The organism is Candidatus Amarobacter glycogenicus, from assembly GCF_016704105.1.
Taxonomy (GTDB): Bacteria; Chloroflexota; Dehalococcoidia; order Tepidiformales; family Tepidiformaceae; genus Amarobacter; species Amarobacter glycogenicus.
The window spans coordinates 1-56870 of record NZ_JADJAT010000020.1 but is presented as its reverse complement, the minus strand read 5'-3'; the positions used below and the strand labels follow the sequence as shown (position 1 = coordinate 56870).

Below are 56870 nucleotides of genomic sequence, written 5' to 3'. Positions count from 1 at the left end.
GGAGTCGATCGGAGACCTGGCTGTCGGTGCCAGGGGCGAGGTCTACATTGCGAACAACTGGATCGTCTACAAGTACGACCCGTGGACCGCTTCGACCACGACCGTGGCAGGTACCGGGGGCAGTTGTCCAGGGCCACTCACGACCGCGGAAGTCGCCGCGACCACACCGCTCTGCCTCGGTCCGCGGCTCGCGGCGGCGCCCGATGGCAACCTCTACATCGCCGACCTCGTCCATGAGCGCATCAATCGGTTGACCCCGGACGGCGTAATCCGCCCGTTCGCCTTCCAGGGCGTCCAGTGCGACTTCTTCGCAGCCTATCGCCACGCCTTCTGCGGGGTGGATGTCCCCGCCTGGGGCACCTCCGTGCACAACATCTACGACATCGATGCCGGCCCAGGCGGCGAGGTCTACGTACGCGCCGGTACGTCGGTCGGCGTCATCGGTACCGATGGCGTTTTCCGGAGGCACATCGGCGGACTCACCCTCCACGGTGAAGGTGTGCCGGGCGTGGACCTGGCCGAGGACATCGATGCGTTCGCGGTTTCCCCTTCCGGGGTGTCCTACTTCTTCAGCCGCGGCACCGCCGGCGACAGCTACAGGGTCCGGATGCTCGACGGCGGGGTCGTCCGCGATATTGCGGGTAACGGCTACCAGGGCGCCACGCCGGTTGATGGCCACGCCGCCACCCGTGTGTCCGTAACGGGCATGGGAGGCACGGCTTCGTTCGCCTTTGGCCCCGATGGCTCCGTCCGGTTCCTCGAGTACGGGACCAGTCTCATAAAGACCATCGAGTCGCGCGTGGAGGGCTTCGGGGGCCTTGCCGATTACTTCATCCCCGCGCGGGACGGCAGCGTCCTCTTCCACTTCAATCCCGCGGGGCGTCACCTGGAAACGCTCCATGGCCTGACCGGCGCCGTCCTCCTTAGCTTTGGCTACGATGCGGCCGGCCGGCTCGTCACCATGACCGACGCCGACGGCAATGTCACCACCGTCACGCGTGACGGCCTGGGAGCGCCGACGGGCATCGTCGGCCCGTTCGGGCAGGTCACAGCACTGTCCGTCGACGGCAACGGCTTCCTCCAGACCATCACGAACCCGAACAACGAGACCGTGACCGTGAGCCACGCCTCCGACGGCCTGCTCCTTTCGCTCACGACGCCGCGCGGGAACACGGCGACCTACGCATACAACACCGCCCGCGAGCTGACCTCCGGCGCCAATCCCGCGGGTGGTTCGCAGACGCTCGCGGCAACGAACCTCCCGGCGACCGCGTCACGCGAGGCGGGCCACGAAGTCGGCCGGACGACTGGTCTCGGCCGGACGACCGTCGCCCTCGTCGAGAACATGCTGAACGGCAGCCGCAAGCAGACCCTCATCCGGCCCGACAACACGTCCATGACGACCGTTTACGACAACGGTTCCATGACGTCGACGGCGCCGACGGGCGCGGTCGCCACCTCCAGCGAAGCCCCGGACCCGCGCTTCGGGCTCGTTGCCGGGATCCCGTCCGTGACGGTCCAGAACACTCCCGGCGGCCTCACCCTGACCTCGACCAGCGCCGAGACGGCCGTGCTCCTGGATCCCAACGACCCGTTTAGCCTGGTGACGCTTACGAACGCCGTCGTCACCAACGGTCGAACAGACCAGAGCGTCTATGACGCGGCCACGAAGACCTTCACCGTCACCTCGGCCGGGGGAAGGACGAGTTCCACAACAATCGATTCACTCGGCCGCCCGGTGGAGGAACACATCACCGGACTGGAAGGCGCCTACGCCACCTACGACGGGCGAGGCCGTGTCGCGACCGTCACCTCCGGCAGCGGCGGGAGCGCCCGGACTACGACGTTCGCGTACAACGCCGCGGGCTACCTCGCTTCAGTGACCGACCCGCTGGGCAGGGTCGTTTCGTTCGAATACGACCTCAGCGGCCGCGTCTCGAAGCAGATCCTGCCCGATCTGCGGGAGATCGTCTTCACCTACGACGCGGACGGCAACGTCCTTACCCTGACGCCCCCCGGCAAGCCGGCGCACGCCTTCGCCTACAACGAAGTCGGACAGGTGGTGAGCTACACGCCGCCGGCAGTCGGCGGGCCCGTGGCGACAACCCATGGCTACAACCTCGACCAGGCCCCGACCACCGACACTCGTCCCGATGGACTCTCCACCACCCTCGCTTACGACAGTGCCGGCCGGGTGAGCACCTTCACCTTCTCCCGCGGCGTCATCAGCATCGTCTACAGCGTCGCCACAGGGCAGGTCACCGGTATCACAGCGCCGGGCGGCGAGGTGCTCGCTTTCAGCTACTCCGGCGAATTGCTCACGCAGGAGACCTGGTCTGGACCGGTCTCCGGGAACGTCGGCTGGACGTACGACAACGACTTCCGCGTCAGTACGCAGACCGTCAACGGCGCCAACACTGTCACGTTCGGTTACGACAACGATTCGCTGCTGACGACGGCCGGGTCGCTCAGCCTGGTCCGGAATCCGGCGAACGGCCTGCTCACGGGAGCGGCGCTCGGGACCATCAGCGAGACGTGGACGCACAACGGCTTCGCCGAGGTGACCGGCTACTCCGCCGTTACCAGCATCGGGCCCGCCAGCCTCTACTCGGTCACTCACGATCGCGACTCCCTTGGGCGGGTCACCCACGAAGTCGAGACCATCCTCGGTGCCGTCGCCACCACTGACTTCAGCTACGACCTCGCCGGCCGGCTCATCGGCGCTACGCAGGCCGGTGGGCCCGGCGCCGGGTCACGGACCTATACCTACGACACCAACGGCAACCGCCTCACGGGGCCCGGCGTCGCTACCGCTACCTATGACGCCCAGGACCGCATGCTCACCTACGGTACGAACACGTACGCCTACACCGCGAACGGGGAGCTCCTCTCGAAGACGAACGGCGCGGGCGTCACCAGCTACACCTACGACGAGCTTGGCAACCTCACCCAGGTGGTCCTTCCCGGCGGCCCTACGACCATCGACTATGTCATCGACGGAGCGAACCGTCGCGTTGGCAAGAAGATTGGTGGAGTTCTCCAGCAAGGGTGGCTGTACGACGGCGACCTGGCCATCGTGGCCGAGCTCGATGGGTCAAACGTACTCGTCAGCCGCTTCGTCTACGCGAATGGCGTGAACATGCCGGACTACGTCGTACAGGGCGGCGTCACCTACCGCATCATCACCGACCACCTCGGCAGCCTGCGGCTGGTCGTGAACGCGGCGACGGGAGCAGTCGCGCAGCGCATGGACCACGACGAGTGGGGCGTCGTTACCGACGACTACGTCGCGCCGGGCTTCACCCGCGTCCCCTTCGGGTTTGCAGGGGGGCTCTATGACGCGGATACGGGTCTCGTCCGCTTCGGTGCCCGGGACTATGAGCCTCAGACGGGGCGCTGGACGGCGAAGGACCCGATAGGGTTCGCCGGGGGCGACACCAACCTGTACGCCTACGTGGGCAATGAACCGGTGAACCGAGCCGACCCCGTGGGGCTCGCGGACGAGTGGGTCCTCGTGGTCCAACTCGAGGGGAGAGTCATGACCAGCGTGGACTGCGGAAAGTCCTGGCAGCCCGTCTTCGGCCAGCGGCTCTTGCGAAACGTGAATCTGGTGCGAGTGATGCCCGGCGGAAGAGCTCGGGTCCAAGACCCGCGCGGGTACGTCAAAGTGTTGTACGAGGGCGACTATCCCGCGGGCGAGGCGGTAAGGGGGGCAACGGTCAGGCTGCGCGCCGGGACCGGTGGCTGGCGTGGGGAGGTCGAGCGCGCCTTCGGTCGGGGCCGGTTCGAGCTGGACACGCGAAACGGGGTGCTCTCCGCCGAGGGATAACGGTGGCGCAGGGCGAGCGCGAGGTCCGGTGCGCGGCTCTGCCCTAAATGTCCAGGTTCTTCACGTTCGCGGCGTTCTGCTGGATGAAGCGGCGGCGGTGGCTCACTTCGTCGCCCATGAGTTCGTAGAAGAGCTTGTCTGACTCTGCTGCGTCATGGACCGCTACCTGGAGGAGGACGCGGTTGTCCGGCTTCATCGTCGTCTCCCAGAGCTGTTCGGCGTTCATCTCGCCGAGGCCCTTGAAGCGCTGCACGTTCAGGTTCGCGCGGCGGTTGGTCTTCTTGTAATCATCGAGGGCCGCATCGTTGTAGAAGTAGCGGATGTCTTTGCCCTGCTGGATGCGGTAGAGCGGGGGTTGAGCGATGTACAGGTAACCGCCGTCGATGAGTTCCGGCATGTTCCGGAAGAAGAACGTCAGCAGCAGTGTACGGATGTGGGCGCCGTCCACGTCCGCGTCGGTCATGATCACGACCTTGTGATACCGCAGCCGTGCCACGTCGAAGGTCTCGCGGATGCCCGTGCCGAGGGCGGAGATCACCAGGCGGATTGCTTCGTGGCCGAGCATCTTGTCCGGCCGTGCCTTCTCGACGTTCAGGATCTTGCCGAAGAGCGGCAGGATCGCCTGGTATTTGCGGTCCCGCCCCTGCTTCGCCGAACCACCCGCCGAATCGCCCTCAACGATGAAGATTTCCGATTCTTCCGGGTCGCGGCTGGAGCAATCGGCGAGCTTGCCCGGGAGCGTCCCGCTTTCGAGGGCGCTCTTGCGCTGGACCAGGTCGCGCGCCTTCCGGGCCGCCTCGCGGGCGCGGCTTGCCACCAGGCACTTCTCGATGATCCGGCGGCCGTCGTTCGGGTTCTCTTCCAGGTACTGCGCGAGCGTCTCGGCTACCACAGTCTGGACCTGGCCAGTGACTTCGGGGTTGCCCAGGCGCGTCTTTGTCTGGCCCTCGAACTGGGGCTCCGGCAGCTTGACCGAGATCACCGCCACGAGCCCTTCGCGGACATCGTCGCCGGTCAGGTTCGGGTCGTTGTCCTTGAGGATCTTCGCCTTGCGCGCGTAGTCGTTGAGGACGCGTGTGAGCGCCTGTCGGAAGCCGGTCATATGGCTTCCGCCGTCGATCGTGTTGATCGAGTTGGCGAACGTGTAGACCGTCTCGTTGTAGCCGTCGTTGTACTGGATGGCGAACTCGATCACGTTACCGTCGACTTCGCGGTCGGCGTAGATCGGTTCGAAGTTGATGGCCTCGCGTTCGCGGTTGACGTGGCGGACGAAGCTCTTGATGCCGCCTTCGAAGTAGTAGTTCACTTCGTGGCCGTCGCGTTCGTCGTAGAGCCGGAACCAGACCTTCTTCGTCAGGAAGGCGTAGAGCCGCAGGCGCTCCGCCTCCAGCTTGAAGTCGAAATCGACGCTCTCGAAGATCGTGGAATCCGGCTTGAAGCTGACCGTTGTGCCGCTCTTACGCTCCGTGGTCAGCCTGGTCGGCGTGAGTTCGTTCTGGGGTGCGCCCTTGGCGTAATCCTGCCGGTAGACCTTGCCGGCCTTGTCGGCGCCCTGTGCAGCCGGGTCCGGCACCACTTCCACCCACATCTCTTCGGAAAGCGCGTTCACGACGCTTGCCCCGACGCCGTGGAGGCCGCCGGACACCTTGTATCCGCCGCCGCCGAACTTGCCACCGGCGTGAAGCACGGTCAGCACTGTTTCGACAGCCGTCTTTCCTGTTTGCTTCTGCACATCCACGGGGATGCCTCGGCCGTTATCGATGACCGTGCACCAGCCGTTCGCGTGGATGAGCACCTCGACACGGTCACAATAGCCGGCCATCGCCTCGTCGACGGCGTTGTCGACGAGTTCTTTGATCAGGTGGTGGAGACCGGACTTATCGGTCGTACCGATGTACATACCGGGTCGCCGCCGGACGGCTTCGAGGCCTTCCAGCACCTGGATGTTTTCAGCGGTATACGAAGAAGATGGAGCAGCAGGTGTAGTCATAGAGTGAAGCTGCGAACCTCGCGCGCGCCCTGTCCGGGAGATGAGGGCAAATCGCTAGTGTACCTTCACAGTTTACCATGCAGCATCGCCCTGAAGCGAATCCGGGCGCCCGGTGGGTGGGCGCTCTTAACGCTCGAAGGCAGCCGCCGCCAGCCATGGCGCGGGCGGCCCTCCCGTGTTGTGTCTGGCCCTCCGGGCGCCTCTGGCCGTACGCTCGGCGGGTGCCCTACAGAGCTCCCGGCAGTGGCCCCGAAGGCTCGTGCGTCTTCCTCATCCGCGCCGACGGCTCCATCCTTCTCCAGCAGCGAAGCGACGATGTGCCTCCGGCCGGCGCCGGCCGATGGGCCGTGCCCGGCGGAGGGCGGGAAGGTGGGGAATCGCCACGCGACACGGCCCTCCGCGAATTCGCCGAAGAGACCGGGGTCGCGCTCCAACGCCTCCGGTTCCTCGAAACGGTCACTCCCGCCGAGGTCCCGGAATTGCTGCCGGCACGTCTCCACCTCTTCTTCGCGGATGACCAGGTCCCACGCGCGGAGATCGGGGTCTTCGAGGGCCTGGACTTCCAGTACCACCACCCGGATGCATTCGCGGAACTCAGGATGAATGCGGGCGCGCGCAACCTCCTCTCCCGCTTCATCGCCACCGATGCCTACCGCGGCACCGTCTCCATGTTCCGTCCGCACAAGGACGGCGTCGGCGTCATCGTCCTGGACCGGTGGGGCAGGGTTCTTCTCCAGCTTCGTGATGCGGACCTCCCGCCCGATCGCTACCCCAACCAGTGGTCGATCCCCGGCGGCATCCTCGAACCCGGCGAAGCCCCCGATGCGGGCGCGCTTCGCGAATTCGAGGAGGAGACGGGCGTGCTCCTCGAGGACCTTAAGCTCTACCGGATGTTCCGCCGGGACCCCGATTTCCCCACCTCCATCACGGATACGTACCACCTCTACTACTGCGACCCGGACCTCGACGAGACCGTCATCGAAGTGAACGAGGGCCAGGCCTTTCGTCACTTTGCCCCGTCAGACCTCGCCACCCTGCAAATGCCAGTCCACGCGCGCACCATCCTCGAAGGCTTCTTCGAAAGCGCCCACTACCGCCGCCTCTTCCACTGAACGGGATGCTCCCCGCCCGGGCCTATCCCTCAGTCGAGACGGCGCATTGCCGGGACGAACAGCGCGATGAGCCCCATGGCCAGGACAAGCAGCGCGGCGAGCCCACCGATTGCGACCTGCGGCCCCGCGAACTCCGCGAGGATCGAGACCAGGAACGTCCCGAACTGGACCAGGCTGAACTGCATGAACCAGACCGATTGGACTCGTCCCCGGTACTCCTCTTCGGAGTAGCTTTGCACCAGCACCTGCCCGATGGCCATGCGCCCGGCCTGTGCCGCGCCGATGAAGATCATGATCGGCAGGGTTATCCAGAAACTCGTCGAGATCGAAAACGCCACGATCCCCACGCCGAGCAGCGCACCCCACCCGATCATCATCTTGCCGCGGCCTTTGGACGCCGAAGAAGCGATGAAAATGGAGCCTCCCACGGCCCCCAGGCCCTGGACGCTCTGGAGGATGCCCTGCTCAAACGCTCCCTTGTGGAGGATGTCCTTGACGAAGCCGGCCAGCAGCATGGTGTAGGGCATGGCCACCACCACGATCAGGAAGTTGACCATGATGAGCATCCGGATCGTGGGGTCCGTCGCCACGTACCTCATGCCGTCCTTCAGGTCCTTGAACCCATTGGACCTTCGGCCTCCACTCCTGGCCAGCTTCGCTGCACGGCCCGCGTCGCTCTGGGCGAAGGCGTAGAGCGGCTTCGTCGGCAGACGCATGGTGAACGTCACCGCGAAGAAGTAGAGCGCGGCCATTACCCCGAACACCGCCGCCGGGCTGAGCGCCGCGATCAGGAAACCGGCGATGCCCGGCCCCACCAGCTGCATGAAGGTCTGCCCCGAGGAGTTGATCCCGATGACGTTCATCAGGCGATCGCGCGGAACCAGGTCTGAAATCATCGATTGGCGCGAGGGCATCATGATCGAGTTCACACCGCCCTGCAGGAACGAACTGAGGAAGAGGTGCCAGAAGGCCAGCTCAACCCCCAGCCAGCCGGCGGCCAGAGCCGCGAGCACCGCCGCATTCGCCATGTTGTAGATCTGGGCCGACTGGATGATCGTCTTCTTCGGCGCCCGGTCCGCGATCAGGCCGCCGACCGGCGAAAGCAGCAGCCCCGGAATCGCGTTCGCGAGTGCCACCGTCCCGAGGGCCGCGAACGAGCCGGTGATGTGGAAAACCAGCCAGCTCCGCACGACCAGCTGCATCTGCATCGAACCGAACTGGAAGATGTTCCCGATGAAGAGGTTCCGGAAGTGCGGGTTCTCGATGACTGCACCGAAGGTGCGGCGCGTCCAGCTCTGGCGCTGGAGGTCTTCCGGCCCGCCGGATGTGGCGTCGCCATCTGACTCGGGCGTCTCGAGTGCGGGAGGTACGGCCATGCACGCTACCGGGTACGAATCTGGGCTACCAGGCCATCCACGCTCCGGAGCGGCCTCGCCCCTATCCCTTATACGCGCCCGGGAGCTAGCCGCCAGCCGGGATTCGCGTCCCGACGCGACGGACTTGCCACCGCGGGTGGATGTCGTCCTTTTCGGGGCGAGTGGGTTTCTGGGCGTGCCGACTGATCGGTGAGCACCCGTGGTGGCCTTGCTCCCCACGGCTACGCGGTGGTCTAATCCCGCCGTGAACCAGCCGCCCGCCGGCGCGCACCCTCCGTTCCCGCGCGTCGCCCTGCGGGTGGGCGTCACTGGTCACCGCCCGAATCGTCTCCCAGTCCCGGAGTTCGCCGGCCCTGCTATCCGCCGCGTCTTCGAATCGGTCGCCCGGGTGCTCCTGGACCTGCCTCCCGAACTGCTCACCGTTTCGGCCCCGGACCGGCCGCTCCTCCGCGTTCTCACCGGGCTCGCCGAAGGCGCCGACAGGATCGCCGCGAGCGAGGCTCTCCTTCTCCGTGGGCGCCCGCAAGGGCCCGAAGTTGAGCTTCAATCCGTCCTTCCGTTCCCCCGCGAAGAGTGCCGGTCTGACTTTGAGACTGCATCCAGCGTCGCCGAGTTTGAAGAGTTGCTCGCCTCCTCAAGCGCCGTCCTCGAGCTCGACGGGTCCCATGGTGAACCCGGCGACGCCGCTGCAGAGCGTTCGTATGAGTACATGGGCGAGATGCTCCTTCGCTCCTGCGACCTCCTCGTGGCTCTCTGGGACGGGGGTCCGTCCCGAGGGCGCGGTGGTTCGGTGTTCATTCTTCAGCGCGCGCGCGCTCTCGGGATTCCTGTTGCGTGGGTCGATGCCCGGGACGGCACCCTCCGGATCTCCACCGACTCAACGGCCTGGGTCGACTTCAGCGAGGCGAAGTTGCGCTCGGTCGTGCTGTCCCTGCTGATGCCCCCTTCCGCGCAGGAAAGCCGCTCCGGCCGGGCATTCTTCGCCGAAGCCCAACCCGGCCGGGGCGTGTTCCGTCGGGCCTGGCCCCTGTTTCGCATCCTCGGAGCGGGGCCATCCGCCCGCCTCGCTCCAACCCCGCCGCAGCCGCTTGAGGGCCCCTTGTCGCGGGCATCATCGCCTGGTTCTTCGGGCCTCTTCGGGCCCCATTACTCCTGGGCGAACGCGCTCGCCATCGCCTACGCGGACCGCTTTCGCAGCAGCTTCCTGGTGATCTCGCTGGCGGCCGCGCTGGCCGTACTCTTCAGCGTCATTGGTTCCGCTGTCGAGCACGAAACCCGCGGCGCCATTGCCGCCCTGGTCGCCATTGCGGCGGCTATCGGAGTGTGGGTGCGAGGCACCCGCGGCCGTTGGCACGAGCGCTGGATCGACTACCGCCTGATGGCGGAACTCCTGCGTGACATGGCGGCTCTTTGGCCTATCGGCGCGGGCCCCCCGGCCGCTCGCCTGCCGGCCCATGCCGGGCCGGGCGATCCCGGCACCACCTGGGTCGCGTGGCACGTCCGCCGTGTCCAGCGTGCCGCCGGGCTGCCGAACGCCCGCCTCGATCCCTCCAGCCTCCATGACGTCCGCGAGAATCTCCGCCGTGAATGGATTGGTGGCCAGTTGCGCTACCACGCCGCGAACTCCGCTTTTCACCGCCGCCTGGACCGGCGGCTGGCCATCTTCGGATTCGGATCCTTCGTATTCACGCTCGGCGCTCTCGCCTGGTTCATAGCCACCGACCGCGATGACATCCGCCTCTTCGAAGCCGGTCTGCCGGCCCTCGCCGCCTGGTGCGCAACGATTCGCGGACACGCCGAACTCGAGCGTGTCGCCCGCCGGTCCGGAGCGATGGCCGAAGGACTGCGTCATCTCCAGGAAGAGCTTCTCGCCATCCCCCTTAGCGGGGGTCCGGCCGCCTCGCGTGAGCTTGTGACGACGGCCGAGGGCACCGCTGACACCCTGATCAGCGAAGTGCTCGATTGGCGGGTCATGCTCGGCTCCCGTCGCCTCGAACTTCCCGGGTAGGCGCCGGTAGCTTGAAAACCGCTGCCCCCTCACGCATCATTCCGCCCGGGAGAGCCCATGTGGCCCACGACGTTTTCGTAAGCTACTCCTCGAAAGACAAGCCTGTCGCCGATGCCGTCTGCGCGATGCTCGAAGGCCGCGGCACCCGGTGCTGGATCGCCCCCCGCGACATCCTTCCCGGCCGTGATTGGGGCGAGGCCATCGTGGAGGCCATCCAACACTCACAGGTGATGGTCCTGGTCTTTAGCAAGAGCGCGAATGCCTCGCAACAGGTGAAGCGCGAAGTCGAACGCGCCGTCAACAGGGGCGTCATCATCGTCCCCTTCCGTATCGAAGAGGTTCAGCCCAGCAAGAACCTGGAGTACTTCCTCGGCACGCCCCATTGGCTCGATGCCCTCACACGGCCGCTTGAACGCCACCTGGAATACCTGGCCGATACCGTCGCCCGTCTCATGGGCGGCGAGGCCCCGGTGCCGCGCCCCGAGCCCGCGAAGGTCGCCCCGCGGTTCTCGCCGGTGCAGGTCCTGTCCGCCGCCGCAGCGCTCGTCGCGGTCGCTGTTCTGCTCGCCCTCTGGCTCGGGCGCGGCTCCGGCGAGGCCGCCCCGGAAGTCGCTGGGCACTGGGAGCTGCAACCGGTCGCCGGGGGCCCCAGCCGATCGGAGTTCTCCTTCGAGAAGGATGGTTCATACGAGGTCACGGCCGTTTTCCAGGAAGAAGGGACCATCACCGACTGGAGCCCGGGTGGCGATGTGAGATTGCCGATCGCGCACACCGACGGCGGCACCCGGCAACTCGCCCTCACCCCTGGTGGCGGCGCCATGCGCGTGATGGTCTACACGCCGGACCCGGAAGACGGCTCCATCGCGGGCGGCGTCAGCGGCCTTATCCCAAATGAGGTCATGGCCTTTTCCTTCTCGGGCAAAGCGCCCGGGGACTGGGGAGTTGCGTACGCCACCGATTGGGAGCGAGTGAGTGACACCGAGTGGAAGCTCACCGGCACCCTCGGCGACCTCAAGTGGCACTTCACCTTCACCGCCCGCGACGGGCGTTACACCTTCACGGCGAAGAACGAGCAGGAAGGTACGTACGAAGCCAGCGATGGCCAGCTGCGCATCATCTCCGATTCCGGGCTGATCACCGAAGCCACGTACTCGCTAACCCCCGGCGGAGACCTCGCGCTGAGTACGGCCGCAGGTGCAGGACTCTGGAAGCGCGCGCCCTGAGGCCTGCGCTTCCCCCACGCACCTTCACTCACCTCTCGTAACCCGCGCCACACCCCTATCATGGCGCTATGCCCGAAAGCACTCTAACCATCGCCGGCCTGATCGCCGTCGTCGTTCTTGTCGCGGCGAATGGTCTCTTCGTCGCCACGGAGTTCGCCTACGTAGCCGTCCGCCGCAGCCGGATCGAGCAGCTCGCGGCCGGGGGACAGTCGCGCGCGAAGCTTCTCCTCGCCTCGCTGCAGGACCTGGACAACTACATCGCGGCCACGCAGCTCGGCATCACCATGTCCAGCCTTGCCCTCGGCTGGGTGGGGGAGCCAGCCCTTGCCCACCTCATCGAACCCCCGGTCGAGGCAGTCGTCGGGGGCTGGGCCTCGACCACCGTGTCCCATACGGCCGCCGTGGCCGTCGCTTTTACCCTCATCACAACTCTCCACATTGTCCTCGGTGAACTCGCCCCGAAGACCCTCGCCCTCCAGCGTTCCGAAGCCACCGCTCTCTGGGTCGCCGCGCCGATCGCCGTCTTCAACCGTGTCTTCCGCCCGTTCATCTGGGTGATGAACGCTGCCGGACGCGCAGTCGTTTCGCCCTTCGGCATCAGGCCCGTTTCGGAGCACGGAGACAACCTCTCACCGGAAGAGCTCGAACTCGTCATCCAGGCGAGCGCCCGCGCAGGACTGCTCTCCACCTCGGAGTTGATGCTCGCGCGCCGCGCCCTCGAGTTCAGCGCGATCCAGGCCGACCAGATCATGGTGCCCCGGACGGAGGTCGCCGCTATCGATGCGACGAGCACCCTCGAAGAGATCCTCGCTCTCGTTGAACAGCGCGAGCACACCCGCTACCCGGTGTTCGAAGAGGACCTCGACCATATCCTCGGCGTCCTCGATGCCAAGGACTTGCTCAAACTCCTCCAGACCGGGAGCAGCGATTGGCGCCCGCTGGTCGAACCTGCCGTCGCTATCCCGGAGTCGGTCAGCGTCGAGGTTGCCGTCCAGGCCATGCGGGCCAAGCAGGTCCAGCTCGTCGTGCTCGTCGATGAGCATGGCGGCACCAGCGGTATCCTCACCGCCGACGAGGTGCTCTACCGCCTGCTTGGGCGCTGGCTCGGCGGCGGCCGCCAGCAGGGCGAAACCGTTCGGCCGCTGGCCGCCGGTAACCTGCTCGTGAGCGGCCTCGCGCTCATCTCGGATGTCGAGGATGCGACCGGCGCGGACCTCGCGGACGAGGACTACGACACTATCGGCGGGTTCATCATGCATCGCCTCGGGCGCATTCCGCGCGTCGGCGACCGCCTGGAGGTGACTGGCTACCAGTTCCGCGTCATGGCCATGGACGGCCGCCGGGTCGACCGTGTCCTCGTGGTGAAGCACCACTCGAAGCCAACCGAAAAGTAGTTGCGGCGAGGGCCGATCGATCCCGCGAATTTGCCCCGTCGCACCTCTTCCCACCGCGGCCCGTTGTGGCATCTTGCCGGGATGGGAGCGCTTGCTACCCCGGAGGGACGTTGGCTGACAGTCGAGGACGTGGTACATCGCCGGGAGGGCCGCGCTGCCCTGCTTGCAGCGCCCTTGCTCTCGAGGGCGCGCGGTTTTGCCGGGCATGTGGCTCGTCGCTCAGCAAGGTCTGCCGGAAGTGTTCCAATCCGCTCGATGTGAACGCCCGGTTCTGCCGCCAGTGCGGGGAGCCGGTCCTTTCGGGCGCGGCCCCCGGCCCTTCGGCTGTGCGTTCGGAAGCGCCTCGATCGGTACAGCGCAGGAAGATACCCCGCTCGGTGGCTGTGCCTGGCGCCGCCCTCATGCTCCTAATCGTCGGGGGCTTCGCGTGGGTGCTCTTCCTCCGCGGGGACGGGAAGCCCGACAACGGCGGTGAATTCGAAGGCGAGCCGCTTGAGAGTGCCGTCACCGTCCTCGAACCTCCCGCAGAAGGAGCGGTCGACAGCGTCAACGGCCTTCCGCTGCGTGCCGGCGTCCGGCTCGACCACCCGGGCGGCGCAAGCGCTCAGATCCCGGGGGGCGCGGCGCTTTACGGCGACGTGATGGACCTCCGCCGCGTTCAGCTGGCAGACGACCCGTGGTGGGACCACGGTGGGTTTGGCTGGGAGTTCGTCTCGTTCGTTGGCGTGCCCATTGCGGAACCGGCGACGGTCGACCTTCCAGCGGGCGGACCGGGGACTAGCGTCATCGTTCGCACGGTTGCAGGGTTCTGGGTCGAACTCCCTTCCGAACCAGTCACACTGAAGGACGGCCGCCCGGGAGAGCGGGTGACGGTGAGCAACGTCCCGGCTTCGTGGGTCTTCGCTCTCGCCGCTCCGAAAGCCGGCGCGCCGGCCCTTACCGGTGAGGAACAGGACGACCTCCGCATCGAACAGCTGTACTGGACCGACCGTGCAGCCTGGGAGGGAGAGATCGCTGCCTGGCTTGAGACCGACCCGATGGCGCGAACGTTCAGCGAGGCCCGCTATGCCAGCCAGCAGCCGCCCGCCGACCCCTGGCGGGAGTACGAAAGGGTGCGCGCCCAAATGCGGTTCACTCTGAAGATGTTTGGCGCGGCCCGGGGCGGACTCGATGACCCTATCAGCCTCTTCGGGGGGGCATCCAATCCGACTGGAGAGGAATTGAGCCCGGACGAGCTCTGGGCTGGCGGCGTCGAACGGCTCTTCGTGGTCAAGCAGAACTGGCTCGCGTTCCGCTCCACCATCGACCTTCAGAGCGTCGATGCGAACAGGCAAGTCGCCGTCTACTTCGTCGACGAGTGGATCGAGACGGCGATGCACGACTACACCCCGTGGGGGATCGATCTCGTGAAGGCGCTCCTGGACGCGGAGCAACTGGGCGACCTCGATATTCGCGTGCTCAAGCCCTACGGCGAGTTGAAGTGGGCCGACATCGTCATCAAGTCGGAGGAGATGCCGGCCGATGTCGAGTCGTTTGTGCGGGACGAACTTGCCCACGGAAAGTACCCGATCGGCGGAACGCCGACGGTCCAGCGGACCCTGCGCTTCTACTCGGTCCGGGCGATGGAGCGGCTGGCGATTGTCGACTGGCTGAAACAGAACGTCGACTGGATCGTCCGTTGGCTGCCGGTCGCGCTCGCTGCCACCGGGTTGATCCCCGGGGCCGTCGGCCTGTCCCTCGCGTTTGCAGCCGCCGATCAGATCCTGGACTGGGTCAACGGCTGGTACACGGCCGGAAACGAGCACCCCTACTCATACATGGTGATGGAAGGTGCTTCAGCGGGCGGCATCGGCGGGACGAGCTTCGTGCTCGACATGTATGAGGAGAGCGTCCTCATGAAAGAAGCGGGCAGGGGTATGCTGCCCGCACACGGCCTCACCATCGCCCAGTTCGCCTACTCGGTCGGCATGTTCGCCGCCATCCGCGGCACCGACTACTACCTCTTCAAATCCATCCGCGAAGCCGCCGAAGGCACCCGCGGCTACTGCGCCGGCCGCTGCGACAGCATCTCCGGCGGCATTCCTCCGGTGATGCTCCACGTCCGAGGCACGGGTACCCTCGTTCAGCCGGAGGGCGCCTACCCCACCGGCATCGAGCGCCTCATGTCGTTCCGCCTGAAGACTGGGGATGCGGACTTCCACGGTACCTGGCTGAGTGGGGGCCGCAGTGCCAGCCAGTCCACCTCCGGGCTGCCTTTCGAGCACTACGGCTCCTCGAACTGGCCCGTTGGCGTCGCGGCCACCCAGCCCCAGTACCAGTCCATCCGCGTCACGATCCCGAAGGCGTCGATTCCTCCGGAGGTCTGGGGCGACCGTCCGAGGGACGCACCGCTTTCCGAATTTGGGGCCAGGCTGGTCCTGCGAGGACCGAACGGAGAGGTGGCAACATTCTCCCTCACCGAGGATGCGAAGAAGATCCCGGGCGACAAGACTGAGAACTTTTACACCAATGTCCTCCTGATCGCGCCGGGCGAACGGAGCCTGAGTGCAGAGCAGCTCGCCTGGTTCGACGACGGCCTGGAGCCCGGCGCCGATCAGCAACAGACCTTCCAAAGTAATGCCGCGCTCACACTCAAGCTCACTGGCGAGGTCGAGTTCGACGACCCGCGGGCAGAACCGCTCCCCGTGACCGTGCAGCTCGAAAAGGCGCCCCGCCGAATCGCGCTGCTCGATGGCGACGAACTGATGCCCGGGACCAGCGTTGCGCGCGTGCACTTTGGCACAGCGACGGCCAAGGCGGACATCGAAGGCGTGTATCAGATTGTCAGTTGGCAGATGACCGGAGGGTCAGCCGAGACCGTCCGGATCTACAACGAAGACCGGCTGTACCCGTTCGGCCGGAAGTGCGAGTCCGGCGGCACCTGCACGTTCGAAGTGCAAACGACGCCTGCGAGAGGGAGTGAGCCCGAGCGGCGCCAGGCGCTGGTCTGTGGTCCGGATGCCGACGGGACCGGCAGCAGGTACTGCAGGGGCGTCGCCGATTCGAAGCCATACGAGCCGTCGGGGGGCCTTCTCCCGCCGACGTCACATGACAACTTCTTCCTGCTCACCGGGCCGATCCTGACGGGCAGCGACCACAGCGGCTCTCACGGAAACCCTGGCGAGCCGGCCGTCATCAACCACTGGAACGAGATCCGGGCCGAGTTCAAGGATGGGAAGGTCACCGCAACGATGACCACAAATCAGTTGATTTGGGAGGTGGTTAATGGTCAGGTCGCGAACCTCCGAGTGGTGAGCCTGACGGTGCTTTTCGAAGCCGTGAAGCAGAAATAGGAGTCCCATCAAGACGGGTGCAGGTGCCGCGCCGCCCCAAGCCCCTCCGCCAGGCTATTGCGAGGGGCGTTACTGCTCTTCCCAGCGCGCGAAGAAGTCCTCGATAGTCTTCCCCGGTTCGGGTTCGAAGCGGGTGTCGAGCATCGACATGCCCTGGATGCGGTCCAGGCGGAAGTCGCGAAAGTCGTCGCGGAGTTCGCACCACGCGGTCAGCGTCCACCTGTTGCCCCAGAAGAAGAGGCCGACCGGCCGGACGACGCGTTCGGTGCGGGCACCGTCGTTGTCGACGTAGTCGAGCCGCGTCGGACGGCGCTCATCGATGGCCTTGCGGAGGTCGGCAAGGGCCGCGGCGACCTGTTGGGGGACGTGGAACGATGGGGCGAAGAGGCGGGACCCGATGAGGCGTGCCTTCAGCCTGTCCGGGAGGGCAGCTTCTATCCGGGCGAGGGCGCTCTCGGCGGCCCTGGCGAGTCCCTCATCGGCCCACGAACTGACGACCCGGGTGCCCAGTACGAGGGCTTCGATTTCTTCTTCGGTGAACATGAGCGGTGGCAGGTCGAACCCTCGCCGGAGCGTGTAGCCGACTCCGGCCTCGCCCGCTATGGGGACCCCAGAGCGGACGAGGTCGGCGATGTCGCGATACACGGTGCGCTCCGAGACCTCCAGCTCCTGGGCTATCGCCGCCGCCGTGATGACGTGGCGGCGCCGCAGGAGCTGGATGACCTGGAAGAGGCGGTCGGCCCGTCGCACTGACTACGCCACGCCCGCCGCTTCGCCTTCGGGCAGGCTTGCGAGTTCCGGGCGCAGTTGGATGAGTTGGACGAGGTTGCCATCCGGGTCGATGAACGTGCTGATGACGCCGCCCCAGGGCTCGACGCCCTTGTTGCGGATGAAGCTGACGCCGGCGGATTCGAGGCGGGCCTGCTCGTCGTCGAGGCCTTCGAGGTGGAGGTCGATGATGGCGCGGGCGGGTTCGCGGGTTTGCCCGGCCACCTGGGAGTGGTCGACGACGAAGAGGGTGCCGGCTGGGCCGAGGGCGAAGGAGTGGTCGCCGAACTCAGGTTGGGCCGGGAGCTGGACGACGTCGCGGTAGAACGCGGCGAGCCGCTGCGGGTCTTCGCTGGCGAGCTGGAGGGACATGTTGGTGACGTTCATGGTGGTCCTTCTGTTGGGATGCTTCGCGGGAGTCTCTTCCCGCGGCCCCGGCATCATGCGCCCCGGCTCCTGCCACCATCTTGTCAGGAGCGGGAACGGGAAAGCCCGGTGTAGCTGACAGCATAGTGTCAGGAGTGTGGCGGGAGCGACCGGCCCAATCCCGTGGAAACCTTCTCGACCCTACCGGGTGCCGCCGGTAGCTTCGGAGGGTGACATCCGGAGTCGCCCGGTGACTGGTTCGAACGACGCCCGCGTTGTCGTCATCGCGCTCGACGCGATGGAGCTGACCGTCTTTGAGCACCTGCTGGAGGTTGGTTCGCTGCCCAACCTTGCGCGATTCGCGCGCGAAGCCGGGCGGGCGACCGTCCGCTCCGACGGCGACACGTTGCATGGCAGTCTCTGGCCGACGTTCGCGACGGGAGCGAACCCAGGCTTCCACGGAATGTACTTCTGGACGCAGTGGATGGAGGAGGAGATGGGTTACGCCCGCAACTCCCATCCCGCGCTGACGATCACGCCGTTCTGGGACGCACTCGCGGAGTCCGGCGTCCCGCTCACGATTATCGACCCTCCCTACGTGCCCCTCGTCCGACGGCCCGGCGTTCTCCAGGTCAACGCCTGGGGCACTCACGACGAGATTGAGCCAGCCTCCTGGCCGGCAGGGTATGGGACCAGTTTTCGCAAGCGCTTCGGGAAGCATCCGCTCGAGTTCGACACGGTTGAACCGCATGGGCTGAAAGAGAAGCTCGCCATGGTGGCCAGCCTGGGCCGGGGCGTCGACATGAGGGCGCAGGCGATAGGGACGCTTCTCCGGGAGCGCCGCGGGAGCGGTTTCTTCCTCTGCGCCTTCGGCGAGACCCACAAGGCGGGACACTACCTTGCCGCTCCGCAGCAGCTTTCCGGGACCGCCACGAACGTCTCTGCCCTCGGCGACATCCTGCGCCCGCTCGATGATGCATGGCCGCAGATCATCGATGCAGCCGGGCCCGACGCACACATCGTCCTCCTCGCGCTCCATGGCATGGTCGAACAGGTCGACTACTCGGGGGGACTTGGAAACCAGCTCCTGGCGTTGGCACTGGGGAAGAAGCCCGAAGCGGCGGTGGCCGCGCCGGACGCCTTGCGCCGCCTGCGCGACCTGATGCCCGATTCGGTCCACCGGGCCATCTGGCGGCGGCTTCCGGGGCCCCTCCGCGCGGCCCGCCAGGGGGCGCTTTCGAGTATTGGCGGAGACCTTGCGCATGACCCCGTCTTCCGCATCGCCCACGACGGGCACCTCGGTCTGCGCATGAACCTCGAAGGGCGGGAGCGAGACGGGCGTTTCGGTCCTGGCGAGGCCGAGGCTGCGCTCGCGCGCCTGGCCGGACTGGCGGCCGAGTGCAAGGCGCCTGACGGACAGCCCGCGTTCGAATCGCTGCTCCGCATCGGTGGGCGCTTCGCTGGCCCGCGCGCGCATCGGCTGCCGGATGCGCTGCTGCTCGCGACTCCCACCGTTCACAGGGCGACGACGATCCTGGGCCCCGAGGGCCGAGAACTGGCGAATCACGACCCCGAGGCGCGGAACGGTATCCATACGGGCCGCGGGTTCGTGTTCATGCGGGGCGCATCAGGCTCGACTGCCTCGCTCGCTCGCACCGAGGTGGACAACCGGGACTTCGCGCCCTCGCTTCTTTCGCTCTATGGCGTCCCCTCGCAACGGCATCACGAGGGGACGGTGTTCTTCGGGTGAACCCCCCGATCCGCCTCGGCGTCTTCGGCCTGGGGCAGGTCTACCGCCAGCTCTACGCGCCCGCCGTGGCCATCCGGCGCGACTTCTGCGTGGCCGCAACCGCTGACCCTGCCGTCCCGGCGGACTTCTCGCAGCCCGAAGCCCTCCTCGCCGGTGCCGAAGTCGACGCCATCCTGGTGCTCTCCCCGCCACCGCTCCACGCCAGGCACGTCGCCCTTGCCCTGGACAGAGGGCTCCCGGTGCTCGTCGAGAAGCCGCCCGCGCTCACCGTCGCCGAAGCCGAAGATTGGCCGAACCCGGTACTCCTGACTTGCGCGTTTTCTCGCCGGTACTGGAAGCAGTACCCGGGCGGCCTGGGCCGGGGACACAACCTGGACTACCGGCTCCAGACGAGTCCTGAGGCCTGGGGAGCGAAGACGGTCGAAACAGTCGAGAGGGACCTTCTGCCGCACGCCGCCGATCTTGCCGGATGGCTGTCGGGAGAGGAGATAGCGACGGTGGAGGGGGTCACTCGCACGGCTGGTCGCGCTTCTGGGACCTTCGTGTTCGAGAGCGGCCGCCGCTTCACCTGGGAGGTCTCTCACGGACATGAGTACTTGGAAACCCTCGCCATCGATGGGCGGCCCGTGCCGGACCCTGCGAGGGGCCTGCTGGCCGGGGCCGTTCGGCGGCTTCGGCGAGAGCCAGCGCCACCGGTTGCCGCGGTCGCTTCGCTCCTGGGCGATTGGGCGGAGTCACTCGCCGGCCGGCCCCTTCCGGCACTCGCCGGGGTCGAATCGGCTCGTTCCTGCGCCCGGGTGATCGAAGCAGTCGAACGGGTACCATCGTCCGCATCGAAATGACAAGCCATGCTGTCAGCGTCATCATCCCGGTGAGGTCTGACCCGGGTGTTTTCCAGGCGATTGACTCCGTCATCCGTTGCGCGGACGAAGTGGCGCAGCTCCAGGTCGTCGTCGTCGATAACGCCTCGACACCCGAGTTCACTGCGGAGCTTCGGCGGCGTCTTCCCGGCATGGTGACGCTGCTATCTCTCGCCGATGTCGGCGTCTATGCCGCTCGGAATCGCGGCATCGATGCCGCCGACGGTGAGGTCGTATTCTTCACCGACGCAGACTGCATCGTCCTGAAAGGCTGGCTCGCCGCGGGGCTGGACGGTATCGCGAGCGGGGCGGACATCGTCCAGGGATACTCCGGCAGCGTCGTTGATTCGCCGGTCGCTGCGCTCATCCAGCGGCGATACGAGGCCCACCTGCGGCGGCTCCAGCCGGGACAGCCGACTGAGTGCGACACGCGGAACCTGGCGGTCCGGCGCCGAGTCTTCGAGGCCCTGCGATTTGAAGAGCGCTACCGCCGCGTCGGCGACACCGCGTTCGGCCTTCGCGCCGAGGCAGCAGGCATCCGGGTCGCCTACCAGCCCCTAATGCGCGTCGACCACCTGCACGACGACGACCTCCGCGTCTTCGCGGCAAAACAAGTCTGTCACGGCTGGGGGGCGCAGCGCCTGATGCAGGAACACCCCCAGGTCGAGTGGCACGGCGGCCACCTGAAGGCCGTCTCGCGCCTGAGCAAGCGGTTCGCGCCTCGCGCGGGCACCGGGTTGCTGGCTGCCGCTTGCAGCAGGGGAGCAGTATTGAACGCGGGCTTGCTCCAGCGATGCGCCGGCCGGATTCCGGGCAGCCTCGGCTTCTGGTGGCTCACGGCGGTCGATAAGCTTGCCGCGCTCGGCGGCCACCTCTCCTACCGTCCGGGGAGGCCGGAGCCGTCGCCGTCCGGGATCCTCGGGCGTCAGCTGCCGCGAGACTAGACGGTTTGGCGCCGCCTTGCGGACTGGCTGCCTGCTGTTACGATGCGCCATCTTCCCAAGGACGAACGCCCATGACAGTGCTGCGCATCCCCGCGGGAGTTAACTCGGTCACTCCCGACTGGCTCACGGCGGCGCTCGGCACCGTTCTGGCTCCCGGTTCGCGCGTGCGTGCCGTCGATTCGACGCGGATCGGCGAGGGTTCCGGGTTCCTGGGCGAGCTTGCCCGGATGAAGCTTGCTTACGAAGGCGACCCCGGTCCAGCGGCCCCGGCTTCGGTCATCGTGAAGCTGCCGACGCGGGTCGCGGAAGCGCGGGGCATGGCGGCGGTCCTTGGCTTTTACGAGCGGGAGGTGGGCTTCTATCGGGATATCGGTTACGCGGTTGGCGTCCGGACGCCGAAGCCATACTACGCGCTCTTCGAGCCCGCCGAGGCTGACTTCGCGCTGGTACTGGAGGACGTGACCACGGCGCAGGTCGGCGACCAGCTCGCGTCGTGTTCGATAGAGCAGGCGAAGCTCGCGGTTACGACGCTCGGCCAACTGCACGGAAAGTGGTGGCAATCTGCGCAGCTCACGAAGTATGCCTGGCTGCCATCGCGCGGTCACCCGTTCTACCAGGTGCTTAAGTTCGGTTTCGTCCAGAACCTGCCGCAGTTCACGGAGAACTGGGCTCACCGGTTCGACCCGTTGGTGCTGCGCTGCGCGAGGGGCTGGCGGAGAAGTTCGACGAGTACCTCGACGGGCTGTTCGACCGCCCGCTTACGCTCGTGCACTCCGACTTCCGGCTCGACAACCTGATGTTCGGCGAACCGGGTTCGGCTGATGCCTGTGTCGTCCTCGATTGGCAGATTTGCTCGGCTTCAATCGGATCGCTGGACCTGCAGTACTTCATCTCCGGCAACCTGCGGAAAGACGTGATCGCGAAGCACACCGATGAATTGCTAGACACCTACTACGAGGCCTCCATGCCGCGGGATGACTATGCGCGGACGTCGCTGATTCTCGCGCTCTACATCGTCACGAATTCATCCGCGATCGACCCCAAGAACTACGACCAGCGCGGGAACGACCTCATCGAGTTGATCTACGCATCGCTCGGGGAATCGATGGTTCGATACGAGGCGGAGCGGTTCCTGCCGTAGGGGACATCGATGCGCTCGGCACTTGCAGGTCGAATCGTCTGCCGTGACCCGGCCAGCCCTACTCCCTTGGCGTCAGCCCCGCACGCTCGCCCTTGAGGCCCCTCACTGCGAGGTCGACTCCTCCGAGCCGGCGCATCCCCTGAACGCGGCCCGAGCCCTGGTTGGTCATCATCAGCATGTAGTCCGAGAGCCCCGATTCCAATGATGCCGTGTAGCCCATCAGGTCCTGGGACTTGTTCGCCGCGACCTTCGCCATGCGAACGTTCATGGGCGCGTTTTCGGCCACGCGGAGGGCATAGTTCACGGTCTCGCGCTCCAGGTCGGCGAGGTCATAGACCCTGTTCACGAAGCCGCACTCCATCGCTTCATCGGCCGTGAGGAAGCGGCTTTCGAACATAAGCTCCTTCGCCTTCCTCGTGCCAATGTCGTAGGGCAGCGAGAAGTACTCGAGCAGCGCCGGCAGGAAGAGAGCGTCCTTCGCGGCGAAGACAATGTCGACACACGCCGCCATCATCCAGCCGGCGAAGATGCAGTAGCCCTCGACCATCGCGATCGTGGGTTTGCGGGCGTTGCGCCACTTCAGCAGCAGGTCGAGGTTGTAGTGCTTGAAGTTGTTGTAGAAGTCGATGCCGGCATCGCCGATGCCCTTCGCCTTCCGCGCCTCGGATTGTTCCGGCGTGCCGAGGTCGTGTCCGCTGGAGAAGTTGCCGCCGGCACCGCGGACGATGATCACCTGTACGGCCTCGTCGGCGTCGGCCAGGTCCATCGCGGTATCGAACTCGTCCAGCAGCCGCCAGCTCTGGGCGTTGCGGTACTTCGGGCGGTTGAAGGTGATCCAGGCGATCGGGCCATCGGTCGAATAGGCGATATCGGTCAGTTCGGCGGGTGCGGTCATGCGTCGGCTCCAGGTTGTTTTTTGTACTCGCAGTCTACCCGCCCGGTGGGTCCTTGAATCGACCCACAGAGACGCGGAGGCACACAGATCCCAGGATCGTGAAGAACTCCCGTGTCAGCGCGCCGCCGCGGTGCAAATGCTCCGGCTTCGCCTCCCACACAATACGATATGGCATGAACTGCATAAGGTAGGGCACACCTTGTTTCGAAGCGGTACGGTGCCCCCATGTCACGTCCCCGCGCAGCCAACGAGCCCTCCGTTCGCTTCGAACTGAGCCCGCGCCAGCAGGAAGTCCTGGGGCTCATCGCCCGCGGCTGTACCAATGGCGAAATCGCCGACCGCCTCGGCATCACGCTCGACGGCGTGAAGTGGCACGTCAGCGAAATCCTGGCGCGGCTCGATGTCCCGTCCCGCGAAGAAGCCGTCGTCGCCTGGCAGCAGCGCCAGCGGGCGAACCGGCTCGCTCGCGTCCGATCGCTCGTCCCGGCGTGGTTCTCGCTGAAGGCGCTCAGCATCAGCGGAGCGTCCGTGGCGGGAGTCGTTGGCGCGGCCGTGGTGGTCGGCGCCATTCGCGAAGGTGCCCCTGCTGGGCCTTCGGACGAGGGGCCGGGCGTTGCGGTGGCCGCCGCCCCAACCCCAACGCAGGCCGCCCCCACCGCTATCGTCCTCCCGGCCGGCATTGCTCGCCCGTGCATTCCCGGCGAACTGATGGCCAGCAGCAGCCGCCGCCTTGACGGCGACACCGCCGTCGCCGAATTCGTCTTCACCAAGCCACGCACCTGCGACCTTATAGAGTTCACCGAAGCCTTCGTCGTCGCAACGGGCGAAACGCCGCAGGGCAAACGGCTGGCGACCCGGGCGGGCGCCCTCATCGCTCCCGCCGGCACTGACCAGGCGATCGTGACCGTCCGCTGGAAGAACTGGTGCGAACCCGTGCCGACACCGGTTCCCGAATATATCCCGACGGTCGTCCGCAACGCTCAGGGCCAGATGGTAGTCCTGGACGATCCGGATGCGCCCAGGCAGTTCGACCACGTCCCGCTCTGGTACTTCCACGACATCGATACCCAGTCCGGCATCGGGGCCAGCAGCGTCTACCCGCCATGCACCGATGCTTCCAAAGGTCCGTCCATCGAAGTTTCGGTGCGGGCCGTGCCGGACCCACCCGCGCCGGTTCCGGCGTTATCAGCGGTCCCCGCTGTGACGGGGCCGGCCGACGTCTCTGCCTTCGCTCGCTGGTTCGAAGCCGCCGTCTCGGCCCGAGACGATAGCCTCCGAGACATTACCCGCGCCTTTGATGCCTCGTGCAGCGGCGCTCCTCACCCCTTCTGCACCACGATCGAGGTCGCGGGTGCGCAGGGCCGCTTCATCATGTCCCAGAGTGGCCAGCTGGGTTCCGCTGACGCCTTCGCGAGCCAGCTGAACCGTACGACTGCGGCCTCCGGCCCACTCCGTGCCATCGGCTGCGCCACCGATGCGCCACCCTGTACGCTCTTCGTCCTCGCCTTCGAAGCCATCCCCGGCAACGGCCCCGGCTCTTACCAGGCGTACGTCTTCGAAGTCGAAGGCGGCGTTGCCTCGCTGCGAGGCATCTACCCTGGTGGGGGCGATGTCGCCACCGTGTTCAGCGGCGGCGAAACCACCGGCCCCTGGGGCCGCCTCAGCTTCGCGCCCGCGCCGTAGTTGGGGACGGCACGTCCCGGCCGCTTGGGATGGCCGCCGCTCGTTCGGCTCCATCCAGATCCGCCGGGTCCCGGTCCAGTTGCTTCTATCCGGCGCGATCCGTTCGTGAGCACCAGTTCACGGACCCCGACTGCAACCCCGAGTGACCCTATCACCCTCCTCCCACTACCATAACCGTCACCCTTTCCCCCGGAGTGCGCCCTGTGGACGCCTACAACATCACCGTGGTCGGCGGCGCCGGCATTGTTGGCCGCGAGTTCCTGAAACTGCTTGAAACCCGCAAGACTCCGGTCAAGCGCCTCCGCCTCCTCGCTACTGCCCGCTCCGCCGGGAAGGTGGTCGAGTTCCGGGGAGAGAAGATCACGGTCGAAGAGACCAGCGAAGCCAGCTTTTCGCCCGCGGACGATGTCGTCTTCCTCTCCGCCTCCGGGTCGGCTTCGAAGCAGTACGCACCGATTGCCCAGCGCAACGGGAGCTTCGTCATCGATGACTCGAGCGCCTACCGCATGGACCCGGCGGTCCCGCTCGTCATCCCGGAGGTCAACGCCGACGACCTCTCGTGGCACCAGGGCATCGTCAGCCAGCCGAATTGCACGACGACGCCGATGGTCCTCGCCCTGGCGCCCATCCACCGCGTGAACCCCCTGCGCCGCATCGTCGTCAGCACCTACCAGGCGGTGGCCGGCGCCGGCTCCGCCGCGGTCGATGGCCTTCGCACCGAGACGGAAGCCGCCCTCGCCGGACGCCACGAGCCTTCCGGTACGCAGAAGCGCGAGATCGCTTTCAACGCGGTCCCACAGATCGATGTGTTCGATGAAGGCGGTTACACCAAGGAAGAGATCAAGATGGCGAACGAGACGCGGAAGATCCTGCACGCGCCGGATATCGCGATCAGCGCCACATGTGTCCGGATTCCCACCTTCTTCGGCCACGCGATGAACGTCTGGGCCGAGTTTGAGCGGCCAGTAACGCCTGCGGAGGCGCGCGACTTGATCGCTGCCGCCAGGGGAGTCCGCCTCATCGATGACCCGGCGAAGGAGAGCTATCCCACGCCGATGGACGTCGCCGGGACGGACGACGTCCTCGTCGGCCGGCTCCGGGGCGATAGCTCGTTGCCGGGAGGGATCACGCTCTGGACCGTGACCGACAGCATCCGCAAGGGCGCTGCCACAAACGTGGTCCAGGTGATCGAAGAAGCCGCCGGGCGAGGCTTGATCCGGCGGTAGGTCCGGACGAGCGGGGCGCTCGTGCTATCGTTCCCGCTCCATGCCTGAAATCGAGCATCGCCGCCACAGCTGGCGCGAACCACCCGGAGAGCACCTCACCCAGAAGGGGGTCAACCTCGCGCGTCGCGTGGGCGGCACCATGGGGCGGTTCGACCTCGTGGTGACGAGCGACATGCCGCGCGCCTTCGAGACCGCGATAGCGATGGGCTACGCCGTCGACCGACAGGAGCCGGTGCTCGGCTACGCTGCGCCGAGCTGGGAAGACGAAGTCGATTGGACTCTGGGCTGCGCGGAGTTCGCGCGCGGCTTCGCCCTTGGCGGGGCCACCACCCGTGCATGCCGGGCCCATGCGGACCTCCTTCGCCGAATCGCCGCGGAGCTGCCGGCAAACGGCCGTGCTCTCGTGGTCTCGCACGGCGGGATCATCGAGGCAGGCGTTGCCGGACTGCTTCCTCGCTACGACTACTCGGATTGGGGCCTTTCGTGCGAACGTTGCGAAGGTGTCCTGATGCGTTTCGACGGCATCAACTGCGTCGACGCCGGGCTCCTGCGGCTCCCGGACGGCCGGCAATGAGCCCGCAGCGCCCATTCATCAGCCTCAGGACGATCAACATGGACTGCCTGGATCCTGATGCGATGGCGGCCTTCTACGGGAAGTTCCTGGGCTGGGAGATCACCTGGCAGGACGACGACTTCATCCTCATGCGCGACCCGGAGGGCGGCACCGGAGTCTCATTCCAGGCCTACCCGGACTACATGCCGCCCACCTGGCCCGAAGAACCGGGGGCGCAGAGGAAGATGATCCACCTCGATATCAAGGTCGAGGACCTGGAGGCGGCCGCGGCGTTTGCCCTCGCCTGCGGGGCAAGGCTCGCGGAGTACCAGGGGCGGGACGACCTGCGAGTCATGCTGGACCCTGCGGGCCACCCGTTCTGTCTTTTCCTGAGTTGAGGGGCCTACGTTTCGCGTTACGCCGGCGCGCCGCCGCTCGGGGTCGCCGGGGGTCGGGCGTTCGATGGCAGCGCGATGAGGACGAGCAAGCCGATCAAGAGACCCGGGATGAGCCAGACGCCGAACAACGACCAGAGCCCGGACCGGCCGCGAGCAGACGCGACAGCCATGAGCACGCCGACGCAGATCGCGACCGCGACGAGATAGAAGAAAAGCGCCAACGCCGGGTGAAACACCCAGACGCGCCCGGCAAGAAACAACGTTGCATTGAGATACACGGCCAACTCCCTGGAGTGCGGACCTCGGCCCGCCGACACACGGTATTGGTCTGCCGTCACGAAAAGGTGACGCTGCCCCGGACGCCCCGTTTCGGCGAACCCGGTAGGATTCCGGGACTTCCACCCCGGGACTCCGACCTCATGATTGACTGGCCCGCCCTCCACCGCGAAGCGCTCGACATCTTCGTGCGCTACCTCCAGATCGACACTTCCAACCCGCCGGGAAACGAGAAGCCGGCGGCCCGCTTCCTCGGCGCCTTGCTGGAAGCGGAAGGCATCGAAACTGAGTACATCGAGACGGCGCCAAACCGCGAGGTGATGGTCGCCCGCCTCCATGGCGATGGTTCGAAGCGCGCCCTGATGCTCTGCAACCACACCGATGTCGTCCCGGTCGAGGCCCAGTACTGGGACATGCCCGCCTTCGAAGGCGTGGTGAAAGACGGGCGCGTCTACGGCCGCGGCGCCATCGACATGAAGGGCACGGGCGTCATGCAGCTCATCGCGTTCCTGCTGCTCAAACGGCAGGGGATGGCCCTCAGGCGGGATGTCGTTTTCTGTGCGGTGCCGGATGAGGAAGCGGGCAGTGCGCTCGGGATGCAGTGGCTCTGTGAGCACCGCCCCGACCTGGTCGATGTCGAGTTCGAGTTGAGCGAAGGCGGCACCGGTGCCAGCCGCTTTGCCGGGAAGCAGGTCCAGCTCTTCAACGTAGCCACGAACGAGAAGTACGCCGGCGGTGGCTTGAAACTGACAGCCGTGGGCACGCCCGGCCACGGCAGCCGCCCCCATGCCGACAACTCGGCCATCCACCTGATGCGCGCGCTCATCAAGCTCCACGATTGGGACCGGGGCATCACCTACACGCCCGACACGGTCGCGTACCTGGAGCGCCTCGCCGAGGCCGGCCTCATGCCGCCGCTTGCTGATAAGGCGGCCGTGGAAGAGCAGATCAGGCGGTCTCCCGCCCTCTACGCGGCCTTTGTGAACACACTCAACGTCACCATGGTGAACAGCGGCATCAAGATTAACGTCATCCCCGCGCGGAGCCAGGCCTTCCTCGATTGCCGCCTCCTTCCAGGGCAGGACCCGGAGGCGTGGCGCCAACAGGTCATCGACTTCATCGATGACGACCGCATCCAGGTGGAGTTTGCGCGGCAGACATCCGGGCGGCTCCCGAAACCGGCGGAATGGGACACGGAACTGTTCTGGACGATCAACGCCGTCGTCAAGGAAGCGATGGAAGAGGCGGTCGTCGTCCCGGCGATGACCGTCGGCGCGACCGACAACCGCTTCCTCCGGGACCGTGGCATTCCTGCCTATGGCTTCATCCCTGCCTGCTCAGCTCCGAAGAGGCTGCAGGTTTCCACGGAAACAACGAGTTCCTGACGGTCGAGAACCTCAACATGGGCTGCGAGCTGATGTACGAGGTGGTCCGCAGGATGTGTGTCTAAGCAGGCCGGCGGTCAGCGTCCGCCGGTGGCCAGGAGCGACCAGAGCGAGAAGTCGCGGAATGCGCCGCGCACGTACTTGTAGTCGCGCAGGGTTGCCTCGCGCGCGAAGCCGGAGCGCTGGAGGACGCGCTCGGACCGGAAGTTTCCCTCCATCACCGTCGCCTCGATGCGGTGGAATCCCTCGGCGAACGCCCACGCGTTGAGCGCGCCGACCGCCCGGGTCATGAGGCCGCGGCCCCAGGATTCCGGGGCGAGGTGGTAGCCGATCTCGGCGCGGCGGTTTCGGATGTCGATGGAGCCGAAGCCGATATCGCCGGCGAGTGCGGCGGCCCCGCCGGGCACGATCGCGTAGCGGCACCAGCGGCTCCCGATCATGCCTTCGGCGTTGGAGCGGACGAACTCGTCGACTGCCTCGCGCGTCCATCCGCCACTGCTGGTCGCTTCGAAAACCTCGGGCCGGCGGAGGTAGTCGAACATCGCCGCCGCATCGGAAGGGACGAGGGCGCGAAGCACGAATCCGTCGCCGGCGATCTGCTCGGGGAACATCCCGGCATTCTAGCGGTTGGCCGCTACCTTCCCCGGCTCGTACGGTTTCGGACGTGACACGGAAACGGCGCCGCGTTCGAATCGTGGCGATCTGCGGGCTGGCCGGCATGGCCGCGGTCCTGCTCGTTGGCCAGTTCTGGCTGATGTCCGCCCTCAGCTGGACGCACCGCGAGCCGCCCGCCGATAGCCTCATCGGGATCAACTTCAGCTGCGACCAGGCCGAGTACCTGCTCCTCGAAACGCCGGGCGGGCCGTTCGTACCGGATGACCGCCCTGGCCGTGCCAAATGGTGCGGCGACGTGCTCGCCAGGATCATCGATGCCACCGGCGCCCGCTCCGTGCGGTTCTCGGTCCAGTGGGACGAAGTGGAGCCGAGCCAGGGCGCCTACGACTACTCCCTCACCGATGAGTTGCTCCGGGTTGCCGCCGACCATGGTGCGTCTGTGATGGTCGGGATTGGGATCAAGGCTCAGCGCCATCCGGAGTTCTACATCCCCGACTGGGCGCTGGTCGGGACGGACCTTCGCCAGGGCGACGTCATCTCCGAAGACCCGGTGCTCCGCGCGCGCGCCCTGGAGATGGTGAAGAACGTCACCGTGCACTTCGCAGCGAACGCGACCGTGGACTCGTGGAGCGCCGAAAACGAGCCCTACATCGCGTCCCACCGCAGCGACCACTACTCGCTCAGCCGCGACTACGTCGCCGAGGTGGTGGCCGTCATCGGCGCGAACGACCCCGCGGGGCGGCCGATCGCGATCAACCACGCGCAGCACTTCGTGATGGACCGGCGTTGGCGTGATGCGCTCGCCGATGGTGATGTGCTTGCCCAGAGCATGTACCCCCGACGCAACATCGACCTGCTGGGTGTGGAGGCCGTCGCGAACATCATGGAGCTCGGACCGCTGATGCCGAACTACGCCCACCAGGCTCGCCAGGCTCGTGCTTCGGGGAAGCAGTTCTGGGTAACCGAACTCCAGGCCGAACCGTGGACGGACGAAGACTCCCGCCTGCTTTCACCAACGAACCCATCGGCCAACCTCGCACCGCGGCAGCTGACGGAGAACATCATCTACGCCCGGAAAACGGGCGCCGGGCGGATCTACCTGTGGGGGGCGGAGTGGTGGCTCTATCAAGCAGAGCAATTCGGCGACACGCGATGGCTCGGGGCTGTTTCGGAGTCCATCGGGGAAGAGTGATCTTGCCCGGCATGGCGGACGATGCTCAGTAGCGCGGCGTTGTCCACCGACATCACGACATAGTGCACGCCGACCGCGACGTAGTGCTCTTGCTCGCTTGGGCGAGGAACCGGGGCGAGCACGATGGCCCGGGAACCCCGGGCCACAATGTCCCCCGCCGTCGAAGGGGGCAGGTCTCCAGGGGTGAACAGCACGGTGTCTCCCGGGCCCGCCTCGAGCGCGCCGGAACGCGTGATTTCCCGGCCCGGGAGGGCATCCGCAAGCCAGAGTGCTAAGACCCGCGCGAGAGACACGTCGCCTATCGCCACCAGGATCCGGCCGGCTTCCATATCCCGAAGTTTCGGCCGTTGGCCGCCTGCCCGGGCATGGCCGAACGGGACTAAGTCGCTGGCCGGGGGGGAAGAATCCCTCAGTTTGTGAATATTCCCGTAACATCAGCACCAATGGACCACGGTGCGCGCGAGCACTCGGCCCCGGACTTGCTGTCCGGCCTCGCCGAGATGGCGGTCACCAGCGAATTGCTGGCGGGAAGCGAAGACCTTTCGGACACGCTTCAGCGGCTGGCTCACCGCGCCCGCGAAGTGACCGGAGCCGACTTCGCCGCGATCTCCACCTTCGATGAGACGGGCATCATGACGCGGTTCATCTACGCCGGCATCTCGGAAGACCAGGCCCGCAGGCTGGGCGACCCGCCCCGCGGCCGGGGTCTCCTCGGCGAGCTTGCCGAGCGAGACCGCCCGTTCCGCCTCGCGGATGTCCAGGCCTATTCCGGCTACACGGGATGGCCAGCGGGCCACCCCGACATGTGCGCGTTTCTCGGCGCTCCCATCCGCGCAAACGGCCGGACGATTGGGTCGCTCTACATGACGCGGGACCGCGGCCGCGAGCCCTTCAGCGAGGCCGAGGAATCGGCCGCGGCAGTGCTTGCGCTGCAGGGAGCAGTCAGCCTGGCGACCGGCCTGGCCCGGGAACGGCGAGGGCGTTTGTACGTGCTCGAAGAGCGTGGACGCATCGCCCACGACCTGCACGATGGGACGATCCAGGCGCTGTACGCCATCGGTCTAGAGTGCGACTCGCTTTCGAATCGAGAGGACTTCCCCGGCGAGGCCCGCGAGGCGTTCGCGGCAGCCGTGACCCGGATCAACGACCTCATCGCGGACATGCGCGGCTACATCTTCATGCTCGAGACAGGGACGCCCGCCGCGGAACCCGAACTGACCAGGGACCTCGCTTTTGTCATCCGCCAGATCGTCTCGCCCGCCATTGCCTCGGTCGTGAACATCTCTGCCGCGGCGCTCCAGGAACTCTCCGCTCGCGAGGCCGAAGACCTGCTCTACATCGCCCGCGAGGCGCTCAGCAACTCTGTGCGCCATGGCGCCCCGAGCAAGGTTGCTATCGACCTCCGCCAGTCGGAAGATGCGACGATCCTCACAGTCCAGGACAACGGTGTAGGCTTCGACCTCGCGACCGTGCGGCGAGGGCTTGGCCGCGTCACCATGCAGACCCGAGCCGATCGCCTCGGCGCGACGCTTACACTGATTGGCATCCCGGGGATGGGCGCCACCGTGCGGGTCTCCATCCCGCGTCACAAACCAGCGGAGGACGACGATGAGTGAAAGCTTCAGAGTGCTCCTGGCGGATGACCACGACATCGTCCGCCAGGGCCTGAAATCCGTGCTGCGCGGCCACCCCGAGTTCAACATCGTCGCCGAAGCCCGCGACGGCGAAGAAGCCGTCCGCGAAGCGAAGCGTGAACAACCAGACCTCGTGGTGATGGATGTCCGGATGCCGAAGCTTGGTGGCATCGAGGCCTGCCGCGAAATCCGGTCCGCGGTGCCGGGAGCGAACGTCCTGATGCTCACCTCGTACTCAGACGAGACGGCAGTCATGGCCGCCATCGTCGCCGGTGCGAGCGGCTTCATGCTCAAGGAAGTGAACACCGCCGACCTGATCGAGGCGATGCGGACCGTTGCCCGGGGCGGCAAGACGCTCGATCCCGCCTCATCCGCCACGGTCATCGAGCAGATCCGGCGCGGCAACGTGGTCAGCGAAGAAGACCGCATGGTCCAGACGCTCACGGAGCGAGAACAAAAGATCCTCGAACTCGTGGCCGAGGGCCAGACCAACCGCGAAATCGGCGAGCAGCTCTACCTTAGTGAGCGGACCGTGAAGCACCACGTCAGCGACATCCTTGGCAAACTCGGGCTGACGCGCAGGGTAGAGGCGGCGACTTTCGCCATCCGCAGGTCGGCGAAGCGGCCCCCGGACTGACCTCGCGGGACAAGTCTGTCCCTCTTTACCCGTTCCAGAAGGTGTCCCTCGGCTATACTTGTAGCCGGAGGTTATCCAACTCTCGAACATGAATTTCCTTAAAACCACTGTCCTGCTTGCGACCCTGACGGGCCTCCTGGTGGCGATCGGTGGCCTCATCGGCGGGACGGGCGGAATGATCTTCGCGCTCATCTTCGCCGGCGTCATGAATTTCACCGCCTACTGGTTCAGCGACAAGATGGCGCTGCGGATGGCAGGCGCGCACCAGATCCAGGAGAGCGACGACCCGCACCTCTTCGCGATGGTTCGCGAGGTGGCAGAGCTTTCCCGGATGCCGATGCCGCGCGTCTACATCATCCAGAACGATTCGCCGAACGCCTTCGCCACCGGTCGCGACCCGAAGCATGGCGTCGTCGCCGTCACCACGGGCATCCAGCGGTTGCTCACCGACCGCGAACTGCGGGGCGTGCTCGGCCACGAGATGGGCCACGTGAAGAACCGTGACATCCTCACGAGTTCGATCGTGGCGACTGTGGCGGGCGCCATTTCGATGATTGCCCAGATGCTCATGTGGTCGAGCCTCCTCGGGGGCCGCCGCGACGAGCAGAACCCGCTCGTGACGCTCGGCGTCATTCTCATCGCGCCGATCGCGGCGAGCATGATCCAGTTCGGCATCAGCCGTCAGCGCGAGTACGCCGCCGACAAGACCGGGGCCGAAGTAACGCGTGACCCGGAAGCCCTCGCCAGCGCGCTGGAGAAGCTGCAGCGGGGCGTCGAAATGCGCCCGATGCGGGACACGCCGGCCCAGGAGGCGGTCTCGGCGCTCTACATCGTGAAGCCCTTCTCGATGCGAAGCGGAGGGATGAGCAAGCTCTTCAGCACTCACCCGCCGCTCGAAGAGCGGATCGAGCGCCTGCGCAAGATGCGGTTCTGATGCTCACCCCGGCGAGTTCACACCACACGAGAGGCGGGCCAACTGGCCCGCCTCTCTGCCTGTGACGGGGATCTGCCGGCGCGTTACCAGCGGGCTTCGTGCTGCTCGATCCAGCCTCACAGGTCGCTGATGACGATCGGCTCGCCGCCATCCGGGCGGATGGTGCCGCTATAGCTTGCGGCCGGAACCAAACCACCCCGAAGCTCTTCGTCCGCCCTCCGCGTAGAATCCCCGGTCACAAGCCACAAACCAAGGAGCCTCCCCATGTCACTCAACGGACGCATAGCCCTCGTAACCGGCGGCGGCCGCGGGATCGGCAAGGCCATCTCGCTGGCGCTCGCAGCAGATGGGGCGACCATCGCCGTGAACTACCGGCGCGACGAGGAATCCGCCCTGGCCACGGTCGCCGAAATCGAAAAGGCCGGCGGCCGCGCGAAAGCCTACTCCGCCTCGGTGGAGAACTGGGACGAGGACGTTGCGATGGTGGAGAAGGTGCTCGCCGATTTCGGCGCCGTCGACATCCTCATCAACAACGCGGGGATCGCGAGCCGCGGACAGGGCGTTGCCGATACCGACCCGGCTGAGATGGAGCGAGTCGTGCGGACACACGCCTTCGGCCCACACTACCTCTCGAAGCTGGTCCTGCCATCGATGCGGACCCGCCCCCGCGGCGACATCATCATGATCTCGAGCGTCGCGGCGAAGAGCCTCGGCCCGAACGGCGCCCCCTACAACATGGGCAAGGCCGCCATGGAAGCGCTCGCCATGACGTTGTTCAAGGAAGAACGCAGGAACAACATCCGTGTGAACGTCGTCCGTCCCGGCCTCACTGAGACCGAGATGGGTTCGCGGCTCGCGAAGGCCACCCAGGGCGTCCAGAGCATGCGCGATATCGATGCGCGGTCGGCCTTCGGGCGCGTTGCTCAGCCGGAAGATGTTGCCAACGTCGTCCGCTACCTCGTCAGCGAAGGCGCCTTTTACCTCACGGGCCAGACGATCGAGGTCGACGGGGGCGGCATGATGGCCCTGCCCAACCGCTGACGCTTCCCAGAAGACGGATGATTGGGGTGAAAGACGCCGTTGGGACGCCGGAAGTCGCGGGCCCGGCCGTCCCCCTTCCCGCGGGCATGAGAGGGGGAACCGTGAACACGATCAGCCCTGAACTGATGGGGACATTTGCCGAGGTAGGGAGGGACCTCTATTCGCTAGGGCTCGTGTCTTCGCACGGGGGGAACCTTTCGGTCCGGGTTGGGCATGACATGTGGATCACCGGGACGGGCACGATGCTGGGGCGCCTTCGAGAGCGCCACATCGCGCTCGTCCGGCCCGATGGCGGCCACGAAGGCCCGCCGCCTTCGAGCGACACAATGCTGCACTCCACCATCTACGCGCTGGGCGGTGCGCAGGCGGTGGCTCATGCGCACCCGCACCACGCGATTGCCATGACCTTCGAGACCGAGCGGTTCACGCCGCCGGATTTCGAAGGTCAGCACTTCCTCCAGGATGTGCCGGTCATCGCCCAGGGTCCAAACCAGGTCGCGCAGGTTGCGGCGGCGCTGCAGTCGCGGCTCGTCGTTGTCCTCCAGGGCCACGGCGCCTACGCCCGAGGACAGACGCTGTGGGAAGCGCTCCACTGGATCACCGCTCTCGAAGAGAGCGCCCACATCGCCTGGCTGCGTAGCCAACTCCGCGCGGCTTCCTCGGATGCACCCGATCCGTGAGAGGACGCCCCGGTGCTGTCCCTACTCGGCGAGGAACTCCCGCACCACCGCGCTGAACGCGTCCGGCTGGTGTAACGGTACCTGGTGGCCCGCATCCGGGATTTCGATGAAACGGCCTTTGGGCAGCCGCTCGACCATTTGCTCTGCGATCTCGCGCGAAAGCACCTTGCTCTTTTCGGCTCGGATCACCAGCGTGGGGCACTTGATGTGCTCCAGGCTTTCCCACAGGTATGGGATTTCCGCGATGGCACCACGGCCGGTGGCCTGGTGGATGGACGGGTCGAAGCGGAAGACGAGGTTGCCTGTCGCCTCATCGAGCACCAGCGAAGCGCCGATCTGGCGTTCGAGGAACTCTTTTGGCTTCCCGGGATAGAGGCTCGCGAAGTGCTCGATGGCCTCGGCTTCGGTGCTGAAGCCGGGGGCCTTCTGGGCGTCGCCGGTGCTGCGCCGGATGCCGCGCGCCCCCTGGTCGGCCATTTGCGGCCCCATATCGGCAAGTACCAGGTGGTCCAAACGGTGGCTGTGGTCACGCGCGTAGGACATCGCCACACGGCTGCCGATGCTGTGCGCCACCAGGTCAAAACCCTCGAAGTCCATCTCCTCGACGAACCCTCGGAGGTCCATCGCGAAGGCCCAGACGAGGTAGCCGCCGGGGGCATGCTCGCTTTCGCCGTGGCCGCGGAGATCCGGCGCGTAAACCGAGTAGCGGTCGGTGAAGCGCTCGGCGATGTGTTCCCAGTAGCGGCCGTTGTTCATCAGGCCATGGAGGAAAACCACCGGGTCCTTGGCGACATCGCCCCACTGCAAGTAGTGGTGGCGCAGGCCGTGGATGGTGAGATAGCCGTCGTGGCCGGTCGCGTGTGGATGTGCGTCGGAGGCAGTCACGCCAGTGAGTATACGGGAAGGGCAAGCCCCGGGAACCACTTTCGGCACCGGGAAAAGTGCCAGCACCGGGGGGTTATCCCCCCGGTGCGCCGGTTGCCACCCGCCCGCGAGAGCTTCAGGTGCTGAGCGAAACGGGCGCACGCCCAGCAGAGCTGCTCAGTCCGTCAGATGTGCACGTCGGGTGCGCGTCGCTGCGAACGCCGAGAGGCCCAGAACGGTGAGGATGAGCCCCGTAGCGGCTGCGTAGGTTGGCGCGTCCTTTGCCTGTCCGGTCCCGGTATTCGGCGGCGCAGGGGCCACAACGGCGGTTGTCAGCGGCTTCCCCGGGGTGCCCACCCACGTCCATGCCATCGACGACGTGCTCTGGCCATCGTTCCGCATCCAGCCGGCGCGGGCTTCATACATGACGCCTTGCGTGCCAGCGGCATACGACTCGACCCCACCGTCCAGGTACGCGTAGCCGGTCTGGCCGGCCAGGTGGATCATGAGGTGAAACTCGTTCATGACGTGGTTCGCGGTCCGGTACCCAGCGTCGTACACAGCGGCCATTTGGGTGATGTCGACGACGGCGGGCGCGTTGAACATCGTCCGCCGCGCGGTTGCGAAGACCTTGATCCCGGGCGCCGAGAGGAAGTGGACATCGGTGACGGCGCCGACACTGAGGAGCGTTGCCGCGAACAGGCGGGCGGTCTGGGCCGTGCCGGCGTTGCTCAGGATGAGCTTTGCCCCAGCCGGCACGGACATGCCTTTGCCCGCACCTACGACCTCGGCTTTCCCATCGACAGAAACCGTCAAGTCGCCGTCGAGGACGGAAAGATAGTGCGCAGTCCCGGTGGTGATGACATGAGAGGTCGCCCCCGGGCCGAAGTCGACAACACTCTGCACGAGGTCGAACGTTGGACCGGGGGTGGCGACGCCCTTGAACGGCACGTTGAGGAGCGACCTGGCAGTCGGGGCCTGGCCAACGGCTGAGGTCAGAGGAAGGACGCTGGCGAGGAGGGCAAGCGCCATCACCATCAGGAGCCGCCTCGTGGAGGGAATAATTCGTTGCATTGTCATGGGAAGTCTCCTTTCGGGAGCTCGGTCGCGAGGGGTTGGTATGGGGCGGTCGCCGGGAGGCCCGGCTGCTCACGGGTGATGCACGCCGCTAACCGCGACAGGCGGTGACCGTCAGCTTCGGCGGGCTGCCATCGGGCCAGTCGTACGTCACGACGATGCGCGCGTTCACCGTGGAGCCTTTACTGACGAGGTTGGTCGTAAACGTGGCGGTGAATGGGATGCGAGGGGGGAACGGTCCCCAGTGCTCCATGTGGCGCTGAATGTTCGCGACGCACCTGGTTCCGTCGGCGTCCGTTCCGGTCAGGTGCCCCTGGTTGTTCATCTTGAGCGTGCCGTCGGGGGTGGTGAGTCGGGCCTGGTGCGTGAAACGGGCGCTGCCCTGAGGATCAGCGGAGGCCGACCCGGGCCTGCCCAGAGCCCCGGGGCCCTGACTGCTTCGGTCAGCCGCGGCAGACGGACTCGACGGTATAAGCTGGTGATCCAGGCCCTGGCCAGTCCTCAACCGTGCGGACCATCCGGAAGTTCTCGCCTTTGCCGTGACTGACGCCCTCATAGACGATGAGGTCGTCGAACGGAAACATCGTCGGCCACAGATCGTGGTCCATGACGCGGCGGATGTTGACGACGTACTCCGTGCCGGCGGTGTCGGCGCCGGTGTAACGGGCGTTGTAGCGCATAATGGTGTGGCCTTCCGGTGTGGTGTACCAGAGCATGTGGACATCGCCCGTGAGCGTCATCAGCAGCCCATTGCAGGGATTCGTCAGAGTGATCGTTGCGGTGAACTTAGTGTTGTTGGTGACCTCCGCGGAAGCGGACCTGGTGCCAACGCCGACGGTGGTGAGGCTGAGGACAAGCGCGACAAACGCGCCTAACGTCAATTTGCGGACCATTTTCGTTCTCCTTGCGGGATACCCCTCCCGCGGGGCTTGGCCGGGCCGAACGCGGCCGATGTGGCCGCCTCATCGCGGCGACGACCGCCAACTGGCGGAGGTGATAGGTGCATTCGATCTCACTCCTTGCCGTTCTAGCCGGTGACCCGCCGGGTGCCTTCGCCCCTGGGCGGGTAGGGCGTCCGGCGAGTCCGCCGGCGCCGCCATCCTGAACGCGCGCGTCGGCTGCCGCTTCCGTGGAATTGCGTAATTCCTGGATGTCGCGGAAGTGGCGCGGTGGAGGGATTGGCACGAACTACGCAGGAGTGAAGCCGGCGGAAGGCCCGTCAGCGAGCGAGTAAGCCAGCGACTCCGAGGCCGCGGGCGAGCGCATAGGCGGTCGCCTGGGCACGGCCATGGGTGTTGGTCTTGATGTACACGTTGGCGATGTGGCGTTCGACGGTGCGCACGCTGAGGACGAGCGTTTCGCCGATCTCGCGGCTGCTTCGCCCACTCGCAACGAGGCGGAGTACTTCGACTTCGCGTTCCGTGAGGCCGTCCGGATAGGTCGTGGGCTTGTCGCCCAGGGCGGCCTGCTGGAGTGCGTGAACGCGTTCGAGCCACGGTTTGCCCGCGCCACGCCCGGTGTAGATCGCCAGGGCGGCTGCGAAACTCTGCGATGCTTCGTGGCGGTGCTGGCGCCCGGCGCGTGCAAGAATCTGGCCCCAGAGCAGTAGCGCTTCGGCTTCGGCCCAGGGCAGTGCGTGGCTTTGGAACGTTTCGATGGCATGGGCCAGGGAGAAAGCGGCCTCCTCGATGCATCCGCCGAGGCCAGCGACTGTCGCCTGGGCCAGCGCTACCCGACCGGCGAGTCCCCGCCAGTCTTCACCTGCGGCCAGAATCTCCGTGCAGCGTTCGAGGTGCGAACCCGCCTCCGCTTCCCGTCCACACAGGGCGAGAAGGATGGCCAGTGCCGGCCCTTCGCTCATCAACACCAGGGCGTTCGGCGCAGCCCGGCCGATGGCGACAGCCTCTGTTAGCGCCTCGATGGCCCCCGCGCGGTCGCCACGGGCCTCACGCACCGCGGCGAGCCACTCAAGCAACTGCCCCTGATCCTGGATGGCCGCCTTCTCGCGGGCGACCTGGAGCTTCCCGAGCATGCCAGCTTCGAGACGGTCCCAGTTCCCTTCGTAGAGTGCCAGGTACGGGCCGCCGCGCGCCCCCGTGGTGGATGCGACTTCGCGCGCCGCATCGAGGTTGCCGGCGAGCGCGTGGGCGTCGGCCACGTTTCCAAAGAGCGCCGTCCGGCGGGTGGGAGCGTGAAGCTGGCGAGGCGTCTCGGCCTCGCGTTGCACCCACGGCAACGCTTCGAGCGGAGCCAGCATCTTGAGCAGCCGCGTGGCCTGGAAGCTGGCCGCGGTGTACGAACGGAAGGGGTTGTTCAGTCGGTCGGCGGCTTCCCATGCCCTGGAGTTGAGTTCGATCGACTCGCCGACGTTTCCGAGCTTCGTGAGATGAGCACTGTGCATCACGGCATTGCTCACCCAGCGGTCGTCTTCGCCGAGTTCGGTCGCCAGTTCCATCCCAATGCGGGAGGCTTCGAGCCCCTGGCGCGGGTTCTCCTGCCACACGGCAAGAAGGCCGAGGGCGCTGTAGTAGCTGAGCTGTGCCCGGCCCGGGGGGCCGCTTTCCAGGACCGGGGCGGCGGTGTCGAGATGGCGCGCTGCGGCCTGGTTGTCGTTCACCCCGCTCGCTGCAGCGAGGACCAGGGCGATGCGGGCATGCATCGCCGCGGCTCCGGCCCGGTCGCCCGCAGCCTCGTGCAGAGCGAGCGCCTGCTCGAAGTAACGGATGCTGCGAGCGTATGCATCGAAGCCGGAAACCTGTGCGACTTCGCCCAGGCGATCGAGTATCGCGAGTTGATGGTCGCGGGCGGCGCCGTGGCTGCTCATCAACCGCAGTGCGGCGTCCCAGTGCCCCATAGCTTCGTCATAGGAGAGCGCTCGCTCGGCAGCTTCGCCGGCGCGGACCGCGAAGGCGATCGCCTTCTCGCCGTCGGTGAACGGCCCGGCCAGGCGATAGTGGAAGGCGATGGCCGAGAGCCACGGATCGAGGCTCGGTGCGTAGACCTCCCCGATCGCACTCGCCGCGCTGAGGTGGAGGCGTTGCCGCCGTGAGAGCGGGAGGTCGTCCAGCAGGGCATCGCGGATGAGAGCGTGTCCGAACCGGTAGGTCTCGCCGTCCTCGCGGAGCAAGCCCGCGTTGACGGCTTCCTCGACGGTCTCCGCGAGGATCGAAACCCCGACATCGAGCATGCGGCTGATCGTCGGGAACATCTGGCCGAAGTCGTCGCCGAGGACGGCGGCCGCCCTGAGGAACTCGCGGTCTTCGGGGCGGAGGCGGCCAATGCGGTTGCCGATGACCTGGCGCACGCCTTCAGGAATGCCCCACCCGGCCGAAGCGACCGCGGGATCGTCGAGGTCCCGGCCCTCGGCCTGGAGGTGGTGGACAAATTCCTCGATGAAGAACGGATTGCCCCTCGCCCGGCCGTGCAGCGCCTCGGCCAGCGCACGAGGAATTGCTTCGCGGCCGGCCAGCGCGGCCGCGAGTATGGCGGTTTCCTCCATCGAAAGTGACTCGAGGGGGATTCCTTCGTAGAGGTGTTCGCGCGCGAGGTCAGCCAGGATGGGGGAGAGCGGATGGGCGGCGTCGACGCCCACCGTCCGGTGCGTCCCGGCGAGGCAAATGCGGGCGGCCGATATCGTTCGAGCGAGGTGCTGGAAGAGCAGCAGGGTCGAACGGTCGGCCCAGTGAAGGTCGTCCAGGCAGATCAGGAGACCTCGAGACTCGGTGGAATCGGCGGCGTGGACGAGGAAGTCCGAAACGGCCTGGAAGAGGGCGTAACGCTCAGACTCCGGGCTGCGGCGTGCCGGGGGGCTGGCGCCAAAACGGGCCACAACCTCCGGGAGGAGGGTCGCCACCTCCGGGGCCGCCGCGACGAGCGGCTGGAGTGCCTCATCGGAGGAGGCATGGACGTGCTGGCGGAGAACCTCGACGAAGGGCAGATACGGGGGCATGCCCTCGGTGTCGTACGCGCGGCCGGAGAGCACGATCCACCCATCGCCGAGCGCCCGCTCTGCGAACTCCCTGAGGATTCGCGACTTGCCGATTCCGGGTTCGCCGCTGAGCACCACGACGCAGGCTTCGCCGCGGCCCGCTGCCTCCAACCGTTCGGTGAGAGCCGCGAGTTCACGTTCACGACCGATGATGCTGGTGCCCCGCGCGAGCACGGGAATGCGGGAGCCGCCTCTTGAGCCAGCGGTACCTGCGGTGTGCCGGGTCGCCATGGGGTAATCAGCCCTCTCCTGCGGCCGGACCGTCTATCACTTTCGCCGCGCAGAGGTCATTCTACCCCGTGATGCAAGCCTTACGGCCTGGCGGCCGGGGGTTCTTCGAACAGCTGGAAGAGGACTCCCCCGGAGTCCTTCGGGTGGAGGAAGGTGTGCTTCTTCCACCCGTTGTCGATGATGCCGCCGAATGGCTCGATCCCGTTCGCCCGCAGGGCGGCCGCGGCCTCTTCGACCGAAGCGACTTCGCAGCAGACGTGGTGCATGCCCTGGCGCTTCGTGTCGATGAACTTCTGGACGAAGCTGTCGGACCGCGACGGCTGGATGATCTCGAATTTCAAACGGCTGCCGGGGATCGTCATGATCGCGCCGTGGTAGCCCAGGTATTCCTCTTCCCAGCGGCCTTCCAACTCGCAGCCGAAGACGCGCTGCTGCCATTCGATCTGGCGTTCGATATCGGTGACAGCCATCGAGACGTGGTCGACTCGCTGGAGGTTTACCGCCCCGCCACCGGCGTTGCGGTCGGCTTCGGGAGCCGGCTTGTGGGCCACGAAGAGCTGCCAGAGGATTCCGCCGCTGTCCTTCGGATGGACGTACGTGAGGTGCCACATACCGTCATTTTGGATGCCGCCGAACGGCTTCATCCCGAGGCGTTCGATCTCGGCAGCAGCCTCGTGGATGTCATGCACTTCCACGGTGATGTGGTGCAGGCCGCCGCCGCCGTTCTGGTCCAGGTACTTCTGCACGAAGCTGTCGGGTCGCGATGGAGAGATGACTTCGAATTCGATCTCGGTGCCCCGAACCTGGGAAACCGATCCGTCGAAATCCGAGTGGGGCCCGGCTTTCCAGCTGTGAAGGAACTTGAACCCGAGCAGCTTCTCCAGTATCTCTGCCTGGGGCTGCCACGCGGGGGCAGCCATGCTGATGTGATCGACGCGCTTCACAGGGAGCAAGAAGGGTCTCCATGGGGACAGGGAATGGTGCGCCTATGGTACGTTTTCGCGCGGAGGCCGCCAACTTGAGCCTGCGAGCTACCGTCCTTGTGAACTCCGCCGCCCGCCGCGTCGGTCCACGCTTCGATGGCACCAAGATTATCCGCTACCTGGCGGACCGCGACTGCGTAGCATCGCTGGTGATGCCCGAATCGGGTGAACAGGCCACCCAGGAGGCCCGGGCCTCGGCGGAACGCCACGACGATATCCTCTTCGTCGTCGGGGGCGATGGGTCTGTCCGGGATACGGCCCTCGGGCTTGCCGGCAGCGGGACATCACTCGCGGCCGTGCCGGCCGGCACCGTGAATGTCTGGGCGACGGAAACGCGCATTCCCCGCGCGCCACTTGCCGCCATCGATGCCCACCTCGCCGGACAGAGCGTCCACATCGACCTCGGGCGGGCCGGGGATCGCTGTTTTCTGCTGATGGCGGGCGTGGGATGGGACGCCGAAATCACCGGGCGCGTCTCCCGGCCATTGAAGCGTGCCATCGGCGATCTTGCCTACATCGCCCAGGCAGCGTGGATGGCGCCCCGCCTGCGCACGCGTGACGCTCGCTGGCACACGAGCGAGGGCTCCTTCGAGGAACCGCTCGCGTGGATGGTCTTCGGGAACTCGCGGCTGTACGGGGGCAAAGTCCACCTGACGCCTCGCGCCATCATCGACGACGGGTTGCTCGATGTCCTCGCCGCATGTCCCCGCACTCCCAGCGACGCTTTCCGGCTGGCCGGCAAACTGACGCAGGAGAGGCTCCAGGACCCGCGCCTGATTCGCTTCCGCGACTCGGAAATCCGCGTCGAAACCCCCGGGTTCGGTGTGCAACTGGATGGCGACTATGCCGGCCAGACTCCCATGACCTTCAGCGTCGACCACAGGGCACTGCTCGTGAGCCTCCCTCCCGGGCCGCTTCCGCCGATTTTTGGCGCGCCCCACGTCAACCGCCGGGGGACGTAAGGCCTCCTCCGCGTAGCATTCCGCGGCGTGGGCAGCGGGGAACTGGCTTCACTGATCGCGGCGATGATCTGGGCATGTACGAGCGTCGCCCTGACTTCGCTTTCGGCACGAACGTCGCCGGTGGTCCTTAGCGGTTTGCGCCTCGCCTTCGGGAGCGTCGTCGTCGCCATTGTCCTCCTCGTCAGCGGCCAGGCCGGCGGCTTGCGCGATGCCTCCAACGGCACACTTGCCGGCGTTATCCTGAGCGGCCTCATCGGCTATGGCCTGGGCGATACCGTCTACATCGTGGCGCTCAAACGCGTGGGCATGCAGCGGACTTTCCCGATAACGATGGCACTCTTCATCGGCCTGACCGTGATCGGCGGCGTGGTGCTCCTGGGCGAGGACCTGAGCTGGGGGCTTCCCGCGGGGGCCCTGTTCATCGGGAGCGGCGTCTACTTCCTGGTCGTCCCGGCGAACGATGCGACCCCCCACGCGACTCCGCCACTGCCCGTCGAACCGGCAGCGGCGACCCTCGCCGAATCGCGCAGTCTGGCGGTCGCAGCCTCCCCCGATGCGATGGGTTATGCCCTCCTGGTCGCCGTCGGGATCCTCTGGACGATTGCCACACTCTGGCTTGCGAACGCGCGAGGCGACCTCGAGCCCATCGCGGCGGGCGCCATCCGCACACCAGCCGGGGCGACCGCGCTTCTTGGTTTCGCCATGGCGACCCAGCGCCCGAGCCTGGCGGCGCCCTTCCGCAATCGGAACCACCTTGCTGCCATCGTGGCGGCCGGAGCAGTTGGCACGGGGCTTGGCAGTCTGCTCTACGTCTACGGCGTCCTCGAAGCCGGTGCCGCCCAGGCCGCCGTGCTCTCCGCGACATCGCCGCTGATGGCGTTGCCGCTTTCGATCGTGTTCCTCGGCGAACGATTCACGCCGAAGGTTGGGCTGGGCACTGTGCTCTGCGTCGGAGGGATCGTTCTGGTGGTTTTGGGATGAGGAGGCTGCTGGCGGGCTTGTTGTTTACCGCGTTCCTTGGGGTCGCCTGTGGCGACGGGGGGGACACGGGACCGACGACCACGCCGGGCGCCGCAGGGCCACTGGTCACCATTTCGCAGTCGGGCAGGGAAGCCCGGGTGCGAGTTGAGTTCGCCGCGACGCTTGCCGACCGGCAGACCGGTTTGATGTTCCGGAAAGAAATGGACGAAGACGCCGGGATGCTGTTCATCTTCCCACGGGATAGCCAGGTGGGCTTCTGGATGAAGAACACGGAGCTCCCGCTCGATATCGCCTACATCTCGGCCGAAGGCATCGTCATGGAAGTGCGACAGGCGACGCCGTTCGACGAGACGGCGCTGGTCCCGAGCCGGCCGTACCGCTACGTGCTGGAAGTGAACCAGGGGTGGTTCGAGCGCCATGGACTGGGCGCCGGTGCTGCCGTCACTCTGCCGGCGAACGTACCCACCGCCACGGAGTGACGGCGGGTACGCGGGGAGTCTCTACCGTCTGCGTTCCCGCACTTCGCTCGCCAGGTTCACGCCCCAACCGGCCGTAAGCGCGGTGAGGAACAGCGCCGATGTGATGCAGTAGATGCACCAGGCATCGATGACGAATGCCTCGAGGTACGTGAGGTACACCGAGAAGGCGAAGCCGAAGAACGAGCCGTAAAAGCCTGCGAGGGTGGCGTACGGCCGCCACCCCCGGTAGTTCGAAAGCACGATCGCCGCCGAGGCAGCGAGGACCACGTAGAGCCCGAGCCCGGGCATGGAAATGGGGATGCCCAGGATCTTGCCGTACTTGCTCTGCTGCACCGTCGAGCAGCCGTGGGCGATCGTGCAGACGCCGCTCTTCCCCTGGCTGTTCTCGTAAGCGAGGTAGGCGGAAATCGCCGTCCCGGCGATCGCGAGCACCAGGAGCGCGACCGTCAGGATGAGCCGCCAGCGAGGCGAACTCACCGGGACGGCCGGTCCGGCAGGTGTAGCGCGAGTCGAGACAGCCATCGTGTCGCTCCGGCTACTTCATCGCCGTCGGCGCAGGGGTTGCCATGCCGTGCATGCCCGCGCCGGGCGTCATCGATTCGTTCATGCCCATCCCCATGCCGGCCATGCCTGGGCCGGGCTTAACGGGGAGGGTCAGCTTGACCTTGCCCGCCTTCGCGAATTCCAGTTCGAGTTCGACGGTGTCGCCTTCCTTCAGTTCCCCCTTCAGATCCATGAGCATGACATGGTAGCCGCCGGGCTTGAGGGTGAGTTCTCCATTGGCCGGCACGGGGAATCCCCCGGCCTTCTCCTGCATCTTCGAAGAGGCGCCTTCAGTGATGACTTCGTGGAGCTGGACGGTAGTGGTGATGTTGGTGGTGGCCTTCACGAGGGTGTCCTCGAGGCCGGAGTTCTTCACGGTGAAGTAGGCGGCCGACACGGCATTCGTCGTCGTGCGGGCCCATCCGTCGTAGATCTTGAGGTCGCCGGCCTTCGCCATCGGCGTGGCTTCGGTGGTGTCACCGTCGTTGTCGTCATCATCGTCGTCGCCGCCGCAGGCCGCGAAAGCGGTGAGGGCGGCCACGATGAGTCCGAGGAGTACCGCCATCGAGGTCAGGCGGGAAAATCGAGAGAACCTTTTCAAGGTGCAAATCCTTTCGAAACGAGGAGCGGCAGGTCGTTCAGCCATTCCGTCATGCCCATTCCCGAGGGATAGACGGTGTAGGCGACCTGGTCCTTGGTGAAGGCGATGACGTATGCGGCATGATTCACCGCGTAGTTGCCACCGCCGAGGTCGGTACGGGAAGCGACGGGAATCCCCAGCGTCTCCTGGAAGGCATCGGTCTCGGCGCGGGTGCCCGTGAGGCCGATGAAGTTGGGATCGAAGGTATCCACGTACGCCTTCATCACGGCCGGCGTGTCGCGTTCCGGGTCCGCCGTCACGAAGACGACCTTGACCTGTTCCGCGGTCTTCTCCGGCAGCCGCTTGATTGCCTCACTCATCTCGTAGAGGTGCGTGGGGCAGATGTCGGGGCAGTGGGTGTAACCCACATAGAGGAGGGTGACGTAGCCCTCGGTCTCCTTCCGGAGATCGAAAGGCTTCCCATCGTCGTCGGTGAGGATGGCATCCGGCATGGGGACCGGGTCGTTGATGACGGCGCCAAAGTACTCAACCGGACCTTCGTCCTCACGCGTGATGAGGTATCCGAATAGCCCGGCCGCGATGGCGACCACAATTACGGCGAGTCCGAGTAAGAGGCGCGGTTTCGACGTCAATGCGGCGGTGTTCACGAGGCAAAACTCCTGTCCCGGCCGGGAATTTCCCGGCTATGAGGGCGGCGGTGGCCGCGGCTAGTGGCCGTGGCTGGCCGTCCCGCTCGTCAGGCCCGCCTCGTCGTAGAGGTGTTCCCACACCCCATGCGTGAAGTCGTGATAGCCGTCGTGAGCTTTCTTGATGGCGTCGCCCGCCTTCGCCTTGTCGTCGCCTTCGACGACCCTGGCCATCTCGGCGAACAACGCGGCAAGAGCCCTCGCCTGGGGCTGCAGGTCCTTCGGCCATTCGGTCAACAGGACGATTGTCTGCAGCTTTTCCGCGGTGGTCTTGGCATCGGGAGAGATGCTGCCGTCCTTCTTGACCGCCTCGTCCATCTCGTGGAGACCGGAAGTCTCGAGGATGTTGACGGCGTTGATGACGTCCGCGTTGGCGGCCGATTCGGAGGCGCCACCGTCGCAGGCGGCGGTCAGAAGCGCCCCGGCCATGACGGACAGGGTGAGCAGAACGACTGCCGTGTGTCTTCGCGGCAACAAAATGGGAGCGGGTCCTTTCGAAGGCGCGGCCAACCGGGCCGCTGTCAGAAGTGGAGAAGTCCCGGAGGACGCGCGAAGACCGGGCGCGGGGGCCGGAGCGCCGGCGCGATCGTGTGCGGGGCAAGCGGCCGCCACCAGCGCAGGGTGAGGAGCAAAAGAGCGCCACCAATGGCGAAAGAAACTGCCATGCTCAGCGTGGCGAAGCTGGCGCCGGCCGCAGCTGGTGCATCACCGCAGCTGGCTGGGCCGCTATGGCAGTGCTGGGAGTGGTCCCCTTCGGAACTGGCATCTTCAGATGAGTGGGAGTGACCCTCGGCTTCGGCGAATGGCAGGGACACGTAGAGGTTGGTCCCGGGAATGGGTACGGAAGTGGGCCAATGCCCCATGAAGGTCAGCATCGGGAGCAAAGCGGCGAGCAGCACCCAAGAGACGCGGCGGCTCGCGCGGGCCGATGGAAATGGCAACCCCACGCTCCAAGGGTACCAGCAATTCCATCGGCGGAAAGTGACATAGGTGCCGTAACCGCCGGCCATTCGGACGCCCTTCCGCGGCTCCCTCGCCGGGCGAGTGGCGCCGGCGAAGAGTCAGCCAGCCGGGACTGCCTGCGGCGCCCGCGTCGCCGCCATCTGGGCGGCCAATTCGTCCATCTCCGCGCGGAACGCGTCCGGCGCCGCTACCGTCCGGCGGAGGAAGTCGGCTATCTCGCCCTGCACCTGGTCCTGCATGCTCGGGATCCGCGCGAAGCCGTGGGGCAGGCCCGGGTAGATGTGCATCTCCACATGGGCACGGGCGTCGCTCAGGGCTTCGAACATCCGCAGGCTCGCCGAGACCGGCACCACCCGGTCATTGCTGCCGTGGAGCAAGAAAGTCGGCGGGAAGGCCGCTGACGCATAGGCGAGGGGGCCTGCTGCCCGGGCGAGTGCCTCGGTCGCCGCCTTGCCCATGAGAGCATCGGCCGGGACGCTGCCGCTGATCTTCTGCTCTGTGGCCTGGAACACCGTCGGCGGATAGATGCCCACGGCCGCGGCAAGCTCGCTGGATACGCCGGCGTTGCCGCCATCACCCTCGAATTCGGGGAGGCCCGGCGTTCCGGCCGCGAGGAGGGTGAGGTGCGCACCCGCGGAGTGGCCTTCAGCGGCGATCCTGGCCGGGTCGATCCCGAGCCGCGCTGCATTCGCACGGATCCACCGGATGTTGGCTTTGACGTCGTGGATCTGGGCGGGCCAGGGCGATTCAGGCGTGAGGCGGTATTCGCCTGCAACCGCAACGAAGCCCCGCCGCGCCAGTGAGAGGCAGGCATCGCGTACGCGGCTGCGCTCGCCCATTCTCCAGCCGCCGCCGTAGAGGACGAGGACTCCCGTGCCGTTCCTGGTTGCCGGGGAATAGATGTCGCACTTGAGGTCCCTGCCGCCGCCTCGCCCAAAGGCTACGCCCTCTTCGATGGTGATGCTGTCGTTGCTCATGCCCTGCTCCCACTGGAGATGTGGCCGGAGTCTACAGAGCGTGGCCGGAGCGAGGAACTAGCTCCTGATCGCGGCGAGGACCCGCGTCTTGTCCATGGCGATGAGCGCCGGGACGTTGAGTACGAGTCCCGGGAACTGGCTGCTTTCGATCAGTCCTGCCTGGTCGGGCTGCCGGGTGATGTAGCGGCCGTCTGGCCCAATCTCGAACCAATCCACCGCCCTGTCGCGCGTTCGCCAGACGATGTACTCCCGGACACCTGCGCGTTCGTATGCCCGTTTCTTTTGGTGGAGGTCACGGGAGCGTGAACTCGCCGCCACTTCGACGACCAGTTCGGGTACCTTCACGATGTGGCCCCCATCGTCCACCCATCCGGGAGTCGCCCGGAGCAGCATCGCATCCGGTTCGGGCTCGTTCCGATCGTCAAGAAGCAGGGTAGCCGGAGGCGAAGCCACCAGGGACGGCGAACGGTCTGCGTATGAGTCCAACCAGCGCAGTACGAGACCTTGTGGCTGGCCGTGCTCGGTGAGCGAAATCGGCGATGGCATGTAGACGATTCCCTCAATGAGCTCGACGCGGTGGAGCTGCGGATCCTGCAGGTACGCCGCGTGAAATTCCTCGCGCGTCATCACCGCGCCGTTTTCGAGTTCAGCGGTCAGCTTCGGGGCAGAAGACATATCGCAAGTATACCTCGGCCTCTTACCCCGCCTGCCGCGCGACCGCAGCAGCAGCCGCTGCCGCAGCCTCGGGGTCGCCCAGGTATTCCGCCCGGACGGGGCGCAGATCCCGGTCGAGTTCATAGACGAATGGGATGCCGGTGGGCACGTTCAGTTCGGGGATGTCGGCGTCGCTGATGTTCTGCAGGTGCTTCATCAGTGCGCGAATGCTGTTCCCGTGAGCGCCGAGCAGGACCGTCTTTCCCTGACGGAGATCTGGAATGACAGCGTCGTACCAGTAGGGAAGGAAGCGCGCGATGACGTCTTTCAGGCACTCCGTGGCGGGCAGCACATCGGGCGCGAGGTCCGCGTAGCGCGGGTCGTGCCGAGGGTGGCGTTCATCGTCCATTTCGAGCGCCGGCGGTGGGACATCGAAACTTCTCCGCCAGATGAACGCCTGTTCCGCGCCGTAGCGGTCGGCAGTGTCCTTCTTGTTCAGTCCCGTGAGCGCACCGTAGTGACGCTCGTTGAGACGCCAGGAGCGCTTCACCGGGATCCAGTGTTGGTCCATCACATCCAGCGCGATTTGGGTCGTGTGGATGGCGCGGCGCAGCAAGGAGGTATGCGCTACATCGAAGCGGAGGCCAGCTTCGCGCATGAGGCGGCCCGCCTCCCGGGCTTCGTTCGTCCCCTTCTCGGTCAGGGGGACATCGTGCCAGCCGGTGAACAGGTTCTCGAGATTCCAGGTGCTCTCGCCGTGGCGCAGCAGGACAAGCGTGTACGTCATCTCTTCGTTTACCCCTCGCTCGAAATTACACCGCAGCGGGGGAGTTACCGCCATGCACGAGCGACCGGTAGAGCCCATGTTTCTCCACCAGCCGTTCGACCGCTTCGGGTACCAGGTACCGGATCGATCGCCCCCGTGCGACGCGGTCGCGGATGAGCGTCGAACTGACGGCGAGGAACGGCATTTCGACCCGCTCGAAGCCGCCTGTGCCGGCCCCCTGGGCTTTTTCGGCGACGACGATGCGCGCGAGCCGCTGGATCTCTTCCGGTTCGCGCCAGTTCGGCAGGTCGGCGACGGCGTCGCTCCCGAGGACCAGCACGATCTGTGGCTGGCCCTCGGCATGCAGTTCGCGGAGCGTTTCGATGGTGTAGCTGGGCCCGGAGCGCCGTACTTCGCGGCCATCGGGGGCGAACCGGGGATTGCCCTGGAGAGCCGCCCGGACAAGTTCGAGCCGGAGCGCTCCGGAAGTCACGGAGCGCCGCGGGGCCGGGGCGGCGCGCCGGTTCTCGGCGGTATCGGTGCCGGTCTTGCGGTAGGGGTCGCCCGCGGGGATGAACAGCACGCGCTCACAGCCGAATTGCTCGGCCACGCACTCGCCCAGCACCAGGTGGCCGACGTGCGGGGGGTCGAAGGTGCCGCCGAAAACCGCGATGGGGCCGGACATGGGAGGAGTGTACCGCCCAGAGCCTCCCGGGGCCTGGCGCCGAAGTTGCCTCTGACCGGGCTGGTCTTAACATGCGGGGCGAATTCGCCGGTCGGAGAAACGAATGGACAGCTACAAGCTTCAACTCTTCTTGCATGTCGCCGTGGTCATCGTCGCCCTTGGGGCAACGTTCGCGAACCCGTTCCTTCAGGGGGTGGGGCGAACGCCACGGAGTCGGCGCTACGCGGATGGCCATGCAGTTCAGCAGCCACATGGAGAAGGTGCTCGTGATCCCGGGCGCCATCCTCATACTCCTGTTCGGCACGGGGCTCATCTTCGAGGACGCCACGGGCTACAAGGACGACTTCCCAATGTGGCTCGGGATCGCGATAGCATGGTTCCTGGTCGCTTTCGTGGCGGGGGCATTCGTGCAGCGTTCGAATGTGAACAGGGCGATCGCGGCGCTCGATGGCGTGCCGGACAACGGGGATTTCCCGGCCGAGTACATGAAGGCCAGCCGGCGTATGCAGGCCGTCGGTGGCTTTCTCGGCTTCTCGGTGATCGCCATCACCTTCCTGATGGTCTGGAAGCCCGGCGAGTAGTCACTCCGGGAAGCAGCAACGAATGAGGGGCGCCTGAATGGGCGCCCCTCATTCGTGTGTCTTCCGCCAGCGGTAATCAGGCCGTGACGGCCTCCGCGAAGAAGCGGTCCTTCACTTCCTGGCCGAGGGCGACGTTCTGGATGTGCGCACGCTGGAGTTGCTGCCAGTAATACCGGTAGGTCGCCCGGTCGTGGAGGTTGCCCTCATGCTGGATCGGGCTCCAGTCGGCGGCGAAGGCCTTCAGCAGGATTGCTTCGGCCTCTTCCACCTCGTGGTGGCTCGGCGCCATGGCGCGCGTGATCGGCTCGATCTGGGCGGGATAGATGCTCCACTGGCGAAGGAAGCCGAACTCGTCGTGCGCGCGGCGAGCGTCGTTGTAGATGAATTCCACGTCCTTCAGCTCCAGGGTCACGTTGTGCGCCGGCACCACACCGCTGGCCAGCGCCGCGGCAACCATCTCAGCCTTCGCGCGCTGCAGGAGCTTGTGGTCGAACTGGTAGGGCGAACGCATCGCGAACGCCGGGATCGCCCCGTTGTGCGCGCTGACGAAGTCCATCATCCCGAAGTCCAGCACCTGGACGTTCGGAAGCTCGGCGATTTCCCACACCTGGCGCAGTGCCCCGTGCGTCTCTACCAGCGCATGGATCGGGATTTCGCGACGGCTCCCGGCCTTCGAAGTGGTGTTCCGCACGTAGTCGATCATCTCTGCCAGTTCGACAGACTTCACCGTCTTGGGGACGGTGATGTGCGAGAACCGTTCCGCCGCACCGGAGACGATGATGTCGATGTCCTGCTTCCAGTGCTCGTTCGTGTAGTCGTGGATGCGGACGCCCGACATGTTGTGCTGGTTGCCGGCGCTGTTCTGCATGCGCACCACCATTTCGGCGTGCGGGCGCTCGGCGCCCATCGGCGCCCCGTCTTCGCAGTCCATGGTGATGTCGAAGACGCCGCCCATCTTGTTCTGCAGTTCGAGCGCCTTCGTGATGCGTTCCTCCGTCCCCGCGAAGTGCTCGCAGGTCGGGATGATCGGGAAGGGCTTCTCGCCCTCGAAGAGGACTTCGTTCGGGTGTCTTGGCATGTTCGGTTTCCGGTATTGGATTTTGGCCCGCAGCGGCCGGGGGTGCGGCGGAGGCGTAACGAGCAGTATGCCGGATAGGAGGGAGAACGGGCGAAACGAGAAGGTAGAGTGCAGGTGTGGACCACTATCTCTCGCGCCCGTACGAAAACCGCGACATGGCGACGCTCCTCCGGTTCGCGTCCGAAGCGACGGCGGTGCGCCTCCCCGGCTCACTTACTGGAACCCCGGTGACGTTGCCTGGCAACTGGGCATGTTCCCGCCGGGCGCCGACCTCTCGGGGGCACGTTCGAATGTGGGGAGGGCGCCTCCGGCGTCGTCGCACTCGCGATCTTCGAACCACCGCTGCACTTCGCCTTCGATCTTCATCCGCGACTCGGCCTCGATACCTCGCTGGCCGACGACGTCCTCAGCTGGGTCGAACAACGCCGCCGCGGGATCGTCGTCGGCGGAGGCGCCGTACCGGTCGCCTACCAGATGCTGGGGGAGTCCACGCTTTCGACCGAAGTCCTGGAGAGCGACGCTGCCCGCATCTCGTTCCTTGAAATTCGGGGCTATGTCCGCGTAGAGCGGCACAGCGTCCGCTATTCCAGGGACCTCGATGAGCCAGTCGGTCTGGCCGGCCTCTTCCGAAGGGCATGCGTTTCCGCCACGTCACCGACGACGACATCGAAGCTCGAGCCGAACTCCACCGCGACGCGTGGTCGGTCTGGGGAGCGTCGAGCTTCTCGGAGAGCCGCTATCGGCGTCTGCGGGCGAACCCCGTCTACGACGAGACCCTCGACATCGTTCTGGAAAGCGCGGAAGGCAACCTTCTCAGCTACTGCATCTGCTGGTTCGACCGAGAGAACGGTATCGGCCATTTCGAGCCGGTCGGCACCCGTCCGCCTTCGCCGGCCAGGGCCTCGGCCGTGCGCTGGTAATGGAGGTCTGCGGCGTCTGAAAGAGCGCGGCGCCCATACCGCCCTCATCGGCACCGCGAGTGTCAACGAACCCGCGTTGCGGACGTACGCTGCGTGTGGGTTCAAACTCGTTGAACGACAGTACTACTACTCAAGGCTCATCGGCCCGTAAACCCAATTGCGGGCCCGTCTGATGGCCGACTGGGGCTTAGTGCTGGAGGCCGAAGAGCTCCAGCCCGGACGCCCGGCGAGGCCCCGGGCTCGGCTGGAGACCACCAGCCCTCGCCCGTGCGGCACGCCTTCTTCGATCGCTCACTTCGAAAGGCCCTGGACGGCTTCCATCGCGGCCATCTCATCCAGGCTGAAGAAGCCGGCGTTGGCGATCGGTCGCCATCGAAACGAGGCTCTTCGTTGCCCAGGGGATCGAGCCGGAACATCACATAGATGTTCGTCGTCGGCCCGCCCATGCCGCCGCCGATCGCGTGGCGGAAGGCGATGACATCGCGCACGCGTGCCTCGATCCCGGCCTCTTCGAGGACTTCCCGCTCGACGGCGAGCGAGAGCGGTTCATCGTGTTCCGCGTACCCTCCCGGGATCTGCCAGGAGCCGGCGAACGGTTGCCAGCCGCGCTGCACCAGCAGCGCCTTGCCGTCTCGGATGACGACGCCCGAGCAGCCGATCGAGAAATCGCCGTAGTGGATGTAGTCGCAGGAGGGCAGGCCGGGCGCTCCCGTCCGCCGTCCTCCTTGGTCGTGAGGGTCATGGAGCAGCGTGGGCAGTAGGTGTGGTGGGCCATAGGGGTCGGAGTAGACCGGGGGGCGCGGAGGCAGGTTGCAAGCGCCTCGCCGGGCCGCCACAGGCTACCGGAAAGAAGTGAGTTGCAGTTTCGAAAAAAGTGAGCCGCAAGCTAACAATCCCGGCTATACTGGAGATACGCCGTGTACATCTTTGACCTCCAACTGACGAATTACCGGAACTACGTGCGCTCCGCGATCAAGCTCGAAAAGGGCCTGAATCTCTTTGTCGGCGATAACGCCCAGGGCAAGAGCAACCTCCTCGAAGCGGTCTACCTCCTCTCCACGCTTCGGAGCAGCCGTGCGAGCAGCGATAGCGACCTGGTGCGGCGCGACATCCTCGCGAGCGACTTCCCGGTCGCCCGCCTTTCGGCCGAAGTGGAACGCTCCGCCGGAAACCTCCAGCTCGACCTCGCCATCGTTGGCCGGACGACGGACCCCTTCCCACCGCGCGGGCAAGCGCGTCCGCGTGAACGGTGTGCCGCGCAAGGCATCCGATGCGGTCGGCTAACTTGCGCCGTGCTCTTCACCACGCTCGACATCGGATCGTGGCCGGCCCGCCGCTGATGCGGCGCCGTTACCTGGACATGATGATCTCCCAGGTGGACTGCGGTTACCTCCGGGCCATGCAGAAGTACGCAAAGGTCCTGCAGCAGCGGAATAGCCTGCTCAAGCGCATCCAGAACCGCGAAGCTGGAGTCCACGAACTCAACTTCTGGGAAAGGAACCGGGCGCACGCCGGCGGGCTGATCTTCTGGCGCGAGCCGACGCCCTCGGCCACGTCGTGCCCCAGGCGATGATGCAGATGGAGCGCCTCAGCGACGGTCTCGAACAAGCTGCAGCTCACCTACCGCCCCGCTTCGGAGGTCTCGCATGAGCGCGACGCGCCAATCGATGACTCGGACCGGACGGCGCGCATGCTGAAGGCCCTGCCAGCTCCGTACTGAAGTCGGCGCCGGGGCGCTCGTCGGCCCTCACCGCGATGACGTCCAGGTCGAGATCGATGGCATGCCCGCCGACTCGTTCGGCTTCCGCGCGCAGCAGCGCACGGCCGCGCTCGATGCGCCTGGCCGAAGCGAGCTACCTCCGGCGCGCCCTCGGTGATGACCCCGTAGTCCTCCTTGATGACGTCTTGAGCGAGCTCGATGCTCGCCGCCGCCGGGGTGTGTTGGAGTACATCGATACGTTCCAGCAGACTCTTGTCACAACGGCGGACCCGACCGCCTGCGCGAAGTGATGACGAGGGCGGCGAGCCGCTTCGTTGTCCAGGCAGGCGCGGTCACGAGGTTCGAAGGGGAGTAACCCCATCGGGAAGCGGCGATCTTTCGTGCTCGGCGGAGCGGTTGTCGTAGGGGCGTTCGCCTTCCTCGCCGGGTTGGCTTCAGCTCCTAATCTGTCTGATCTCTCCGAGAGCCCTCGCCGCAAGCTCTTTGATATCAACGGTGGCCTGGACTGCGATCGTCACGCTGTCGCTCGGTGGCGTGCTTCGTCCACCAGGCCGCTTCATCGCTCGGGCACGTCGGGTCCACGGCGATGCGTGCCAGGTGGAAGTTCCTGGCACCGGCTGCCATCGCCGTCTTCCCTGTTGTTCGTGGTGATCAGCCAGCTCGAAGTCAACAACCCCGGGAGCGGGCTTTGGCTCTTCCCGGTCACGAATGTCTTCATCGTCAGCGTGCGCGTCGCTGGTGATCGCGCTCGTTGTTTCCCGGCGCTATGCCGCGTTCAACCGCTGGGCGTGGCGGTCAGTTGGCGCGAATGGTCGTCGGGCGTGATTTACGGTGCCATTGGCGCGACGACCGTCGCCGGGATCATCAACACGCTCTACCTCGTGTTGATGGCCATCCTCCTCGTGAGCCAGCTTGGAAACGGCGATACTGAAACCTCGCGGAAGGACTCCCGTCACTACCCGCGAGGTTGGGGGTGTCTTCTTCTCGATGTGAGCGTCCTGTCGGTCGTCGCGCCCCCTGAACGAGGAGTTCTGGAAGGGCATGCTGGTCGCGTTCTTCTTCTTCCGAAGAGGCGGCGCCGCGCGCTGTTTCGTCTGGGGCGTCCTCGCAGGCTACAGGCTTAAACATCCTGGAGACTTTCGAAAACAGCCTCTCGATCGTTCGAACCCTTCGGAGATCACCCAGCAGCAGTTAAGCGCGGATTGGTGGAAGTTTGCCGGCGCGCGGCGGGCACGGGGGCAGTCCACGCGGCGGCCACAGGCATGTCGGCGCTTGGGTTCTACGGGCTCTTCCGCCCTAGCCAAGTGCCTGTTCGGGTACCCGGCCCGGTGTGGCGATCCACGGCGCATGGAACTTCCTGGACTTCACGCCAGCCGGACGCATTCCTCAGCCAGGCCGGCCTGATTCGCAACCGCTCGACATCCTCAGCATCCTCTGCCTCGCTGCTCTTTTTCGCTGCCATCGCACTTCTCTGGGAGATGCCGAGGAAGGCTGCGTGACGGACGTCCGCGACCATCTACCTTGCTCAGGATGGTGCCGCGATGGATAGGCGACCGCCCGCCAGGCGCTTGAGCGCTGGGTACCCAACTACCCCGTGGCAGGCGGGCGCTGAGGCCGCAGTGTAGCACGAGAGACTCACCGGATGCCTCCACTTGCCCTACTTTGAGATGCCGACAGAGAGCCACATTGGCGCGTTCGCTTCAGCTCGGCACGAACAATTCCGCTGGCTCTACGCCTCGGGCATGTTTCTTCTTCGCGATGAACGGCGGTTCCTGGTGGAACCCCGATCTGGCCTACGACATACTCACGGCGGTAGCTCGCGCTCCGGGACGATCAACCTCATGGTCGCGATACCGATGCTCGTGGTCTCGCCGTTTGAGGGCGTCATC

Annotated in this window: 58 protein-coding genes (1 of these 58 running past the window's edge); 32 read left to right on the top strand and 26 right to left on the bottom strand. The window is 66.2% G+C overall.

Annotated features, from left to right (window positions below):
- A protein-coding gene (locus IPG14_RS14650; RefSeq protein ID WP_343392317.1) for an RHS repeat-associated core domain-containing protein crosses the window boundary here: on the top strand, positions 1–3829 show its 3' portion. Its footprint begins 2324 nt before the window's first position; only the last 3829 of its 6153 coding nucleotides appear in the window; its start codon lies off the left edge, out of view; its stop codon occupies positions 3827–3829.
- Between the two features lie 43 nt (positions 3830–3872).
- Here the strand turns inward: IPG14_RS14650 and gyrB are convergent, their stop codons facing one another.
- Positions 3873–5819: a DNA topoisomerase (ATP-hydrolyzing) subunit B gene (gyrB, locus tag IPG14_RS14645; RefSeq protein WP_343392316.1), complete on the bottom strand. Its 1947-nt coding sequence runs from the start codon at positions 5817–5819 to the stop codon at positions 3873–3875.
- Between the two features lie 221 nt (positions 5820–6040).
- On the opposite strand from gyrB, the gene IPG14_RS14640 reads away from it, so the two are divergent.
- Positions 6041–6931, top strand: coding sequence for an NUDIX hydrolase (locus IPG14_RS14640; protein WP_343392315.1), 891 nt, complete (start codon positions 6041–6043; stop codon positions 6929–6931).
- A 29-nt stretch (positions 6932–6960) separates the two neighbouring features.
- On the opposite strand, the gene IPG14_RS14635 is transcribed toward IPG14_RS14640, so the two are convergent.
- Positions 6961–8307 carry an MFS transporter gene (locus IPG14_RS14635; RefSeq protein ID WP_343386269.1) on the bottom strand — a complete coding sequence of 449 codons (1347 nt, stop codon included), beginning with the start codon at positions 8305–8307 and terminating at the stop codon, positions 6961–6963.
- Between the two features lie 244 nt (positions 8308–8551).
- On the opposite strand from IPG14_RS14635, the gene IPG14_RS14630 reads away from it, so the two are divergent.
- The 4 genes from IPG14_RS14630 (at position 8552) to IPG14_RS14615 (ending at position 16264) form a co-directional block, all read left to right on the top strand.
- Positions 8552–10315 (top strand): DUF4231 domain-containing protein, encoded by a 1764-nt coding sequence (locus IPG14_RS14630; RefSeq protein WP_343392314.1) that lies wholly within the window; start codon positions 8552–8554, stop codon positions 10313–10315.
- Positions 10316–10374: 59 nt separating this feature from the next.
- On the top strand, positions 10375–11538 hold the full coding sequence (locus IPG14_RS14625; RefSeq protein ID WP_343392313.1) for a toll/interleukin-1 receptor domain-containing protein: 1164 nt from the start codon (positions 10375–10377) through the stop codon (positions 11536–11538).
- A gap of 68 nt (positions 11539–11606) precedes the next feature.
- Positions 11607–12932 carry a hemolysin family protein gene (locus IPG14_RS14620; RefSeq protein ID WP_343386266.1) on the top strand — a complete coding sequence of 442 codons (1326 nt, stop codon included), beginning with the start codon at positions 11607–11609 and terminating at the stop codon, positions 12930–12932.
- A 377-nt stretch (positions 12933–13309) separates the two neighbouring features.
- On the top strand, positions 13310–16264 hold the full coding sequence (locus tag IPG14_RS14615; protein ID WP_343392312.1) for a hypothetical protein: 2955 nt from the start codon (positions 13310–13312) through the stop codon (positions 16262–16264).
- 69 nt (positions 16265–16333) lie between these two features.
- On the opposite strand, the gene IPG14_RS14610 is transcribed toward IPG14_RS14615, so the two are convergent.
- Both IPG14_RS14610 and IPG14_RS14605 read right to left on the bottom strand, forming a co-directional pair.
- Positions 16334–17014 (bottom strand): YafY family protein, encoded by a 681-nt coding sequence (locus IPG14_RS14610; RefSeq protein ID WP_343386264.1) that lies wholly within the window; start codon positions 17012–17014, stop codon positions 16334–16336.
- A 3-nt stretch (positions 17015–17017) separates the two neighbouring features.
- Positions 17018–17419 (bottom strand): VOC family protein, encoded by a 402-nt coding sequence (locus IPG14_RS14605; protein ID WP_343392311.1) that lies wholly within the window; start codon positions 17417–17419, stop codon positions 17018–17020.
- A gap of 229 nt (positions 17420–17648) precedes the next feature.
- Here IPG14_RS14605 and IPG14_RS14600 point away from each other — a divergent pair, with 229 nt between their 5' ends.
- From IPG14_RS14600 to IPG14_RS14580, 5 genes are all read left to right on the top strand, one after another.
- Positions 17649–19148, top strand: a complete 1500-nt coding sequence (locus IPG14_RS14600; protein ID WP_343392310.1) for an alkaline phosphatase family protein — start codon at positions 17649–17651, stop codon at positions 19146–19148.
- On the top strand, positions 19145–19990 hold the full coding sequence (locus IPG14_RS14595; RefSeq protein ID WP_343392309.1) for a Gfo/Idh/MocA family oxidoreductase: 846 nt from the start codon (positions 19145–19147) through the stop codon (positions 19988–19990). Before IPG14_RS14600 ends, IPG14_RS14595 begins: the two co-directional genes overlap by 4 nt.
- Positions 19987–20952, top strand: coding sequence for a glycosyltransferase (locus tag IPG14_RS14590; protein WP_343392308.1), 966 nt, complete (start codon positions 19987–19989; stop codon positions 20950–20952). The genes IPG14_RS14595 and IPG14_RS14590 overlap by 4 nt, the downstream gene beginning before the upstream one ends.
- 71 nt (positions 20953–21023) lie before the next feature.
- Positions 21024–21749, top strand: a complete 726-nt coding sequence (locus tag IPG14_RS14585; RefSeq protein ID WP_343392307.1) for a hypothetical protein — start codon at positions 21024–21026, stop codon at positions 21747–21749.
- Positions 21650–22093 carry a phosphotransferase gene (locus IPG14_RS14580; protein ID WP_343392585.1) on the top strand — a complete coding sequence of 148 codons (444 nt, stop codon included), beginning with the start codon at positions 21650–21652 and terminating at the stop codon, positions 22091–22093. Before IPG14_RS14585 ends, IPG14_RS14580 begins: the two co-directional genes overlap by 100 nt.
- Before the next feature lie 58 nt (positions 22094–22151).
- On the opposite strand, the gene IPG14_RS14575 is transcribed toward IPG14_RS14580, so the two are convergent.
- Positions 22152–22988, bottom strand: coding sequence for an enoyl-CoA hydratase-related protein (locus IPG14_RS14575; RefSeq protein ID WP_343386259.1), 837 nt, complete (start codon positions 22986–22988; stop codon positions 22152–22154).
- A 225-nt stretch (positions 22989–23213) separates the two neighbouring features.
- Here IPG14_RS14575 and IPG14_RS14570 point away from each other — a divergent pair, with 225 nt between their 5' ends.
- The 4 genes from IPG14_RS14570 to IPG14_RS14555 all read left to right on the top strand — a co-directional run bounded on the left by IPG14_RS14570 (position 23214) and on the right by IPG14_RS14555 (position 26848).
- Entirely contained in the window at positions 23214–24671 is a 1458-nt protein-coding gene (locus IPG14_RS14570) for a helix-turn-helix transcriptional regulator (RefSeq protein WP_343386258.1), read from the top strand.
- A gap of 203 nt (positions 24672–24874) precedes the next feature.
- Complete coding sequence (locus tag IPG14_RS14565; protein ID WP_343392306.1) at positions 24875–25897, top strand: aspartate-semialdehyde dehydrogenase; 1023 nt, start codon at positions 24875–24877, stop codon at positions 25895–25897.
- Between the two features lie 40 nt (positions 25898–25937).
- Entirely contained in the window at positions 25938–26471 is a 534-nt protein-coding gene (locus IPG14_RS14560; protein WP_343392305.1) for a phosphoglycerate mutase family protein, read from the top strand.
- The gene (locus IPG14_RS14555; RefSeq protein ID WP_343392304.1) at positions 26468–26848 is read left to right on the top strand and encodes a VOC family protein; all 381 of its coding nucleotides are present in this window, start codon (positions 26468–26470) and stop codon (positions 26846–26848) included. Before IPG14_RS14560 ends, IPG14_RS14555 begins: the two co-directional genes overlap by 4 nt.
- Positions 26849–26865: 17 nt before the next feature.
- On the opposite strand, the gene IPG14_RS14550 is transcribed toward IPG14_RS14555, so the two are convergent.
- Complete coding sequence (locus IPG14_RS14550; RefSeq protein ID WP_343386254.1) at positions 26866–27126, bottom strand: hypothetical protein; 261 nt, start codon at positions 27124–27126, stop codon at positions 26866–26868.
- Positions 27127–27267: 141 nt separating this feature from the next.
- Here IPG14_RS14550 and IPG14_RS14545 point away from each other — a divergent pair, with 141 nt between their 5' ends.
- Entirely contained in the window at positions 27268–28509 is a 1242-nt protein-coding gene (locus IPG14_RS14545) for a M20/M25/M40 family metallo-hydrolase (protein ID WP_343392303.1), read from the top strand.
- Between the two features lie 77 nt (positions 28510–28586).
- Here the strand turns inward: IPG14_RS14545 and IPG14_RS14540 are convergent, their stop codons facing one another.
- Positions 28587–29120 carry a GNAT family protein gene (locus tag IPG14_RS14540; RefSeq protein ID WP_343392302.1) on the bottom strand — a complete coding sequence of 178 codons (534 nt, stop codon included), beginning with the start codon at positions 29118–29120 and terminating at the stop codon, positions 28587–28589.
- A 53-nt stretch (positions 29121–29173) separates the two neighbouring features.
- On the opposite strand from IPG14_RS14540, the gene IPG14_RS14535 reads away from it, so the two are divergent.
- Positions 29174–30316: a beta-galactosidase gene (locus tag IPG14_RS14535; RefSeq protein WP_343392301.1), complete on the top strand. Its 1143-nt coding sequence runs from the start codon at positions 29174–29176 to the stop codon at positions 30314–30316.
- Here IPG14_RS14535 and IPG14_RS14530 read toward each other — a convergent pair.
- Positions 30250–30645: a hypothetical protein gene (locus IPG14_RS14530; RefSeq protein ID WP_343386250.1), complete on the bottom strand. Its 396-nt coding sequence runs from the start codon at positions 30643–30645 to the stop codon at positions 30250–30252. The two genes, IPG14_RS14535 and IPG14_RS14530, sit on opposite strands and share 67 nt — an antisense overlap.
- A 114-nt stretch (positions 30646–30759) precedes the next feature.
- Between IPG14_RS14530 and IPG14_RS14525 the strand changes: the two genes are divergently transcribed.
- From IPG14_RS14525 to IPG14_RS14505, 5 genes are all read left to right on the top strand, one after another.
- Positions 30760–31932, top strand: a complete 1173-nt coding sequence (locus IPG14_RS14525) for a GAF domain-containing protein (protein ID WP_343386249.1) — start codon at positions 30760–30762, stop codon at positions 31930–31932.
- A complete protein-coding gene (locus IPG14_RS14520; RefSeq protein ID WP_343386248.1) occupies positions 31925–32587 on the top strand; it encodes a response regulator transcription factor in 663 nt (220 codons plus the stop codon). The genes IPG14_RS14525 and IPG14_RS14520 overlap by 8 nt, the downstream gene beginning before the upstream one ends.
- Before the next feature lie 88 nt (positions 32588–32675).
- A complete protein-coding gene (locus tag IPG14_RS14515) occupies positions 32676–33521 on the top strand; it encodes a zinc metalloprotease HtpX (RefSeq protein ID WP_343386247.1) in 846 nt (281 codons plus the stop codon).
- A gap of 264 nt (positions 33522–33785) precedes the next feature.
- A complete protein-coding gene (locus tag IPG14_RS14510; protein WP_343392300.1) occupies positions 33786–34562 on the top strand; it encodes an SDR family oxidoreductase in 777 nt (258 codons plus the stop codon).
- A 26-nt stretch (positions 34563–34588) separates the two neighbouring features.
- Entirely contained in the window at positions 34589–35242 is a 654-nt protein-coding gene (locus IPG14_RS14505; RefSeq protein ID WP_343392299.1) for a class II aldolase/adducin family protein, read from the top strand.
- A gap of 21 nt (positions 35243–35263) precedes the next feature.
- Here IPG14_RS14505 and IPG14_RS14500 read toward each other — a convergent pair whose 3' ends face one another.
- The 6 genes from IPG14_RS14500 to IPG14_RS14475 all read right to left on the bottom strand — a co-directional run bounded on the left by IPG14_RS14500 (position 35264) and on the right by IPG14_RS14475 (position 42346).
- A complete protein-coding gene (locus IPG14_RS14500) occupies positions 35264–36127 on the bottom strand; it encodes an alpha/beta hydrolase (RefSeq protein ID WP_343386243.1) in 864 nt (287 codons plus the stop codon).
- A gap of 156 nt (positions 36128–36283) precedes the next feature.
- On the bottom strand, positions 36284–37186 hold the full coding sequence (locus IPG14_RS14495; RefSeq protein ID WP_343386242.1) for a cupin domain-containing protein: 903 nt from the start codon (positions 37184–37186) through the stop codon (positions 36284–36286).
- An 88-nt stretch (positions 37187–37274) separates the two neighbouring features.
- Positions 37275–37508 carry a hypothetical protein gene (locus IPG14_RS14490; RefSeq protein WP_343387314.1) on the bottom strand — a complete coding sequence of 78 codons (234 nt, stop codon included), beginning with the start codon at positions 37506–37508 and terminating at the stop codon, positions 37275–37277.
- 118 nt (positions 37509–37626) lie between these two features.
- Positions 37627–38076 carry a hypothetical protein gene (locus IPG14_RS14485; RefSeq protein ID WP_343386240.1) on the bottom strand — a complete coding sequence of 150 codons (450 nt, stop codon included), beginning with the start codon at positions 38074–38076 and terminating at the stop codon, positions 37627–37629.
- Positions 38077–38402: 326 nt separating this feature from the next.
- Entirely contained in the window at positions 38403–41402 is a 3000-nt protein-coding gene (locus tag IPG14_RS14480) for an AAA family ATPase (protein WP_343392298.1), read from the bottom strand.
- 80 nt (positions 41403–41482) lie between these two features.
- Positions 41483–42346: a VOC family protein gene (locus IPG14_RS14475; RefSeq protein WP_343392584.1), complete on the bottom strand. Its 864-nt coding sequence runs from the start codon at positions 42344–42346 to the stop codon at positions 41483–41485.
- Positions 42347–42420: 74 nt separating this feature from the next.
- On the opposite strand from IPG14_RS14475, the gene IPG14_RS14470 reads away from it, so the two are divergent.
- From IPG14_RS14470 to IPG14_RS14460, 3 genes are read left to right on the top strand one after another with little or no spacing between them, the layout of a single operon-like run.
- Positions 42421–43347, top strand: coding sequence for a diacylglycerol kinase family protein (locus tag IPG14_RS14470; protein ID WP_343386238.1), 927 nt, complete (start codon positions 42421–42423; stop codon positions 43345–43347).
- Between the two features lie 27 nt (positions 43348–43374).
- The gene (locus IPG14_RS14465) at positions 43375–44328 is read left to right on the top strand and encodes a DMT family transporter (protein ID WP_343392297.1); all 954 of its coding nucleotides are present in this window, start codon (positions 43375–43377) and stop codon (positions 44326–44328) included.
- A 17-nt stretch (positions 44329–44345) separates the two neighbouring features.
- Positions 44346–44807, top strand: a complete 462-nt coding sequence (locus tag IPG14_RS14460) for a DUF192 domain-containing protein (RefSeq protein ID WP_343392296.1) — start codon at positions 44346–44348, stop codon at positions 44805–44807.
- A gap of 21 nt (positions 44808–44828) precedes the next feature.
- Here the strand turns inward: IPG14_RS14460 and IPG14_RS14455 are convergent, their stop codons facing one another.
- The 9 genes from IPG14_RS14455 to nadD form a co-directional block, all read right to left on the bottom strand.
- Complete coding sequence (locus IPG14_RS14455; RefSeq protein ID WP_343386235.1) at positions 44829–45329, bottom strand: vitamin K epoxide reductase family protein; 501 nt, start codon at positions 45327–45329, stop codon at positions 44829–44831.
- A gap of 13 nt (positions 45330–45342) precedes the next feature.
- Positions 45343–45951, bottom strand: a complete 609-nt coding sequence (locus tag IPG14_RS14450; RefSeq protein WP_343392295.1) for a copper chaperone PCu(A)C — start codon at positions 45949–45951, stop codon at positions 45343–45345.
- Positions 45948–46598 carry an SCO family protein gene (locus IPG14_RS14445; protein ID WP_343386233.1) on the bottom strand — a complete coding sequence of 217 codons (651 nt, stop codon included), beginning with the start codon at positions 46596–46598 and terminating at the stop codon, positions 45948–45950. Before IPG14_RS14445 ends, IPG14_RS14450 begins: the two co-directional genes overlap by 4 nt.
- Positions 46599–46658: 60 nt before the next feature.
- On the bottom strand, positions 46659–47066 hold the full coding sequence (locus IPG14_RS14440; RefSeq protein ID WP_343386232.1) for a hypothetical protein: 408 nt from the start codon (positions 47064–47066) through the stop codon (positions 46659–46661).
- A 92-nt stretch (positions 47067–47158) separates the two neighbouring features.
- Positions 47159–47584: a hypothetical protein gene (locus IPG14_RS14435; RefSeq protein ID WP_343392294.1), complete on the bottom strand. Its 426-nt coding sequence runs from the start codon at positions 47582–47584 to the stop codon at positions 47159–47161.
- Positions 47585–47698: 114 nt separating this feature from the next.
- Positions 47699–48577, bottom strand: a complete 879-nt coding sequence (locus IPG14_RS14430) for an alpha/beta hydrolase (RefSeq protein ID WP_343392293.1) — start codon at positions 48575–48577, stop codon at positions 47699–47701.
- A 57-nt stretch (positions 48578–48634) separates the two neighbouring features.
- On the bottom strand, positions 48635–49252 hold the full coding sequence (locus tag IPG14_RS14425; protein ID WP_343392292.1) for a Uma2 family endonuclease: 618 nt from the start codon (positions 49250–49252) through the stop codon (positions 48635–48637).
- 22 nt (positions 49253–49274) lie between these two features.
- Positions 49275–50018 carry a 2,3-diphosphoglycerate-dependent phosphoglycerate mutase gene (gpmA, locus tag IPG14_RS14420; RefSeq protein WP_343392291.1) on the bottom strand — a complete coding sequence of 248 codons (744 nt, stop codon included), beginning with the start codon at positions 50016–50018 and terminating at the stop codon, positions 49275–49277.
- A 25-nt stretch (positions 50019–50043) separates the two neighbouring features.
- On the bottom strand, positions 50044–50682 hold the full coding sequence (nadD, locus tag IPG14_RS14415; protein ID WP_343392290.1) for a nicotinate (nicotinamide) nucleotide adenylyltransferase: 639 nt from the start codon (positions 50680–50682) through the stop codon (positions 50044–50046).
- Between the two features lie 227 nt (positions 50683–50909).
- On the opposite strand from nadD, the gene IPG14_RS14410 reads away from it, so the two are divergent.
- Positions 50910–51263, top strand: a complete 354-nt coding sequence (locus IPG14_RS14410; RefSeq protein ID WP_343392289.1) for a DUF2269 family protein — start codon at positions 50910–50912, stop codon at positions 51261–51263.
- A gap of 76 nt (positions 51264–51339) precedes the next feature.
- Here IPG14_RS14410 and IPG14_RS14405 read toward each other — a convergent pair whose 3' ends face one another.
- Both IPG14_RS14405 and IPG14_RS14400 read right to left on the bottom strand, forming a co-directional pair.
- A complete protein-coding gene (locus IPG14_RS14405; protein ID WP_343392288.1) occupies positions 51340–52341 on the bottom strand; it encodes an aldolase/citrate lyase family protein in 1002 nt (333 codons plus the stop codon).
- Between the two features lie 213 nt (positions 52342–52554).
- Positions 52555–52914 (bottom strand): hypothetical protein, encoded by a 360-nt coding sequence (locus IPG14_RS14400; protein ID WP_343392287.1) that lies wholly within the window; start codon positions 52912–52914, stop codon positions 52555–52557.
- A 62-nt stretch (positions 52915–52976) separates the two neighbouring features.
- Here IPG14_RS14400 and IPG14_RS14395 point away from each other — a divergent pair, with 62 nt between their 5' ends.
- On the top strand, positions 52977–53261 hold the full coding sequence (locus IPG14_RS14395; RefSeq protein WP_343392286.1) for a hypothetical protein: 285 nt from the start codon (positions 52977–52979) through the stop codon (positions 53259–53261).
- A gap of 137 nt (positions 53262–53398) precedes the next feature.
- On the opposite strand, the gene IPG14_RS14390 is transcribed toward IPG14_RS14395, so the two are convergent.
- Positions 53399–54097, bottom strand: a complete 699-nt coding sequence (locus tag IPG14_RS14390; RefSeq protein WP_343392285.1) for an NUDIX domain-containing protein — start codon at positions 54095–54097, stop codon at positions 53399–53401.
- A gap of 81 nt (positions 54098–54178) precedes the next feature.
- On the opposite strand from IPG14_RS14390, the gene IPG14_RS14385 reads away from it, so the two are divergent.
- From IPG14_RS14385 to IPG14_RS14365, 5 genes are all read left to right on the top strand, one after another.
- A complete protein-coding gene (locus IPG14_RS14385; RefSeq protein WP_343392284.1) occupies positions 54179–54601 on the top strand; it encodes an AAA family ATPase in 423 nt (140 codons plus the stop codon).
- Entirely contained in the window at positions 54583–54834 is a 252-nt protein-coding gene (locus IPG14_RS14380; protein WP_343392283.1) for a hypothetical protein, read from the top strand. Before IPG14_RS14385 ends, IPG14_RS14380 begins: the two co-directional genes overlap by 19 nt.
- Before the next feature lie 260 nt (positions 54835–55094).
- Positions 55095–55271, top strand: a complete 177-nt coding sequence (locus IPG14_RS14375) for a hypothetical protein (protein ID WP_343392282.1) — start codon at positions 55095–55097, stop codon at positions 55269–55271.
- A 357-nt stretch (positions 55272–55628) separates the two neighbouring features.
- A complete protein-coding gene (locus tag IPG14_RS14370) occupies positions 55629–56105 on the top strand; it encodes a hypothetical protein (RefSeq protein ID WP_343392281.1) in 477 nt (158 codons plus the stop codon).
- Positions 56106–56633: 528 nt separating this feature from the next.
- Positions 56634–56870: hypothetical protein (locus IPG14_RS14365; protein ID WP_343392280.1), on the top strand; the 237-nt coding region annotated here is incomplete at its 3' end.

What these genes read in the sequence shown, in the direction of transcription:
- gyrB (WP_343392316.1), bottom strand. Translation starts at nt 5,819, where the DNA reads ATGACTACACCTGCTGCTCCATCTTCTTCGTATACCGCTGAAAACATC.
- IPG14_RS14635 (WP_343386269.1), bottom strand. Translation starts at nt 8,307, where the DNA reads ATGGCCGTACCTCCCGCACTCGAGACGCCCGAGTCAGATGGCGACGCC.
- IPG14_RS14620 (WP_343386266.1), top strand. Translation starts at nt 11,607, where the DNA reads ATGCCCGAAAGCACTCTAACCATCGCCGGCCTGATCGCCGTCGTCGTT.
- IPG14_RS14605 (WP_343392311.1), bottom strand. Translation starts at nt 17,419, where the DNA reads ATGAACGTCACCAACATGTCCCTCCAGCTCGCCAGCGAAGACCCGCAG.
- IPG14_RS14590 (WP_343392308.1), top strand. Translation starts at nt 19,987, where the DNA reads ATGACAAGCCATGCTGTCAGCGTCATCATCCCGGTGAGGTCTGACCCG.
- IPG14_RS14585 (WP_343392307.1), top strand. Translation starts at nt 21,024, where the DNA reads ATGACAGTGCTGCGCATCCCCGCGGGAGTTAACTCGGTCACTCCCGAC.
- IPG14_RS14575 (WP_343386259.1), bottom strand. Translation starts at nt 22,988, where the DNA reads ATGACCGCACCCGCCGAACTGACCGATATCGCCTATTCGACCGATGGC.
- IPG14_RS14570 (WP_343386258.1), top strand. Translation starts at nt 23,214, where the DNA reads ATGTCACGTCCCCGCGCAGCCAACGAGCCCTCCGTTCGCTTCGAACTG.
- IPG14_RS14560 (WP_343392305.1), top strand. Translation starts at nt 25,938, where the DNA reads ATGCCTGAAATCGAGCATCGCCGCCACAGCTGGCGCGAACCACCCGGA.
- IPG14_RS14555 (WP_343392304.1), top strand. Translation starts at nt 26,468, where the DNA reads ATGAGCCCGCAGCGCCCATTCATCAGCCTCAGGACGATCAACATGGAC.
- IPG14_RS14545 (WP_343392303.1), top strand. Translation starts at nt 27,268, where the DNA reads ATGATTGACTGGCCCGCCCTCCACCGCGAAGCGCTCGACATCTTCGTG.
- IPG14_RS14540 (WP_343392302.1), bottom strand. Translation starts at nt 29,120, where the DNA reads ATGTTCCCCGAGCAGATCGCCGGCGACGGATTCGTGCTTCGCGCCCTC.
- IPG14_RS14530 (WP_343386250.1), bottom strand. Translation starts at nt 30,645, where the DNA reads ATGGAAGCCGGCCGGATCCTGGTGGCGATAGGCGACGTGTCTCTCGCG.
- IPG14_RS14525 (WP_343386249.1), top strand. Translation starts at nt 30,760, where the DNA reads ATGGACCACGGTGCGCGCGAGCACTCGGCCCCGGACTTGCTGTCCGGC.
- IPG14_RS14520 (WP_343386248.1), top strand. Translation starts at nt 31,925, where the DNA reads ATGAGTGAAAGCTTCAGAGTGCTCCTGGCGGATGACCACGACATCGTC.
- IPG14_RS14515 (WP_343386247.1), top strand. Translation starts at nt 32,676, where the DNA reads ATGAATTTCCTTAAAACCACTGTCCTGCTTGCGACCCTGACGGGCCTC.
- IPG14_RS14510 (WP_343392300.1), top strand. Translation starts at nt 33,786, where the DNA reads ATGTCACTCAACGGACGCATAGCCCTCGTAACCGGCGGCGGCCGCGGG.
- IPG14_RS14495 (WP_343386242.1), bottom strand. Translation starts at nt 37,186, where the DNA reads ATGACAATGCAACGAATTATTCCCTCCACGAGGCGGCTCCTGATGGTG.
- IPG14_RS14490 (WP_343387314.1), bottom strand. Translation starts at nt 37,508, where the DNA reads ATGAACAACCAGGGGCACCTGACCGGAACGGACGCCGACGGAACCAGG.
- IPG14_RS14485 (WP_343386240.1), bottom strand. Translation starts at nt 38,076, where the DNA reads ATGGTCCGCAAATTGACGTTAGGCGCGTTTGTCGCGCTTGTCCTCAGC.
- IPG14_RS14480 (WP_343392298.1), bottom strand. Translation starts at nt 41,402, where the DNA reads ATGGCGACCCGGCACACCGCAGGTACCGCTGGCTCAAGAGGCGGCTCC.
- IPG14_RS14455 (WP_343386235.1), bottom strand. Translation starts at nt 45,329, where the DNA reads ATGGCTGTCTCGACTCGCGCTACACCTGCCGGACCGGCCGTCCCGGTG.
- IPG14_RS14440 (WP_343386232.1), bottom strand. Translation starts at nt 47,066, where the DNA reads ATGGCCGGGGCGCTTCTGACCGCCGCCTGCGACGGTGGCGCCTCCGAA.
- IPG14_RS14430 (WP_343392293.1), bottom strand. Translation starts at nt 48,577, where the DNA reads ATGAGCAACGACAGCATCACCATCGAAGAGGGCGTAGCCTTTGGGCGA.
- IPG14_RS14425 (WP_343392292.1), bottom strand. Translation starts at nt 49,252, where the DNA reads ATGTCTTCTGCCCCGAAGCTGACCGCTGAACTCGAAAACGGCGCGGTG.
- gpmA (WP_343392291.1), bottom strand. Translation starts at nt 50,018, where the DNA reads ATGACGTACACGCTTGTCCTGCTGCGCCACGGCGAGAGCACCTGGAAT.
- nadD (WP_343392290.1), bottom strand. Translation starts at nt 50,682, where the DNA reads ATGTCCGGCCCCATCGCGGTTTTCGGCGGCACCTTCGACCCCCCGCAC.
- IPG14_RS14410 (WP_343392289.1), top strand. Translation starts at nt 50,910, where the DNA reads ATGGCCATGCAGTTCAGCAGCCACATGGAGAAGGTGCTCGTGATCCCG.
- IPG14_RS14405 (WP_343392288.1), bottom strand. Translation starts at nt 52,341, where the DNA reads ATGCCAAGACACCCGAACGAAGTCCTCTTCGAGGGCGAGAAGCCCTTC.
- IPG14_RS14395 (WP_343392286.1), top strand. Translation starts at nt 52,977, where the DNA reads ATGCGTTTCCGCCACGTCACCGACGACGACATCGAAGCTCGAGCCGAA.
- IPG14_RS14375 (WP_343392282.1), top strand. Translation starts at nt 55,095, where the DNA reads ATGCGCCTGGCCGAAGCGAGCTACCTCCGGCGCGCCCTCGGTGATGAC.